Origin of the sequence: Aeromonas sp. QDB31 (assembly GCF_027707605.1) — a bacterium.
GTDB lineage: Bacteria > Pseudomonadota > Gammaproteobacteria > Enterobacterales > Aeromonadaceae > Aeromonas > Aeromonas media.
In genome coordinates, this window is record NZ_JAPCIX010000015.1 from 14688 (window position 1) to 71012 (window position 56325).

Annotated in this window: 56 protein-coding genes (1 of these 56 cut by a window edge); 44 read left to right on the top strand and 12 right to left on the bottom strand. The window is 62.8% G+C overall.

All coding sequences use genetic code 11. From position 1 onward, the window contains the following. Positions 1-148 precede the first annotated feature (148 nt). Positions 149-301 (bottom strand): hypothetical protein, encoded by a 153-nt coding sequence (locus tag PG898_RS14705; RefSeq protein WP_081934535.1) that lies wholly within the window; start codon positions 299-301, stop codon positions 149-151. A 172-nt stretch (positions 302-473) separates the two neighbouring features. Between PG898_RS14705 and PG898_RS14710 the strand changes: the two genes are divergently transcribed. Next, on the top strand, positions 474-1100 hold the full coding sequence (locus PG898_RS14710; protein ID WP_042650024.1) for a lysoplasmalogenase: 627 nt from the start codon (positions 474-476) through the stop codon (positions 1098-1100). Between the two features lie 56 nt (positions 1101-1156). On the opposite strand, the gene PG898_RS14715 is transcribed toward PG898_RS14710, so the two are convergent. Both PG898_RS14715 and PG898_RS14720 read right to left on the bottom strand, forming a co-directional pair. Continuing rightward, positions 1157-2710, bottom strand: coding sequence for a DHA2 family efflux MFS transporter permease subunit (locus PG898_RS14715; protein ID WP_043131284.1), 1554 nt, complete (start codon positions 2708-2710; stop codon positions 1157-1159). Then, positions 2710-3762, bottom strand: a complete 1053-nt coding sequence (locus PG898_RS14720) for an HlyD family secretion protein (RefSeq protein WP_270824470.1) — start codon at positions 3760-3762, stop codon at positions 2710-2712. The genes PG898_RS14715 and PG898_RS14720 overlap by 1 nt, the downstream gene beginning before the upstream one ends. Before the next feature lie 98 nt (positions 3763-3860). Between PG898_RS14720 and PG898_RS14725 the strand changes: the two genes are divergently transcribed. Then, a complete protein-coding gene (locus PG898_RS14725) occupies positions 3861-4763 on the top strand; it encodes a LysR family transcriptional regulator (protein WP_005332192.1) in 903 nt (300 codons plus the stop codon). A gap of 147 nt (positions 4764-4910) precedes the next feature. Next, positions 4911-5225: a putative signal transducing protein gene (locus PG898_RS14730; protein WP_025325406.1), complete on the top strand. Its 315-nt coding sequence runs from the start codon at positions 4911-4913 to the stop codon at positions 5223-5225. 22 nt (positions 5226-5247) lie between these two features. Here PG898_RS14730 and PG898_RS14735 read toward each other — a convergent pair whose 3' ends face one another. Further along, positions 5248-6531 carry a dicarboxylate/amino acid:cation symporter gene (locus PG898_RS14735; RefSeq protein WP_270824471.1) on the bottom strand — a complete coding sequence of 428 codons (1284 nt, stop codon included), beginning with the start codon at positions 6529-6531 and terminating at the stop codon, positions 5248-5250. Positions 6532-6737: 206 nt separating this feature from the next. On the opposite strand from PG898_RS14735, the gene PG898_RS14740 reads away from it, so the two are divergent. After that, a complete protein-coding gene (locus PG898_RS14740) occupies positions 6738-6983 on the top strand; it encodes a YecH family metal-binding protein (RefSeq protein ID WP_161507648.1) in 246 nt (81 codons plus the stop codon). A gap of 109 nt (positions 6984-7092) precedes the next feature. Then, entirely contained in the window at positions 7093-7692 is a 600-nt protein-coding gene (locus PG898_RS14745) for a YhgN family NAAT transporter (protein ID WP_042650554.1), read from the top strand. 30 nt (positions 7693-7722) lie between these two features. On the opposite strand, the gene PG898_RS14750 is transcribed toward PG898_RS14745, so the two are convergent. Continuing rightward, complete coding sequence (locus PG898_RS14750) at positions 7723-8724, bottom strand: LysR substrate-binding domain-containing protein (RefSeq protein WP_270824472.1); 1002 nt, start codon at positions 8722-8724, stop codon at positions 7723-7725. Positions 8725-9005: 281 nt separating this feature from the next. Here PG898_RS14750 and tatA point away from each other — a divergent pair, with 281 nt between their 5' ends. From tatA to PG898_RS14765, 3 genes are all read left to right on the top strand, one after another. Next, entirely contained in the window at positions 9006-9167 is a 162-nt protein-coding gene (gene tatA, locus PG898_RS14755) for a twin-arginine translocase TatA/TatE family subunit (protein WP_005323446.1), read from the top strand. A gap of 14 nt (positions 9168-9181) precedes the next feature. Further along, positions 9182-9484: a YfcZ/YiiS family protein gene (locus tag PG898_RS14760; RefSeq protein ID WP_042650556.1), complete on the top strand. Its 303-nt coding sequence runs from the start codon at positions 9182-9184 to the stop codon at positions 9482-9484. 232 nt (positions 9485-9716) lie between these two features. After that, complete coding sequence (locus PG898_RS14765; protein ID WP_270824473.1) at positions 9717-11177, top strand: lytic transglycosylase F; 1461 nt, start codon at positions 9717-9719, stop codon at positions 11175-11177. A gap of 3 nt (positions 11178-11180) precedes the next feature. Here the strand turns inward: PG898_RS14765 and PG898_RS14770 are convergent, their stop codons facing one another. After that, positions 11181-11342 (bottom strand): hypothetical protein, encoded by a 162-nt coding sequence (locus tag PG898_RS14770; RefSeq protein ID WP_270824474.1) that lies wholly within the window; start codon positions 11340-11342, stop codon positions 11181-11183. Positions 11343-11417: 75 nt separating this feature from the next. Here PG898_RS14770 and PG898_RS14775 point away from each other — a divergent pair, with 75 nt between their 5' ends. Next, positions 11418-12671 carry a phospholipase D family protein gene (locus tag PG898_RS14775; protein WP_270824475.1) on the top strand — a complete coding sequence of 418 codons (1254 nt, stop codon included), beginning with the start codon at positions 11418-11420 and terminating at the stop codon, positions 12669-12671. 471 nt (positions 12672-13142) lie between these two features. On the opposite strand, the gene PG898_RS14780 is transcribed toward PG898_RS14775, so the two are convergent. Then, positions 13143-14261, bottom strand: coding sequence for an acyl-CoA desaturase (locus tag PG898_RS14780; protein WP_182787314.1), 1119 nt, complete (start codon positions 14259-14261; stop codon positions 13143-13145). Positions 14262-14410: 149 nt separating this feature from the next. Between PG898_RS14780 and fabR the strand changes: the two genes are divergently transcribed. Together fabR and PG898_RS14790 are read left to right on the top strand one after the other, a co-directional pair. After that, a complete protein-coding gene (fabR, locus tag PG898_RS14785; RefSeq protein WP_005323438.1) occupies positions 14411-15031 on the top strand; it encodes an HTH-type transcriptional repressor FabR in 621 nt (206 codons plus the stop codon). A 19-nt stretch (positions 15032-15050) separates the two neighbouring features. After that, the gene (locus PG898_RS14790) at positions 15051-15416 is read left to right on the top strand and encodes a YijD family membrane protein (protein WP_042650560.1); all 366 of its coding nucleotides are present in this window, start codon (positions 15051-15053) and stop codon (positions 15414-15416) included. A 33-nt stretch (positions 15417-15449) separates the two neighbouring features. On the opposite strand, the gene PG898_RS14795 is transcribed toward PG898_RS14790, so the two are convergent. Together PG898_RS14795 and rsmD are read right to left on the bottom strand one after the other, a co-directional pair. Beyond that, positions 15450-15764 carry a DUF1145 domain-containing protein gene (locus tag PG898_RS14795; protein WP_043131306.1) on the bottom strand — a complete coding sequence of 105 codons (315 nt, stop codon included), beginning with the start codon at positions 15762-15764 and terminating at the stop codon, positions 15450-15452. 116 nt (positions 15765-15880) lie between these two features. Further along, positions 15881-16510 (bottom strand): 16S rRNA (guanine(966)-N(2))-methyltransferase RsmD, encoded by a 630-nt coding sequence (gene rsmD / locus PG898_RS14800; protein ID WP_270824477.1) that lies wholly within the window; start codon positions 16508-16510, stop codon positions 15881-15883. A 111-nt stretch (positions 16511-16621) separates the two neighbouring features. On the opposite strand from rsmD, the gene ftsY reads away from it, so the two are divergent. The 10 genes from ftsY (at position 16622) to hutH (ending at position 28580) form a co-directional block, all read left to right on the top strand. Further along, positions 16622-18436, top strand: coding sequence for a signal recognition particle-docking protein FtsY (gene ftsY / locus PG898_RS14805; protein WP_268423425.1), 1815 nt, complete (start codon positions 16622-16624; stop codon positions 18434-18436). Positions 18437-18506: 70 nt separating this feature from the next. Then, positions 18507-19178: a cell division ATP-binding protein FtsE gene (ftsE, locus tag PG898_RS14810; protein WP_005323433.1), complete on the top strand. Its 672-nt coding sequence runs from the start codon at positions 18507-18509 to the stop codon at positions 19176-19178. Then, positions 19178-20131 (top strand): permease-like cell division protein FtsX, encoded by a 954-nt coding sequence (gene ftsX, locus PG898_RS14815; RefSeq protein ID WP_005323432.1) that lies wholly within the window; start codon positions 19178-19180, stop codon positions 20129-20131. The genes ftsE and ftsX overlap by 1 nt, the downstream gene beginning before the upstream one ends. Positions 20132-20595: 464 nt before the next feature. After that, positions 20596-21450: an RNA polymerase sigma factor RpoH gene (gene rpoH / locus PG898_RS14820; protein ID WP_043131310.1), complete on the top strand. Its 855-nt coding sequence runs from the start codon at positions 20596-20598 to the stop codon at positions 21448-21450. A 128-nt stretch (positions 21451-21578) separates the two neighbouring features. Next, complete coding sequence (gene can / locus PG898_RS14825; protein ID WP_041206790.1) at positions 21579-22238, top strand: carbonate dehydratase; 660 nt, start codon at positions 21579-21581, stop codon at positions 22236-22238. A gap of 11 nt (positions 22239-22249) precedes the next feature. After that, positions 22250-22954 carry a histidine utilization repressor gene (hutC, locus tag PG898_RS14830; protein WP_042650572.1) on the top strand — a complete coding sequence of 235 codons (705 nt, stop codon included), beginning with the start codon at positions 22250-22252 and terminating at the stop codon, positions 22952-22954. Positions 22955-23109: 155 nt separating this feature from the next. Beyond that, the gene (gene hutI, locus PG898_RS14835) at positions 23110-24345 is read left to right on the top strand and encodes an imidazolonepropionase (protein WP_270824478.1); all 1236 of its coding nucleotides are present in this window, start codon (positions 23110-23112) and stop codon (positions 24343-24345) included. Then, positions 24338-25276 (top strand): formimidoylglutamase, encoded by a 939-nt coding sequence (hutG, locus tag PG898_RS14840; RefSeq protein WP_270824479.1) that lies wholly within the window; start codon positions 24338-24340, stop codon positions 25274-25276. Before hutI ends, hutG begins: the two co-directional genes overlap by 8 nt. A 66-nt stretch (positions 25277-25342) precedes the next feature. Next, a complete protein-coding gene (gene hutU / locus PG898_RS14845; protein ID WP_042650568.1) occupies positions 25343-27046 on the top strand; it encodes a urocanate hydratase in 1704 nt (567 codons plus the stop codon). Position 27047: 1 nt separating this feature from the next. Continuing rightward, on the top strand, positions 27048-28580 hold the full coding sequence (gene hutH / locus PG898_RS14850; protein WP_268435166.1) for a histidine ammonia-lyase: 1533 nt from the start codon (positions 27048-27050) through the stop codon (positions 28578-28580). 192 nt (positions 28581-28772) lie between these two features. Here the strand turns inward: hutH and PG898_RS14855 are convergent, their stop codons facing one another. Further along, complete coding sequence (locus tag PG898_RS14855) at positions 28773-29870, bottom strand: calcium:proton antiporter (protein ID WP_043129491.1); 1098 nt, start codon at positions 29868-29870, stop codon at positions 28773-28775. Positions 29871-30036: 166 nt separating this feature from the next. After that, a complete protein-coding gene (locus PG898_RS14860) occupies positions 30037-31566 on the bottom strand; it encodes an EAL domain-containing protein (RefSeq protein ID WP_270824480.1) in 1530 nt (509 codons plus the stop codon). A 508-nt stretch (positions 31567-32074) separates the two neighbouring features. Here PG898_RS14860 and PG898_RS14865 point away from each other — a divergent pair. After that, positions 32075-33994: an EAL domain-containing protein gene (locus PG898_RS14865; RefSeq protein WP_270824481.1), complete on the top strand. Its 1920-nt coding sequence runs from the start codon at positions 32075-32077 to the stop codon at positions 33992-33994. Positions 33995-34053: 59 nt separating this feature from the next. Here PG898_RS14865 and PG898_RS14870 read toward each other — a convergent pair whose 3' ends face one another. Beyond that, positions 34054-34974 (bottom strand): 1-aminocyclopropane-1-carboxylate deaminase/D-cysteine desulfhydrase, encoded by a 921-nt coding sequence (locus tag PG898_RS14870; RefSeq protein ID WP_270824482.1) that lies wholly within the window; start codon positions 34972-34974, stop codon positions 34054-34056. 96 nt (positions 34975-35070) lie between these two features. Here PG898_RS14870 and PG898_RS14875 point away from each other — a divergent pair, with 96 nt between their 5' ends. The 22 genes from PG898_RS14875 to rng all read left to right on the top strand — a co-directional run. After that, the gene (locus tag PG898_RS14875; protein ID WP_218410595.1) at positions 35071-35934 is read left to right on the top strand and encodes an MSHA biogenesis protein MshI; all 864 of its coding nucleotides are present in this window, start codon (positions 35071-35073) and stop codon (positions 35932-35934) included. A gap of 109 nt (positions 35935-36043) precedes the next feature. Next, positions 36044-36637: a PilN domain-containing protein gene (locus tag PG898_RS14880; RefSeq protein WP_139439242.1), complete on the top strand. Its 594-nt coding sequence runs from the start codon at positions 36044-36046 to the stop codon at positions 36635-36637. After that, entirely contained in the window at positions 36637-37284 is a 648-nt protein-coding gene (locus PG898_RS14885) for an MSHA biogenesis protein MshJ (RefSeq protein ID WP_270824515.1), read from the top strand. Before PG898_RS14880 ends, PG898_RS14885 begins: the two co-directional genes overlap by 1 nt. Continuing rightward, positions 37277-37591: a SctD/MshK family protein gene (locus PG898_RS14890; protein ID WP_270824483.1), complete on the top strand. Its 315-nt coding sequence runs from the start codon at positions 37277-37279 to the stop codon at positions 37589-37591. The genes PG898_RS14885 and PG898_RS14890 overlap by 8 nt, the downstream gene beginning before the upstream one ends. A gap of 70 nt (positions 37592-37661) precedes the next feature. Next, positions 37662-39341, top strand: a complete 1680-nt coding sequence (mshL, locus tag PG898_RS14895; protein ID WP_270824484.1) for a pilus (MSHA type) biogenesis protein MshL — start codon at positions 37662-37664, stop codon at positions 39339-39341. Positions 39342-39504: 163 nt separating this feature from the next. Continuing rightward, a complete protein-coding gene (locus PG898_RS14900) occupies positions 39505-40395 on the top strand; it encodes an ExeA family protein (protein ID WP_270824485.1) in 891 nt (296 codons plus the stop codon). Next, entirely contained in the window at positions 40392-41507 is a 1116-nt protein-coding gene (locus tag PG898_RS14905; protein WP_270824486.1) for a tetratricopeptide repeat protein, read from the top strand. The genes PG898_RS14900 and PG898_RS14905 overlap by 4 nt, the downstream gene beginning before the upstream one ends. Positions 41508-41539: 32 nt before the next feature. Beyond that, positions 41540-43252, top strand: a complete 1713-nt coding sequence (gene mshE, locus PG898_RS14910; protein ID WP_270824487.1) for an MSHA fimbrial ATPase MshE — start codon at positions 41540-41542, stop codon at positions 43250-43252. 3 nt (positions 43253-43255) lie between these two features. Next, entirely contained in the window at positions 43256-44476 is a 1221-nt protein-coding gene (locus PG898_RS14915) for a type II secretion system F family protein (protein ID WP_263685145.1), read from the top strand. 78 nt (positions 44477-44554) lie between these two features. Next, positions 44555-45016 (top strand): hypothetical protein, encoded by a 462-nt coding sequence (locus tag PG898_RS14920; protein WP_270824489.1) that lies wholly within the window; start codon positions 44555-44557, stop codon positions 45014-45016. Between the two features lie 76 nt (positions 45017-45092). Continuing rightward, positions 45093-45752 (top strand): prepilin-type N-terminal cleavage/methylation domain-containing protein, encoded by a 660-nt coding sequence (locus PG898_RS14925; RefSeq protein WP_171273072.1) that lies wholly within the window; start codon positions 45093-45095, stop codon positions 45750-45752. Between the two features lie 18 nt (positions 45753-45770). Further along, complete coding sequence (locus PG898_RS14930) at positions 45771-46205, top strand: prepilin-type N-terminal cleavage/methylation domain-containing protein (protein WP_202047763.1); 435 nt, start codon at positions 45771-45773, stop codon at positions 46203-46205. A 54-nt stretch (positions 46206-46259) separates the two neighbouring features. Continuing rightward, positions 46260-46739, top strand: a complete 480-nt coding sequence (locus PG898_RS14935; protein WP_270824493.1) for a pilin — start codon at positions 46260-46262, stop codon at positions 46737-46739. Then, positions 46726-47298 (top strand): prepilin-type N-terminal cleavage/methylation domain-containing protein, encoded by a 573-nt coding sequence (locus tag PG898_RS14940; protein ID WP_270824494.1) that lies wholly within the window; start codon positions 46726-46728, stop codon positions 47296-47298. Before PG898_RS14935 ends, PG898_RS14940 begins: the two co-directional genes overlap by 14 nt. Beyond that, complete coding sequence (locus PG898_RS14945) at positions 47298-48077, top strand: PilW family protein (protein ID WP_270824495.1); 780 nt, start codon at positions 47298-47300, stop codon at positions 48075-48077. The genes PG898_RS14940 and PG898_RS14945 overlap by 1 nt, the downstream gene beginning before the upstream one ends. Beyond that, entirely contained in the window at positions 48067-48528 is a 462-nt protein-coding gene (locus tag PG898_RS14950) for an MSHA biogenesis protein MshP (RefSeq protein WP_270824496.1), read from the top strand. The genes PG898_RS14945 and PG898_RS14950 overlap by 11 nt, the downstream gene beginning before the upstream one ends. Next, positions 48525-51509, top strand: a complete 2985-nt coding sequence (locus tag PG898_RS14955) for a DUF6701 domain-containing protein (RefSeq protein ID WP_270824497.1) — start codon at positions 48525-48527, stop codon at positions 51507-51509. Before PG898_RS14950 ends, PG898_RS14955 begins: the two co-directional genes overlap by 4 nt. 216 nt (positions 51510-51725) lie before the next feature. After that, positions 51726-52766 carry a rod shape-determining protein gene (locus PG898_RS14960; RefSeq protein WP_005308111.1) on the top strand — a complete coding sequence of 347 codons (1041 nt, stop codon included), beginning with the start codon at positions 51726-51728 and terminating at the stop codon, positions 52764-52766. Between the two features lie 41 nt (positions 52767-52807). After that, complete coding sequence (mreC, locus tag PG898_RS14965) at positions 52808-53716, top strand: rod shape-determining protein MreC (protein ID WP_270824498.1); 909 nt, start codon at positions 52808-52810, stop codon at positions 53714-53716. Beyond that, positions 53716-54201, top strand: coding sequence for a rod shape-determining protein MreD (mreD, locus tag PG898_RS14970; RefSeq protein WP_005328018.1), 486 nt, complete (start codon positions 53716-53718; stop codon positions 54199-54201). The genes mreC and mreD overlap by 1 nt, the downstream gene beginning before the upstream one ends. 51 nt (positions 54202-54252) lie before the next feature. Then, on the top strand, positions 54253-54840 hold the full coding sequence (locus PG898_RS14975; RefSeq protein ID WP_005328019.1) for a Maf family protein: 588 nt from the start codon (positions 54253-54255) through the stop codon (positions 54838-54840). A 79-nt stretch (positions 54841-54919) separates the two neighbouring features. Further along, positions 54920-56325: the 5' portion of a ribonuclease G gene (rng, locus tag PG898_RS14980; RefSeq protein ID WP_005328020.1), read on the top strand. Its footprint extends 64 nt past the window's final position; only the first 1406 of its 1470 coding nucleotides appear in the window; its start codon is at positions 54920-54922; its stop codon lies beyond the right edge, outside the window.

The window sequence follows — 56325 nt, forward strand, 5'->3', positions numbered from 1 at the left end:
TGTCCATGCCGGGCGGATTAGTTTGATTGAGTCTGTTTCTGCAGCAGGATCAGGCTCTGCTGTTCTTGCTGACTCAGACCAGGCTGCTCACAGGCTTGTTCGACGCTGCCCCCCCGGATGGCACATCATGATGTCCATGCCGGGCGGATTAGTTTGATTGAGTCTGTTTCTGCAGCAGGATCAGGCTCTGCTGTTCTTGCTGACTCAGACCAAGCTGCTCACAGGCTTGTTCGAAGCTGATCCCCAGATGGCACATCATGATATCGATGGCGGGCAGGTAGTTGGTCATTGCGTCTTCCATGGTGATCCTCCAGAGCTGTCTCTTATGCCCGAGCCGCGAGCAGGGGGCAATTAGACTTTAGGTGTAGGGTGTCATCTGCTTCGCCCCCTGCCACTGGGCGGGGGAATTTGCTACTCTTGCGTGCACTAAAGAGGTTGCCGTGTGAGTGCGAGCAATCGGTGAGGAGCAGGGCATGTTATTGAGTTTCTTGATCATCGCATCTGGCTGGTGGCACATCCGCGCGGCTTATGGCTCAGACTCCCGTCAGTTTTACATCAGCAAGCCGCTGACCATGCTGTTCATCATCGCATTGGCATTCGGTTACCAGAGTGACGATCACAACGGCTCCCATGCCTGGATCCTGCTCGGTCTCTGCCTGTCGCTGGCCGGTGACGTACTGCTGATGCTGCCAAGGGATCGCTTCATTCAGGGGCTGGCGGCATTTTTTGTCGCCCATCTCTGCTACATCGTCGGCTTTGCCCAGGGCCCTCTGGTGCTGAAGCTGATCGACGGCCTGCTGCTGTTGCTGGTGGCCGGCATGGTGTTCGGCTTGTTGTGGGGCAGGCTCGGCGAGATGAAGATCCCCGTCTTCTGCTACATGCTGGTGATCATCGCCATGGCCTGGGTGGCCGCCGGGGCCTGGCACGCCTCCCTCACCGCGGGCAGTGCCGCCGCCCTGGTGGGGGCACTGATGTTCCTCTTCTCCGACAGCATGCTGGCCCTCGATCGCTTCCGCCGCCCCTTCCCCCATGCCACGGCCTGGATCATGAGCAGCTACTTCGCCGCCCAGTTCCTGATCGCCGCCTCTCTCGCGGGATAAGCAGGCTTCGTCGACCATAAAGAAACGGGCCGCGCGGCCCGTTTCTGGTTTCTGGATTACGCCTCCAGTGGTTCTGCATCCGCCGCTCTGGGCGCCGGCTGCCTGAGCAGCAGCATCAGGGCGCTGGCGATGAGCAGGAAGATGCCCATCACGTAGAACACCTGGTTGTAGGCCATGATGGCGGCCTCCCGGTTGATGGTGTTCGACAGCATGGCCTGGGCCTGCTGCTGCGCCAGCGCCGGATCCGAGCCTTGCGCCATCATGGTCTGGGCCAGCTGCAACAGGTAGCTCTGCCCCTCGATGCTGGTGGCGGCCAAGGTGCTGCCGATCTGACTGGCATGGATGCGGGTGTCGTTGTCGATCAGGGTGGCGATGATGGCGATGCCGAAGGCACCCCCGAGGTTGCGCAGCACGTTGAGCAGGGTGGAGGAGGAGGGGATCTCCTCCGGGGTCAGGCTGGCGGTCGCCACCAGGGAGAGGGGCACCATGATGAAGGGCTGGCCCAGGGCCCGCACGATCAGCGACTGGATAAGCTGGGGACCGGCGTAGTCGGCGCTCATGTTGACATTCATGAAGCAGCTGATGGCAAACACCAGGAAGCCAAAGCTCACCAGGTAGCGTGGATCTATCCGGGTGACCAGCCTGGGCACCAGGGGCAGCACCAGCAACTGGGGCAGGCCCATCCACATCAGCACTTCACCTATCTCAAGGGCGTTGTAGTTGTGGATCTGCGCCATGTAGAGCGGCAGCACATAGATGGACCCCATCAGCGCCATGCCGAGCACCAGGTAGGCGAAGCAGGCCAGGGCGAAGCGCGGGCTGTGCAGCAGTCGCAGATTGACCAGCGGGTGGCGGCGCAGCAACTGGCTGATGACGAAGAACACCAGGGCCACCACAGAGATGACGGTGAGCCGCACTATGAAGCTCGAGCCGAACCAGTCCTCCCGATTGCCCTCCTCCAGCACCACCTCCAGCAGACCCAGCCCCACCGCCATGGTGAGGATGCCGACCAGATCCACCCGTTTTATCACCTCCCAGTCCACCGGCTTCCTGTCCAGGCCGTGGGCCAGCATGGCCATCACCAGCAGGCCGGGGGGCACGTTCAGGTAGAAGATATAGTGCCAGGAGAGCTGCTCCGTCAGCCAGCCACCCAGGGTCGGACCTATGGCGGGGGCGAAGGTGGCGCACAGGCCGAACAGCGCCATGCCGGTGGCCCGCTTGTGCAGTGGCAACAGGCTGACGATGAGGGAGAAGGCCATGGGGATCAGCGCCCCGCCGGTGAAGCCCTGCAGCGCCCGGAAGACGATCATGCTGGTGAGGTTCCAGCTGAACGAGCAGAGCACTGAGGCGACGATGAAGGCCCCCGTGGTCCACAGCAGGTAGCGGCGCACGCTCAGCCCCCGGCTCAGCCAGCCGCTGAGGGGGATGGCGATCATCTCCGCCACCAGGTAGGAGGTGGAGATCCAGGAGCTCTCGCTCAGGGTGGCCGACAGGGCGCCCTGAATGTCCTTCAGGGAGGCGTTGGTGATCTGGATGTCGAGGATGGCCATGAAGGCGCCGATGAGGCCCCCCATGACCGCGATCCAGTTGCGACGTGGAATGGGTTCCATCAGTGGGCGGCGACCACGGGCTCAGGGGTACGGGTGTCGACGATCACCTCGCTGGAGAGGCCCGGCAGCAGCTTGCCTGCCAGTACGCCCGGCTCGGGGATGCGGATCTTGACCGGCACCCGTTGCACTATCTTGGTGAAGTTGCCGGTGGCGTTCTCGGGCGGCAGCAGGGCGAATTTGGCGCCGGTGGCGGGGGCCAGGCTGTCGATGATCCCCTCGACCGGCTGATCCGGATAGGCATCCAGGATCACCTCCACGCGCTGCCCCGGTTGCATGTGCTGCAGCTGGGTCTCCTTGAAGTTCGCCTCGACCCACACCTGTTGCAGCGGCACCAGGCTGGCCACCTGCATGCCTGACTGCACATAGAGCCCTTCCCGCAGGCTGCGCTTGCCGATGATGCCGTCGGCCGGTGCCCGCAGCTCTGTGTAGCCGAGCTCCAGTCTGGCCTGTTCGAGCTGGGCTTCACTCAGTGCCAGCCTGGCCTGGTTCTGCTTGGCTTCGGCGTCCAGCACCAGCAGCCGCTCACGGGCGGCCTGCAGGGCGGCTCTGGCCTCCTGCTCCTGGGCCTGAGTGACCTGCAGACCGGCGCGCACCTCGTCCAGGCTGTCCTGGGAGCTGTAGTGGCGCTGATTGAGCTGGCTGACGCGGCGCACCTGCTGCTGGGCCCGTACCTGCTCGGCATTGGCCGAGGCGACCCTGGCTTCCGCCTGACGGATCAGGCTCAGTTGCTGGGTACGGGTGGCGGCCAGGTTCTCCGCCGTCGCCTGATTGAGGTGCAGGTCGGCCTCGGCCTCGAGCACCCGGGTTCTGTACTCCCGGTCGTCCAGCCTGGCGATGAGCTGGCCGGCCTTGACCTCCTGGTTGTCGGTCACCAGCACCTCGCCGATGTAGCCGGGCAGCTTGGAGCCGATGCCGGTCACCTCGCTCTGCAGATAGGCGTTGTCGGTGCTCTCGAAATGGCGGCCGTGCAGATACCAGTAAGCGGCAAACAACATGCCGAGCAGGGCCAGCAGCAGGGCTGCCAGCAGGGGGATCTTCTTGTGTTGACTCATGATATGGGTTTTTCCTGAACTGTGGCGGGCAGGCTAACATCGTGTCACTGTTTCGATTAGTATCCATTCATGAGATATACAGTTTCACTGGTGAGACAATGGACCTGAACGCGGCCTTGATTCTGGTGCGCATCGTCGACAAGGGCTCCTTCACCGCGGCGGCCCAGGAGCTGGGCATGACCAAGGCGACGGTGAGCCGCCGTATCGCCGATCTGGAGCAGCACCTCGGCGTGCGGCTGCTCTATCGCTCCACCCGCCAGCTCACCCTGACCGAAGCCGGGGAGCAGTATTACCTGCGCTGCAGCAAGGCGGTGGAGGAGCTGGCCCAGGCCGAACTGATGCTGAGCGCCAGTCAGCAGGAGGTGACGGGGACGCTCAAGCTGGCGGTCCCCATCGAGACGGGGCAACTGGTGGTTGGCCGGCTGGTGGCCCACTTTCTGCAGGCCTATCCTGGGCTGAGAGTGGATCTGGAGCTGACCAATCGCATCGTGGATCCCATCAGCGAGGGGCTGGATGCCATAGTGCGAATAGGCGACATGAGCGACTCCAGCCTGGCGGCGCGGCGCCTGTGGAGCACGGGACGCCTGCTCTGCGCCAGCCCCGAGTATCTGGCGCGTAGCCCGGCGATCGCCCGGCCCGAGGATCTGGTGCGTCATGAACGGGTCGCGGTGAGCAGCGGTTTTCTCGCCTCCCACTGGTGTTTTGAGCGGGATGGCCGGGAAGTGCTGGTGGATCCGCCGTCCCGTTTCCAGGTCAACAACATCACCTGTGCCAGAGAGGCGGCGAAGGCCGGGCTGGGGCTGGCCTCCCTGCCCGCCATGTTGTGCCATGATGAGCTGGCCAACGGCTCCCTGGTGGCCCTGCTGCCGGACTGGCAGCAGCCCAAGGTACCCATCTATCTGTTGTTTCCCGAGCGGCGGCTGATGCCGCGCAAGTTAAGGGTGTTTATCGATTTTCTGGTGGCCAATGGCCCGGCTTACGGCATCGACAATCTGCTGTGAGCGGCATGGCCGGACATATGAAAATGGCCATTAACCTGAGTACCGGTGGAGGACAGCCACGGCGCTGTGGCTTCGAAGCCGGTATCGAGGGGTCCACCCTCTGGGGACGGGTCGATGATCAGGCAGGCTGTTGTGAGGAGAGGATATATGGAGCAGTGGATTAACTTGTATCGGGCCTCTCACTCCCTGGAGGCGCACGCCTTGAAGGGGGCGTTAGAGGTAGAAGGGGTCAGAGTTCGCCTCAGTGGGGAGGGGCTCTCGGGGGCGCTGGGGGAGTTGCCCGTGGATCTGCTGCAGGTGACCCTGATGGTGTGCGAGCAGGATCGCCGACGGGCGGGCAGGATCATCGAGCGCTACCAGCAGCGCCAGGGCAATGGCTGGCTGTGCGGCCAGTGCGGGGAGGAGAACGGCGCCAACTTCGATATCTGCTGGCGCTGCCATCACGATCCCCAGGATCACTGAGAGCTTCCCCTTCTCCCATTCCTCAGCGCAGGGTGAAGTCGATGTCCTCCCCCGCGCAGGCATCGTGATAGATCGCCAGATCCAGCTCCTTCTCGCTGCGGGCGATCAGCACTGACACCAGGATGTCGCCGGAGACGTTGACCGTGGTACGGGCCATGTCGAGGATCCTGTCTATTCCGGCGATGAGCGCCACCCCTTCCAGCGGCAATCCCACCGCGGTCAGCGTCAGGGTCAGCAGCATCAGCCCTGTGCCCGGTGTGCCCGCCGTGCCTATGCTGGCCAGGGTGGCGATGCTGATGATGGTCAGGTAATCCACCACGTGCAGATCCACCCCGAATGCCTGGGCCACGAACAGCGCCGTCACCCCCTGATAGAGCGCGGTGCCATCCATGTTGATGGTGGCGCCGATGGGCAGCACCTTGGCGGTGATGGCGGGGGAGACCCCCAGCCGGCGCTCGGCGCAGGCCAGGCTGATGGGCAGGGTGCTGCTGCTTGAGCTGCTGGTGAAGGCCACCGCCTGGGCGTCGACGATGCTCTTGAAGTAGTGCAGCGGATTGAGGCGGGCCAGCAGGATCAGCAGGCTGCTGTAGACCCCGAGCACATGCAGCAGGCAGCCGAGGTAGACGGCGCCGATCACCTTGAGCAGGGGCAGCAGCAGGCTCACCCCGTATTTGCCCGTCATCCAGGCCATCAGGGCGCAGACGCCATAGGGGGCCAGCGCCATCACCATCTGGGTCAGCTTGAACATCCCCTCCGCCAGGGAGGTGAAGAACAGAATGGCGGGGCGGCCACGCCGCCCGGTGGCATTGAGGGCCAGGGCGAGGGCCACTGCAAACACGATCACCTGCAGGATCTTGCCATCCACCATGGCTTGCACCGGGTTGTGGGGCACCAGATGACTCAGCACGCTGGCCAGGGTCGGTTGCACCATCACGCCGGTCCGCTCGTAGGGTCCCATATTGGCACCCATGCCGGGTTCCAGCAGCCAGCCCATCACCAGGCCGATGCAGATGGCGACGGCGGTGGAGCAGAGGTAGAGACCTATGGCCTTGCCGGCGATCCGGTCGAGGGTCTTGCCCTTGAGCAGGGCGGTGAGACCGGCGATGACGGAGCAGAAGATGAGAGGCACCATCAGCATCTGTATGGTGTTCACGAACAGGACGCCGATGGGTTTGAGCAGCAGTGCCTGCTCGCTGAAGCCGAGCCCGAGCCCGATCCCGGTCAGCATGCCGAGCAGGGTCTTCAACCAGAGTGGGCGGCGGGTCCAGATCCGCCAGGGCTTGAAGACCAATCCATGGAACAGCATGACGCCAATGTCCTTATTTTCTGTCTGCGATGGCAAAGGGGCGCTAGTGTAGCCATCCCCCGATCAGGTTGCCACATTATCGACAAAGCGATGCTCCCGGCCAGCCTGGGGGCGCTAAAAAAGGCGTTTTGTTGGCTTACATCAAGATCGGGAGACGGGGTTCAGGCTCTAATTGACATCTGACATGATGATTAAAGAGGTTTGAGATGTCCCAGTCGATACACGGTCACGAAGTAATGGAGATGATGCTGGAAGAGGGGGGCCATTTTACCCGGGCCAGCCTCAAGGAGGCGATTGAGGCGCACTTTGGCGCCGATGCCCGTTTCCATACCTGCAGCGCGAGCGAGATGGATGTGGCGGCGCTGATCGACTTTCTGGCCAAACGCGGCAAGTTCATCGAGTCCGAACAGGGCTTCCAGACCCGGGCCGACAAGATCTGCAACCACGGCTGATCCCGTGGCGAGCGCACCGGGGCGCTCGCCGAATCCCGTCTCCTTTGTTATATTTCGCCCTCTCCCCCCTCTGTTAAAGGCTTGGCCTGGGCAACGCCCGGGAACCTGTATGGATACGTTCTCCGCTGCCGTCATGTTGTTTCTGATCATGGATCCGCTGGGCAACCTGCCGGTCTTCCTCTCCATCCTGCGCCATGTCGATCCCAAGCGGCGGCGCAAGGTGATGATCCGCGAGCTGCTGTTCTCCTTAGGCATCATGCTGGGCTTCCTGTTTGCCGGTCAGCAGATCCTGAGCTTCCTGAATCTGCGCCAGGAGGCGGTCAGCATCGCCGGGGGCATCATCTTGTTCCTCATCGCCATCAAAATGATCTTCCCTAGCCCCGGTGGCGTGACCGGGCTGGCGGCGGGGGAGGAGCCCTTCCTGGTGCCCATGGCCATTCCCATGATAGCGGGCCCCTCCATCCTGGCCTCCCTGCTGCTGTTGGCGAACCAGGAGCCGACCCGGATGGCGGACTGGTCCCTGGCCCTGCTGATGGCCTGGGGCGCCAGCGCCGTGATACTGATGTTCTACGAGCTGTTCAACAAGCTGCTGGGTGAGCGAGGACTCACCGCCGTGGAGCGGCTGATGGGTATGCTGCTGGTGATGATCTCGGTGCAGATGCTGCTGGATGGCGTGCACCACTATCTGGCGGTGACGGGCAAGGGGTAAGAAGAAAGGGGCTGCCAGGCAGCCCCTTTCTTATTGTGCGTCCATGACGGCCAGCGCCTCGTCTTGGCGGGACGGGTCGCCGGGGGTCTCCAGCTTGCCCATGATGAGGGCGAGCAGGGTCTCCCGCAGCCAGCGGTGTCCCGGATCCTCCTCGTGGCGCTGATGCCAGATGAGCAGGTGGGAGATGCTGTCCAGGGCGATGGGCAGCGCCAGCGGCACCAGCGGATAGACCTGGGTCGCGTGACGGGCATAGAGCCGGGACAGGGTCACTATCATGTCCGAGTGCATGCCCATGCGCAGCGCCGCCTCGAAGGAGGGCACGGTCGCCTCGATACGGCGATAGAGAGCCTGCTCCGCCAGCTTGTGATCCAGCATCCAGCGGTCGCGCCCCTCGCAATAGGTCTGCACGTGGGGATAGGCCAGGTAGCGGGGAAGATCCCACTCGGGCTCGCGCAGCGCCGGATGATCCCGCTGTACCAGGCAGGTGAGATCATCGATGGCGAGCAGTCGCTGGCAGATGGCATTGGGCAGGGTATCCAGCCTGAAATCCGAATTGATGCAGTTCTCACGCACCGTGAAGGCGATGTCCACCTGACCCTGGCTCATCTCGGTCAGGCTGTGCTCTGTCCACTCCTCGTAACGCAGCCGGATCCCCGGTGCCTGACGCTTGAGCTCGCTGAGGTAGAGCGGCGCGAACAGGGTGAAGGCGCTGTCCATGCTGGCGATGACGAACTCCCGCTCGGTGCTGACGGGATCGAAGGCGGGGGGCTGGATCAGGTTGTCCAGCGACAGCAGTATGGGTTGCAACTGCTGCTGCAGATCGAGGGCGCGCGGGGTGGGGTCCAGCCCGTAGGCTGAACGGACGAACAGGGGGTCGTCGAAGGTTTCCCGCAGGCGGCCCAGCGCCTTGCTGACGGCCGACTGACTCAGATGCAGGCGACGGGCAGCCCGGCTGCCATTGCGCTCCTCCAGCAAGACTTGCAGGATAATCAACAGATTAAGGTCTATGCGCCCGAGCTGTTCCAGCAACATGATATGAATCCTCTTCAATTCTTAGATGAATTTATACCATTTGTTTTCATATCTTGGCGACCCTATGCTCGAACTGTCTCTCGCCTTCATGGCGGCTGGTACAGGATGTAGCGGTTGAGGGGACAAGTAGCACCGACTCATACGGCGGCCAAAGGTCGCCGTATCTTTTTATGTCTTTTGACGATTTTCCTGCCAACTTGCGCCTGCCTTGATTTTGCCCAACAATCGTTGCGCCTTCTTTTGATACAAACAACGGGTATCTATCTGTCAGGAGTCGCCCTATGGGACTTGGTGGAATTCATATCTGGCATCTGTTGATCCTGCTGGTGGTCGTCGTCGTGGTGTTTGGCAGCAAACGCCTGGCCGGCGCCGGTGAGGATCTGGGCACCGCCATCAGGGATTTTCGTAAAGCCTTGCGTGACGATGAAGTACATCCGAAATGAGTAGGAGTGGAAGTATGTCTGTAGACGAAAAAGTGGAATTGAATGAAACCTGCGACAGCTGCGGCTGTTTCGCCGAGATCGGCACCATCATAGGTGAAGGCGACGATGTGATGGAGCTGGTGATCGAGGCCGCGGCAGAAGCCGACGCCCGTGCCAAGCTGGCAGCCTATGAGGCGCTGGCCAAGCAGGTGACCGCCGAAGCCGTGATCGACAGCGAACTGACCCAGGGCGCAGACGGCGTGATCCTGAAGGCCCGCCTGCAATTCACCTGCACCGCCGAGAAGCTGATTTTCGAGATGCGTGCCCGCTCTATCTGAGCCCCTGATGAGACGGCAGGCTTGCCTGCCGTATTGCGTTGCCCCTCGCCTTTTCCCTCTCTTTGCGTTGTATAGTGAGTTATCCCACGGACGTTCCGGTTCCAGTCCGGCACGCGTCGCTCTGGTGCAGAGGGGTGACCTGATACCCTGATGGCACTCTGTCATCTGTTCCAGGCCTTGTCTTGGCGGGGAATCATCCGGTTCGAGTCGACCCACAGAAGGTGACTACATCATGATGCGATGGCTTTGGGCCCTGTTGGTCTTCTGTTCTCTCCCTCTGCTGGCGGCGGATCTCGGTTCCCAGCCTGGTGATGCCCCTTCGCGCGCCGCGGACGTCAAACCCAAACTCCTGCCCCAACCCGGGGATCTCGAACACATACTGCAAAAGAAGGAACTCAGGGCCCTGGTGGTCTATGAACGGGGCTTCTTCTTCTTCGACAAGGGTGCCCAGTACGGCATCCTGGTCAATCAACTGCAAGGCTTCGAGCGCTGGTTGAACCAGACCTATCTCGCCAGGGAGAAGCTCAAGCTCAAGATCATCTACATCCCGGTGCGTCAGGACAAGTTGCTGGACTATCTCACCGAGGGGCGGGGGGATCTGGTGGCGGCCAACCTGACGGTGACGCCGACCCGGCGCGAGCAGGTCACCTTCTCCCAGCCGCTCATCTCGCCCATCGAGGAGTGGGTGGTGAGCCAGCGGGAGCTGACGGGTTTCAACCGCATCACCCAGCTCTCCGGTCGGCGGATCTGGGTACGGGCCAGCTCCAGTTATTACGAGAGCCTGCATCAGCTCAACTGGCTGTTCCGCGAGCTGGGGCTGCCCCCCGTCTACATAGAGACGGTGCCCGAGTACCTGCAGGACGGGGATCTGCTGGAGATGGTGGCGGCCGGCATCATACCGCTGACCGTCACCGACAGCTTCAAGGGACGGATCTGGCTCGACATGATAGGGGGCCTCAAGGCCCACAAGCTGATCCCGCTGCGGGACAAGGGACGCAGTGCCTGGGCGCTGCGCAACAACAGCCCCGAACTGCTCAAGGCGGTGAACGCCTATATCTCGGAGTCGAGCAAACGCACCCTCTACAGCGACATGACCCTGCGCCGCCTGATGGCCCAGAGTGACCAGATGAGCAACATACTGGCACCGGATCCCCTGGGGCGGCTGTCGACCATCCGCAAGGTGCTGGAAACCCAGGCCGACAAATATCAGCTCGACTGGCTGATGCTGGCGGCGCTGGCCTACAAGGAATCGGGGCTCAACCCCAATGTCCGCTCCCACCGCGGGGCGGTCGGCATCATGCAATTGCTGCCGAGCACGGGGGGCGAGGTGGGGATCCGCGGTGCCAGGCTCACCAGCCTGGAAGGCAATGTGGAGGCGGCCTGCCGTTACATGCGGCTCATTCTCGATACCTACTTCAACGATCCCGGGATGGACAGGCTCAACCGCCACCTGTTCGCCCTGGCGGCCTACAATGCGGGCCCGAACCGAGTGCAGGCGCTGCAGGCCAAGGCGAGGGAGAGGGGGCTGGATCCGAACGTCTGGTTTGGCAACGTGGAGCAGCTGGTGGCCAACGAGGTCGGCCAGGGGCCCATCAACTACGTCGGCACCATCTACAAGTATTACGTAGCCTACCGCTTCAGCCTGCCCCAGCTGGAGGGCAAATCCGAGGCCATAGAGGCGGCGCAGCCCTGAGCGTCAGTGCCGGTCGGAAAGGCCATCCTCACGCGCAAGGGGGAGGGTCTCCCAGTCCTGATCCCGGTGCTGCTGGTACCAGGGGGTCAGCAGCCTGGCGGGAGTGGGATCCGGCTGGCTGGCCTGTGGTCGCTGGCTGAGGGAGGGGTGGTCGCGCAGTTCCATCATCGACTCCTTGACATGCTGCAATCGGGGCGGTTGTCTGGGTTATGCCACCGCCTCATGACAAGGAGATGACCCTTGCTCACCGCCGACTTTGCTTTGCTCGACGATCCCGGCACCGCCCTCAAGGCCCGCTGCCAGCTGATCCGTGGCGCCCGCAGCCGGATCCAGGCCCAGTATTACAGCTGGGAGGAGGACAGCAGCGGCAAGCTGCTGCTGTCGGAGTTGCTCCATGCGGCGCGGCGCGGGGTCCGAGTCCAGCTGCTCATCGACGACCTCTATGCCGGCGACAATCGTTTCCTGGAGGTGGTGGCGGCAGAGCCCGGCATCGAGGTTCGCCTGTTCAATCCGTTCTGGCTGAGGGGCTGGCGTCCCCTGACCCTGCTGCTGGAAGGCCTGCTCAGCTTCCGTCGCATCAACCACCGCATGCACAACAAGCTGCTGCTGGTGGATGGTCGCGAGGCGGTGATCGGGGGTCGCAACATCGGCGATCGTTACTTCGGGCTGGGTGCGTCCCCTCACTTCGTCGATCTGGATCTGGTCTGCCGTGGCCCCCTCTGCCGCCAGGTCGAACAGGGCTTCGAGTTGTTCTGGCGCAGCCGCTGGAGCCACCCCATCCGGCGCCTGTTGCGGCGCCCCCTGCTGACCGCCGAGATCCACGTGGTGAACGATTTCCTGCTCACCCTGACCGACCCTGTGGTGGCCATGGTCTACGATCTGCCCGCCAGCCTGTTCGATGGGGTGCCGGTTCCCCTTGGCTGGCATCCGGGGTTCGGAGAGTGCTGGTTTGACCGGCCCGGCAAGGGATTGATCTCCCGGCCGACCACGGCGCCCCGCCTGGGACGCAAGCTGGCGGGCAATCGGGAGACGCTGCGGTTGGTAAGCCCCTACCTGATCCTGACCCGGAGCCTGCGCCGCCATCTCAAACGACAACGCCAGGTGGGGGTTGGCATCGAGATCCTGACCAACTCCCTGGCCAGCACAGACGTGCCCCTGGTGTATGGCGCCTATCGGCGCCACCGCCCCTGGCTCGAGCGGCAGGGCATAGTGCTGGCCGAGCTGGCGGGTGAGGCCCACAGTCTGCATGCCAAGCTGATCCTGATGGGGGAGGAGGAGGCCCTGCTCGGCAGCTTCAATCTGGATCCCCGCTCCCTGATGCTCAACACCGAGCTGATGTTGCATCTGCGCTGCACGGCGCTCTGTGCCGAGCTGAGGCACTGGCTTTGCGGGTGGCAACAGGCAGCGGCGCATCCTGTGGTGGCGCCCCCCTCGACGCTGCGGCGCCTGCTGGCGCGACTGAGCGACTGGTTGCCGTTGCACCCCTGGCTGTGAGAGGGGCCTGGCTTGTGCGAGATCTCGCAAAGCCTTGTGCGCCTTCGAGGATAACGTTTGCCATCCAAAACCGGATTGAGATTTTATCGTATTGTTTTTAATCACTTTATATCTGGTAGTGAACCCTGATGCCGCTACCCGGTCTGCATAGAGGTCCGTATAAAACGGTTTTTTATTTTAATTAACTGCGTAGTATTTCGGTTGCAAGGACAAACACGGCGGCTCGCCTGCCGTGTGGGTGAAGGGGGTAAGGGAATGGGTCGGCCGGAGTGTTCTGGCAGATACTGCGGATCGGGAGCGGAAACCCGTGATGCGGAAAAGATCCCCGTTATTGCCGGATCCCAATACGGAACATGCTATTTGCGAGGGGGTGACATGCGAGTGTCGCCCCATTTTTTTGTTTCTCGCCTTTGGGGCGCATACAAGAAGACCGCCAGCAGGCGGTCTTCTTGATCCGGGTTCCTGAGCGTCTCAGGCGATGCCGGCCAGCAGGCGACTCCAGTTGCGTTTGGCAACGAGGAAGCCATCCCGAAGGTTGCGATATTCCAGCTGCAGCTTGAGCCTGTCGTAGCGCGCCAGCGCCTTGCGCTTGCGCTGCTCCAGCAACTGCTTGCGGTTGGCGTAGTAGTGCTGGATCTGCAGGCTCAGCTTGTCGTACTCCTCCTGCAGCAGCGCCTGCCACAGCTCCCTGTCATCCTGCTTGTGCAGTCTGGCCTGGGCGCGCTTGAGCTGCATCTCCAGCCTGGCCTGCTCGATTCGCTCCTCAGGGCAGGATCTGAGATCCCTAGCCAGCCCGCACCAGGCGGCGATGCGGATCAACCACTTGGTGGGGTCGAACTGCCACCAGCGGATGCCGTTGCGGTAGTCGTTCTCGAACAGGTGATGGAAGTTGTGATACCCCTCGCCAAAGGTGAAGAAGGCCAGGATGCCGTTGTCCCGGGCGCTGTTGCGGTCGGTGAAGGGCTGGCTGCCCCAGATGTGGGCCAGGGAGTTGATGAAGAAGGTGGTGTGATGGGTCATCACCATGCGCAGCACCCCGGCGAGCAGCAGCATGCCGAGCAGATCCCCGTGGATCAGACCGAGCAGCAGCGGGATGCCGATGTTGGTGGCCAGGGTCAGCGCCAGATAGTGCCTGTGCTGGAAGGCGACCACGGGATTGTTCTGCAGATCCCGCACGTTGCTGTAGTCGTGGTAGATCTCGCGCTGGTATTCCCGCAGCATCCAGCCGATGTGGGAGTACCAGAAGCCGCGGCCCGCGCTATAGGGATCCTTCTGATTGTCATCCACGTGGCGATGGTGGCGGCGGTGATCGGACGACCAGTGCAGTGCCGAGTTTTGCAGGGCGAGGGCACCACCGATGGCGAAGAACCATTGCAGGGCAGGGTGGGCCTTGTAGGCCTTGTGCGACCAGAGTCTGTGGTAGCCGGCGGTGATGGAGATGCCGCAATAGCAGAACAGCAGCAGGAAACTGCTCCACTGCCAGAGGTCATAGCCATGGGTCAGGCCGTACCAGGGTACCGCAATCAGTGCCGTCAGCCCGGAGAGGGCAAACAGCAGGGTGTTGGTCATGATGATCGGGGGGCGGTCCATTTCACTCGGCTCCATTCAGCGAACAGCTGTCCACTATTCTCCATTGAGCCGGAATGCGGGTCAATGGTAAAAAAGTCGGAGACAAACCTGATCCAGGCCCCGCCTTCGGGTTATCATCTGGCCTCGCTAATCGCAAGGTGACTGTTTTCGTGGGTATTCGCGCGCAACAAAAAGAAAAGACCCGGCGTACGCTGATCGACGCGGCGTTCAGTCAACTCTGTGCCAACCGCAGCTTCTCCAACCTCAGCCTGCGGGAAGTGGCCAGGGAGGCGGGCATTGCGCCGACCTCCTTCTATCGTCATTTTCGCGACATGGAAGAGCTGGGGCTGACCCTGGTGGACGAGGGCGGCCTGACCCTGCGCCAGCTGATGCGCCAGGCGCGCCAGCGCATCGCCGGTGGTGGCAGCGTCATCAGCACCTCGGTGCAGACCTTCATGGAATTCGTCGAAAACAACCCGAACATCTTCCGGCTGCTGCTGCGCGAGCGTTCCGGTACCTCTGCGGCGTTTCGCCAGGCGGTGGCCCGCGAGATCCAGCACTTCATCGCCGAGCTGACCGATTATCTGGAGGCGACCACACAGGCACCACGGGAAGAGGCCTACATCCAGGCCGAAGCCATGGTCACCATCGTCTTCAGCGCCGGTGCCGACGCCCTCGACATGACACCCGAAGAGTGCCGGGCCCTGTCAGAACGCACCATCAGCCAGTTGCGAATGATCGCCATGGGCGCCGAGGTTCTGAACCGCAAGCGCCGCGAATCTCTCTCATAAGTCAAGGATGGACAGTCCCATGCATGAATCGAACGCGATCCCGAAGAAACCCCTGCTGCTGGCCCTGCTCATCGGCATCTGCGGTGATGCCTTCCTGTCGGTGCTGACCGAGTCGGTTGTGCCCTTCTCCTTCTTCCCCCTGATCGCCCTGTTGTTGGCGGCCTACCAGCTCTATCAGCACTATCGCCACGAGCCCATGGTCGGCAATACCCCCAGTTGCATCCTGCTCTGCTTCTTTATCGGGGTGTTCGGCCATTCGGCGCTGCTCAAGGTGCAGTACCCGGAGCTTGGCAGCAACTTCTTCTCCCTCATCGCCATGCTGCTGCTGCTCGCGGTGCTCTCCATCAAGCTCGGGATCAGCCTGGGGAAAAAAGCGAAGGAGTGACGCATCACTCCTTCTGGTTCGATTTGCCGGTGGTTAGTCGACCCTGGGCGGCGTTTCGCCTCTCTGTCTGGCATCTATGATGGCTTGCAGCTTGGCCCGGATCTCCATCATGCCGAACACGCCGAAGATCAGCACCTGAGTGAATTCGAGGCGAGTGACCGCGAAGTAGGGCTTGCAGGCGGCCTTGATCATGCTCGCCTGTACCCAGTGCATCAGGATCACGATGACGCCACAAACCGGCAGAAAGCCGTTCAGTTTGCCCGGCAGGGTGCCCAGCAGGGCGAGCACCACGCCGAACCAGAAGAACAGCAACACACCCATCGCCAATAGATTAAACACCCGCTTCATCGTCTACCTCCCGTACATAGAGTTGATAACAGACCTGACCGGCCTGCTTGTCCTTGAGTCGTTGCCCAGATTGACGAGGAGGGGCATAGCGCCCACCTCCCGTACCTACCCGGTATTTAAACCGCAGCGTCATCCTGGATGTCTCGCAGATAGAGCTGATAGCAGACCTGACCCGCTTGTTTGTCCTTGAGTTGTTTCCAGCTGGCAGGAAGGGGCAGATCGCTCATCTCTTTTTCTCGTTCAAGATAGATGAGGGCATTCGGCGCCAGCCAGCCGCGCTGTTCCAGCAGATCGCACACCTGGGGCAGCAGTTCACGGCGAAACGGCGGATCCAGGAACACCAGATCGAAGGGGGTGGCGGGGCCTTGCAGCCAGCTTACCGCATCGGCCTGGATCACCTGTCCCTGGCTTGAACCCAGAGTGAGCAGGCTTTTCTTGAGCTGATCGGCGGCCCCCTTGTCCATTTCGACCAGGGTGACCTGCTCGGCGTAGCGCGACAACGCCTCCAGCCCCAGGCCGCCGCTGCCGGCAAACAGGTCGAGACAGCGGGTGCCACGGACATGAGGGGCCAGCCAGTTGAAGATGGTCTCCTTGACGCGATCCGTGGTGGGTCTGAGTCCGTCCACATCCCTGACCGGCAGTTTACGGCCCTTCCACTGGCCGCTGATGATTCTTACCACGCCCGCTCGCCCCTGGGGGGCTGGGCTCTTGCTCGGGCTGTTACGGCTGGATTTCACTCTGGGCATCGCGTTTCGTCGTCAGAAAATAAAGTGGTAGTATAAGGCGGTTCATTTTTATGCCGACCCGCCGAGGGACGGCTATCTTAGCAGTCAGCCAACGAAGTGAGTATTTTTTAGATGGCAAAAGGTTTGTTTTCCTGGCTGGGTTTCGGCCGCAAGAAAGAAGAGGCTGAGGCCGTCCAATCACAGGCCCCTGACGCCACCCCGGCTGTCGCCGAGTCCGAGGCCCCCGTTGCCCCCACTCCCGTCGCTGATGTTTCCCTGACCGAGGCCCCTGCTGTATTGCACGAGGCGCCCCTGGCGACCCCTGACGAAGGTCCCCTGGTGGTGGAGGAACCTGCCTCCGAACTCGAGCCTGTCATCGTCAATGAGGCGCTGATCGCCGCCGAGGCCGAGGCTGTCGAAGCTGCATGCGTTGCCGCTGAGGCCCAGGCTGCGGAAGCTGCTCGTGTTGCCGCCGAGGCACAAGCTGTGGAAGCTGCTCGCGTTGCTGCTGAGGCCCAGGCTGCGGAAGCCGCCCGTGTTGCCGCTGACGCCCAGGCTACCGAAGCCGCCCGTGTCGCCGCTGAAGCCCTGGCTGCGGAAACCGCTCGTGTTGCTGCCGAAGCGCAAGCTGCGGAAGCTGCCCGCGTTGCCGCCGAGGCCCAGGCTGCGGAAGCCGCTCGTGTTGCCGCCGAGGCACAAGCTGCCGAAGCTGCTCGTATTGCCGCCGAGGCACAGGCTGCGGAAGCCGCTCGTGTTGCCGCCGAGGCTCAGGTTGCGGAAGCCGCTCGTGTTGCCGCCGAAGCCCAGGCTGCGGAAGAGGCCCGTATTGCTGCCGAAGCCCGAGCCGCAGAAGAAGCTCGCATTGCCGCCGAGGCTCAGGCTGCCGAGGAAGCCCGTATCGCCAAAGAGGCACAGCGAGCGGAAGATCTGCGTCTGGTGGCCGAGATGGAGGCTGATGCCGCCGCGCTGGCAGCCCTGCCCCTGGCCGCCAAGGTGGACGACGACACTCAGGACAAGCCGCAGCGGGAGGGCTTCTTTGCCCGCCTCAAGCGCAGCCTGGTGCGTACCAAGGAAAATATCGGCTCCGGCTTCTTCGGCCTGTTCCGTGGCAAGAAGATCGATGACGAGCTGTTCGAGGAGCTGGAGACCCAGCTGCTGACCGCCGATCTCGGCGTGGATACCACCAGCCGCATCATTGAAAGCCTGGTGCAGCACGCGGACCGCAAGCAGCTCAAGGATGCCGAGGCGCTCTATGGCCTGCTCAAGCAGGACATGGGCGAGATGCTGGCGAAAGTCGAGCAGCCGCTGGTGATCGACACCAGCAAGAAACCCTATGTGATCCTGATGGTCGGCGTGAACGGCGTCGGCAAGACCACCACCATCGGCAAGCTGGCCAAGCAGTTCCAGGCCGAAGGCAAAAGCGTGATGCTGGCGGCGGGTGATACCTTCCGTGCCGCTGCGGTCGAGCAGTTGCAGGTGTGGGGTCAGCGCAACAACATTCCGGTGATCGCCCAGCACACTGGCGCCGACTCCGCCTCCGTCATCTATGACGCCATCGAGGCTGCCCGCTCCCGAGGTGCCGACGTGCTGATCGCCGATACCGCTGGCCGCCTGCAGAACAAGAGCAACCTGATGGAAGAGCTCAAGAAGGTGGTGCGGGTGATGAAGAAGCTGGATGAGGAAGCGCCTCACGAGATCATGCTGACCCTGGATGCGGGCACAGGCCAGAATGCCCTGAGCCAGGCCAAGCTGTTCAGCGAGGCGGTGGGCTTGAACGGCATCACCCTCACCAAACTGGACGGGACCGCCAAGGGCGGCGTCATCTTCGCGGTGGCCGACAAGTTCCAGATCCCGATCCGCTACATCGGGGTGGGCGAGGGGATCGACGATCTGCGTCCCTTCGTTGCCAACGACTTTATCGAGGCACTCTTCAGCCGCGATGAATGAGTCCGGCCGCGATGAGTAAGTGTTCCATACCCCGACCCAGGTCGGGGTTTGTCAATATCAGGAAACCGTTATGATCCGTTTTGACAAGGTCAGCAAGGTATACAGCGGTGGCCATCAGGCGCTGCAGAAGGTCAGCTTCCACCTGCGCAAGGGGGAAATGGCCTTCCTGACCGGCCACTCGGGGGCGGGCAAGAGTACCCTCCTCAAGCTCATCAGCGTGATGGAGCGGCCGACCGATGGGCGCGTCTTCTTCCATGGCGATGACGTCAGTCATATCCAGCGCAGCCAGATCCCCTATGTGCGTCGCCAGATCGGCATGATCTTCCAGGATCACCGGCTGCTGATGGACAGAACCGTGTTCGACAACGTGGCCCTGCCACTGGTGATCGATGGCTATAGCCATGCTGACATCAACAAGCGAGTGGCGGCGGCGCTGGACAAGGTCGGCCTGCTCGGCAAGGAGCGTTACCAGCCGCGCATGCTCTCCGGTGGTGAGCAGCAGCGGGTCGGCATCGCCCGGGCCATCGTCAACAAGCCGCCCCTGCTGCTGGCGGATGAACCGACCGGCAACCTGGATCCTCAGCTCTCCATGGACATCATGCGACTGTTCGAGGAGTTCAACCGCTTCGGGGTCTCGGTGCTGATTGCCACCCACGATCTGGGGCTGATCGCCCGCATGCGCTATCGCACCCTGACCCTGAAGGCAGGGCGCATGTATTCCCAAGAGCAGGAGGAGAGCTGATGGCTATCGTTCGTCATAAACAGCCGCCGCTGCGCCGTCTGATGATGTACGGTGTGGACCACGTGCGTCAGGCCTTTGCCAGCCTGGGAGAGCTGTGGCGCAATCCGCTTGCTTCCCTGATGACGCTGGCGGTGCTTGGTGTCAGTCTGGCGCTGCCTTCCTGCTTTCACGTGCTGCTGAAGAACGCCGAAGTGGTGGAAGGGAGCTGGCAGACCAGCTCCCAGATATCCCTCTATCTGCGCAAGGATCTGCCGGAGCAGAGCATCCTCGACATGAAGCAGCGGATCCTGCTCTATCCCGAGGTGGAATCCGTCACTTATATGAACCGGGACGAGGCGCTCAAGGAGTTCCGCGAGATCTCCGGTTTCGGCGATGCCCTCGATTACCTCGACAGCAACCCGCTACCGCCTGTGCTGAGCGTCATCCCGGATCCGCGCTGGCAGAATCCGGAAGGGGCCGCCGAGCTGCTCGCCAAGCTGGAGAACGAACCCGGCATCGAGCAGGGCAAGCTGGATCTGCAGTGGCTGACCCGGTTGCAGGGGATCATGAACCTGTTGCGTCACACCATCACCGGCATAGCGGTGCTGCTGCTTTCTGCCGTGCTGCTGATCGTCGGCAACACCCTCAGGCTCAATATTCTCAACCAGAGATCCGAGATCGAAGTGCTCAAGCTGGTGGGGGCGACCGATGCCTTCATTCACCGTCCCTTCCTCTACACCGGCATCTGGTTCGGGGTCATCGGCGGCATGCTGGCCTGGTGGCTGACCGAGGTAATGGTGATCTGGAGCGAGGGGGTGGTGAAGGAGCTGGCGGGGCTTTACAACAGCAACTTCCGGCTGGTGGGGATGGGGGCGTTCGACGGCTTCAACCTCATACTGTTGGGGGCCTTGCTGGGGTTGATCGCGTCCTGGTTCTCGGTGCACAGGCACATTCGTGACATAGAACCGTCCTGATTAATTTATCAGCATTTTAAAACGCTGGATTTTGCGAACTGGATCAAGTAAAAGAGTGGCCCGTTTCTGGCACGGGCCACTTTCTCAGAGTAATCTGAATGATGCCTGCGCCAAGGATCATATTTGGATCCTGTGAACCTTTTGATTTATAAACAGTCTATCTAGTGCAACAGAATGTATACGGGTGTGGCCCCTCTGCCTTGCTCGTCTGACTTGGCAAGCATGTGAAGGTTGCGAGCTCCGCAACAATGGACTTAGCATGCTACTTTTCAGGGGTCCTTCATTGTGACCCCTTTTTTTTGACCGTTCATTTATGATTCATCCCGTCGGCCTAAGATAGGCCGGGCTCACGCTGAGGCCGATGTTTGACTTGTGTTTGATGTGGGCCGCAGAATGACTCCCGGTCAGTAGACAGACCCTCTCAGGGTGTTAGACTGATTTGATTGAAAAGTAAGAGGTAGAACATGGGAACTTCATTGCAACGCACTATGGCTATGATTCCGCAAGGTAGTCTGGAAGGCTATATCCAGGCCGTCAACTCGATCCCCGTGCTGAGCGCAGAGGAAGAGCGTGAACTGGCGATGCGTTTGCAGCAGGGTGGCGACCTCGAGGCTGCCCGTCAGCTGGTCATGTCGCATCTGCGTTTTGTCGTTCACGTGGCCAAGAGCTACTCCGGCTATGGCCTGCCTCAGGCCGATCTGGTGCAGGAAGGCAACATCGGCCTGATGAAGGCCGTCAAGCGCTTCGACCCGAGTGTCGGGGTGCGCCTGGTTTCCTTCGCCGTGCACTGGATCAAGGCCGAGATCCACGAATATGTGCTGCGCAACTGGCGCATGGTCAAGGTGGCCACCACCAAGGCCCAGCGCAAGCTGTTCTTCAACCTGCGCAAGTCCAAGAAGCGTCTGGGCTGGCTGAACCACGAAGAGGTTCAGGCCGTTGCCGCGGATCTCGGGGTCTCTGCCGCGGACGTCACCGAGATGGAAGCGCGCATGAGCAACTACGATCAGGCCTTCGACCTGGTCGGTGACGATGAGGATGAAGGTGGCTTCGCTCCCGTCCATTATCTGGAAGACAAGTCTTCCGATCTGGCCGCCACCATCGAGAACGACAACTGGGACAGCCATGCCACCCGTCGCCTGAGCGCGGCCATGGCGACCCTGGACGAGCGCAGCCAGCACATCATCCGTGCCCGCTGGCTTGATGACGAGAGCAAGACCACCCTGCAGGAGCTGGCTGATACTTACGGCGTCTCGGCCGAGCGTGTGCGCCAGCTTGAGAAGAACGCACTCAAGAAGCTGAAAGACGCCATGGATGCCTGAGGGCATTCTCTTGTAGAAAACAGGGCCTGATGGCCCTGTTTTTGTTTCGCGGGGATCTGGTCGGCCTTGCCTTGGTTACCCTTGTGTATGGTATGTTGCCGCCACTGCCACAGTTAGGGAGAGCAGAAGTGAAACTGTTGAACGACCTGTTTACCAACAACCGCGAGTGGGCGGAACGGATCAAGGCCGAAGATCCCGAGTTCTTCGCTACCCTATCCGCCCAGCAGGCGCCCGAGTACCTCTGGATCGGCTGTTCCGACAGCCGGGTTCCCGCCAACCAGCTGATGGGGCTGCTGCCGGGGGATGTCTTCGTCCACCGCAACGTCGCCAATCTGGTGGTGCACACCGATTTCAACTGCCTCTCCGTGCTGCAATACGCGGTGGAGGTGCTCAAGGTGAAACACATCATCGTCTGCGGCCACTACGGTTGCGGCGGCGTCAAGGCGGCGATGCAGAACCAGGAGCTGGGCCTCATCGACAACTGGCTGCGCAACATCAAGGATGTCTATTTCAAGTACGGCGAAGAGCTCGAAGCCATCGAGGATGAGCACGAGCGCTTCGACTACCTGTGCGAGCTGAACGTGGCCGAGCAGGTCGCCAACGTCTGCCATACCACCATCATCCAGAATGCCTGGCGCAAGGGGCAGGAGCTGGCGGTGCACGGCTGGATCTACGGCATCAAGGACGGTCTGCTGCACGATCTCGATCTCTGCATCAGCGGCCCTGATCAGATCCCGGACGTCTACCGCGCCTGGCCGGACATGCGTCCGCCTCACCGTCGTCGCTGAGGAATCCATTGGTGGCACCCGCCCTCTATCTGCAGATCAAACAGCACATCCTGGACGGGATCCGCGAACGCCACTATCAGGCGGGCGACAGGATCCCGACCGAGGCCGCCCTGTGCGAGCAGTTTGCCGTGAGCCGGATGACGGTCAACAAGGCGCTGCGTGAGCTGGTGGCCGAGGGCTGGCTCAATCGCACCGCCGGATCCGGCAGCTTCGTGGCGGACAGGCGCGCCGAGTCGCCGCTGCTGGCCATTCGCAACATCGCCGACGAGATCGCCGAACGGGGCAGCCAGTACAGCGCCCGGGTGATCCGCCTGCAGCGTCAGGCTGCCGACGAGAAGGTGGCGGTGCGACTGGGTTTGCGGGTCGGGGCGCCCACCTTTCACAGCCTGATCGTCCATCAGGCCGATGGGGAGCCGCTGCAACTGGAGGAGCGTTTCGTCGATGCCGAGCGTCTGCCCGGCTATGGCGAGCAGGACTTCACCCAGCAGACGCCGAACAGCTATCTGATGGAAATCTGCCCCCTCTCCGAGATGGAGCACGTGGTGGAGGCGGTGCTGCCGAGCGCCGGCGAGGCGGGCTTGCTGCAGGTGCGGGTCGATACCCCCTGCCTGCTGCTGCATCGCCGCACCTGGTCGGATGGCTTTCTGGTCTCCTATGCTCGCCTGCTCTCGCCAGGCTCCCGCTACAAGTTGAGCTCCAAGACCCGACTGACTTAATTGTATATATATATCTTGTTTTGAAAGCCCACCCCTTGGTGGGCTTTTTTGTGCTTAAACTCTAATAAAACCGCTGTTATCAAGATGTGAACTTGATCCTTTCTTTCTCATCAGAGATCGGCTATAAATTATTGTATATACATTTAGGGGTCGATATGAACAAGGAACTGTTGAACTGCGAGCGGGTCTGGCTCAACGTGACACCCGCCACCCTGCGCTCCGATCTGGCGGACTATGGTCTGCTGGAACCCCATGTCCTCGGTGTGCATGAGGGCAGGATCCACGCCCTGGTCCCCATGCAGGATCTCAAGGGGCCCTATCCCGCCCACTGGCGTGACATGAAGGGCAGGCTGGTGACCCCTGGCCTCATCGATTGCCACACCCACCTCATCTTTGCCGGCAGCCGGGCCGAGGAGTTCGAGCTGCGCCAGAAGGGGGTCCCCTATGCGGAGATCGCCCGCAAGGGGGGTGGTATTATCTCCACTGTGCGCGCCACCCGCGCGGCCAGCGAGGATCTGCTCTATGAGCTGGCGGTGCCGAGGATCAAGTCCCTGATCCGGGAAGGGGTCACTACCGTGGAGATCAAGTCCGGCTATGGCCTCACCCTGGCGGACGAGCTCAAGATGCTGCGGGTCGCCCGCCGACTGGGGGAGGCGCTGCCCATCCGGGTCAAGAGCACCCTGCTGGCCGCCCATGCGGTGCCGCCGGAGTACCGCGACGATCCCGACTCCTGGGTCGAGACCATCTGCCAGGAGATCATCCCGGCAGCGGCCGAGGCGGGTCTGGCGGATGCGGTAGATGTCTTCTGCGAGCACATCGGCTTCTCCCTGGCCCAGACCGAGCAGGTCTATCTGGCGGCGGATCAATACAATCTCGCGGTGAAGGGGCACATGGAGCAGCTCTCCAACCTGGGGGGGAGCACGCTCGCCGCCAACTTCGGCGCCCTCTCGGTGGATCACCTGGAGTATCTGGATCAGGACGGGATCCAGGCGCTGGCCCACCGTGGCGTGGTCGCCACTCTGCTGCCTACCGCCTTCTATTTCCTGAAGGAGACCAAGCTGCCGCCGGTCACCGCCCTGCGCAAGGCGGGCGTGCCCATGGCGGTCTCCTCCGACATCAATCCGGGCACGGCCCCCATCGTCTCCCTGCGCATGGCCATGAACATGGCCTGCACCCTGTTCGGCCTGACCCCGGTGGAGGCCATGGCCGGGGTGACCCGCCACGCCGCCCGGGCGCTCGGCGAGCAGGAGCGTCTGGGGCAGTTGAGGGTGGGTATGCAGGCCGATTTTCTGATCTGGAATTGCGCCCACCCCTCCGAGATCAGCTACCTGATCGGGGTCGATCAACTGGTCAGCCGGGTCCTCAACGGGGAGGAGACACTCCATGGATAAGTTCAACATGACCGACATGTCGGTCTGGCAGGGGCGCCAGGATCCGGAAGATGGTGAACTGGCCCTGCGCTGGCACAACAAGGTGCAACCCTGGCAAGCCGACAGCGAGCCCGGCGTGGTGCTGCTCGGTTTTGCCTGTGACGAAGGGGTGCGCCGCAACAAGGGGCGGGTCGGCGCCGCCGCCGCGCCGCTGGCGATACGCAAGCTGCTAGCCAACACCGCCTGGCATCTGGGCCGACCCGTCCATGACGGCGGCGATCTGGCCTGCGAGGACGGCGATCTCGATGCCGCCCACGACCGGCTGGCGGAACGGGTTGCGAGCGCGCTGGATCTGGGCCACTTCCCCCTGGTGTTGGGGGGCGGTCACGAGGTGGCCTTCGGCAGCTGGAGCGGCCTCAATCGCCATCTGGGCGGCAAGGGCCGGGTCGGCATCATCAACTTCGATGCCCACTTTGACCTGCGCATGAAACAGGAGCTGGCAAGCTCAGGCACCCCCTTCTTCCAGATTGCCGAGCAGTGCGCCGCCCAGGGTACGCCCTTTACTTACGCCTGCCTCGGGGTGGCTGAGACCGCCAATACCCAAGCGCTGTTTGCCCGCGCCAATGAACTGGGGGTCTGGCACGTGCTGGACGTGGAGATGACTCCGGCTGACCTGCCCGAGCTTCTGAACGGGTTGGATGCCTTTATCGCCCGTTGCGACCACCTCTACCTCACCCTGGATCTCGACGTGCTGCCTGCCGCCGTGATGCCGGGGGTGAGCGCACCCGCCGCCCGCGGCATCGAGCTGGCGGTCATCGAACCCCTGATCGCCCATATCCGGGCCAGCGGCAAGCTCAGGCTTGCCGATCTGGCCGAGTACAACCCGAGTCTGGATCTGGACAACCGCAGCGCCCGCGTGGCCGCCCGGCTGGTCCATCAACTAACCAAGTAGTCGGCCGACTCGCCAGGGGGCACTGTGCCCCCGCATGGCGGCTGCATTGATAAACAAGGAGTGTCTATGTCTGTGCAACACCAGGATCCCCGTCACGACCCGAGCCGGGTCATTCGCGCCCCCCGCGGCACCGAGTTGACCGCCAAGAGCTGGTTGACCGAGGCGCCCCTGCGGATGCTGATGAACAACCTGGATCCGGAAGTGGCCGAGCATCCCCAGTCCCTGGTGGTCTATGGCGGCATCGGCCGTGCCGCCCGCAACTGGGCCTGCTACGACAAGATCGTCGAGGTGCTGACCCGTCTCGAGGACGACCAGACCCTGCTGGTGCAATCCGGCAAGCCGGTCGGGGTGTTCCAGACCCACAAGGACGCGCCCCGGGTGCTGATCGCCAACTCCAACCTGGTACCCCACTGGGCCAACTGGGAGCACTTCAACGAGCTCGATAAGAAGGGTTTGATGATGTACGGCCAGATGACCGCCGGCTCCTGGATCTACATCGGCACCCAGGGGATAGTGCAGGGCACCTACGAGACCTTCTTCGCGGTGGCGAACCAGCACTTCAACGGCTCGCCTGCGGGGCGCTGGATCCTCACCGGGGGCTTGGGTGGCATGGGCGGCGCCCAGCCCCTGGCCGCCACCATGGCCGGCTTCTCCATGATCGCCGTCGAGTGCGACGAGACCCGCATCGATTTTCGCTTGAAGACCCGCTACGTCGACAAGAAGGCTCATAGCCTGGATGAGGCGCTGGCCATGGTCGAGGAGGCCAAGCAGAGCGGTACCGCCGTCTCCGTCGGTCTGCTCGGCAACGCCGCCGACGTCTTCGCCGAGCTGGTGGCCCGTGGCATCACCCCGGACGTGGTGACCGACCAGACCTCAGCCCACGACCCGATCCACGGCTACCTGCCGCAAGGATGGAGCGTCGCCCAGTGGCGCGAGCTGCAAAAATCTGCGCCCCAGGAGGTGAACCAGGCGGCTCGTCACTCCATGGCGCGCCAGGTGGAAGCCATGCTGACCCTGCAAGCCCGCGGCGCGGCCACCCTGGATTACGGCAACAACATCCGCCAGATGGCGCTGGAGGAAGGGGTGAAAAACGCCTTCGACTTCCCCGGCTTCGTACCGGCCTACATTCGTCCGCTGTTCTGCGAGGGCATTGGCCCCTTCCGCTGGGTGGCTCTGTCCGGTGATCCGGAAGACATCTACAAGACCGACCAGAAGGTGAAGGAGCTGATCCCCGATGATCCCCATCTGCACAACTGGCTCGACATGGCCCGCGAGCGCATCGCCTTCCAGGGTCTGCCGGCGCGGATCTGCTGGGTCGGGGTCAAGGATCGTGTTCGCCTCGGCCTCGCCTTCAACGAGATGGTGAAGAATGGCGAGCTGAAAGCCCCCGTGGTGATCGGCCGCGACCACCTGGACTCCGGTTCGGTGGCGAGCCCGAACCGCGAGACCGAATCCATGATGGACGGCTCCGATGCCGTCTCCGACTGGCCGTTGCTCAACGCCCTGCTCAACACCGCGGGCGGTGCGACCTGGGTCTCCCTGCACCACGGTGGTGGTGTGGGCATGGGCTTCTCCCAGCACTCCGGCGTGGTCATCGTCTGTGACGGTACCGATGACGCCGCCAAGCGGGTCGGCCGCGTGCTGCGCAACGACCCGGCCACCGGGGTGATGCGTCACGCCGACGCCGGCTACGAGATTGCCATCAACTGCGCCCATGAGGCGAAACTGGATCTGCCGATGCTGAACACGGCTGGCAAGGGAGCGAAATAAGATGTTCGAACTCAATCTGCAACCGGGCAAGCTCTGCCTCGCCACCCTGCGCCGCGTCAGCCGCGAGCCTGTCCATGTCAGCCTGGATCCGGCCGCCCTAGCGGGGATCCACGCCTCCGCGGCCGTGGTCACCAAGGTGATAGAGCAAAACCGCGTGGTCTACGGCATCAACACCGGCTTTGGCCTGCTGGCCAACACCCGCATCCCGGTGGAGCAGCTGGACGAGCTGCAACGCTCCATCGTGCTCTCCCATGCCGCAGGGATTGGCGAGTACATGGATGACGCTACCGTGCGGCTGATGATGGTGCTCAAGGTCAACTCCCTGGCTCGCGGCTTCTCCGGCATCCGCCTGACGGTGCTCGAGGCCCTGATGCGCCTCATCAACGCCGAAGTCTATCCTGTGGTGCCGAAGAAGGGCTCCGTCGGCGCCTCCGGCGACCTGGCGCCCCTGGCCCATATGAGCTGTCTGCTGATCGGGGAGGGCAAGGCCCGCCACAAGGGCGAGCTTATCGACGCCGCCACGGCGCTCAAGATTGCCGGGCTCGAGCCCATCGCCCTGGCGCCGAAAGAGGGGCTGGCCCTGCTCAACGGCACCCAGGCCAGCACCGCGTTTGCGCTGGAAGGCTTGTTCCATGCCGAGGATCTGTTCGCCGGTGCCATCACCATAGGCGCCATGAGTGTGGAGGCGGCGCTGGGCAGCCGCCGGCCGTTCGATGCCCGCATCCATGAGGTGCGCGGCCAGCGCGGCCAGATCGACGCCGCCGCCTGCTATCGCCACCTGCTGGTGGATGGCAGCGAGATCGGCATGTCCCACCACAACTGCGAGAAGGTGCAGGATCCCTATTCCCTGCGTTGCCAGCCCCAGGTGATGGGAGCCTGTCTGGCACAAATCCGCCACGCCGCCGAGGTGCTGGTGTGCGAGGCCAATGCGGTCTCCGACAACCCCCTGGTGTTTGCCGAGGACGAGGAGATCCTCTCCGGCGGCAACTTCCACGCAGAGCCGGTGGCCTTCGCCGCCGACAACCTGGCGCTGGCCATCGCCGAGATTGGCTCGCTCTCCGAGCGACGCATGGCGCTGCTGATCGACTCACGCATGTCCGGCCTGCCCGCCTTCCTGGTCAACAATGGTGGCGTCAACTCCGGCTTCATGATTGCCCAGGTCACCTCGGCGGCGCTCGCCTCCGAGAACAAGACGCTGGCTCACCCGGCCTCGGTGGACAGCCTGCCCACCTCCGCCAACCAGGAGGATCACGTCTCCATGGCCACCTTCGCCGGTCGCCGTCTGGCAGACATGGCGGAGAACACCCGCGGCATACTGGCGGTCGAGCTGCTCGCCGCTGCCCAGGGCCTGGACTTCCGCGCGCCCCTGCGCAGCACAGAGCTTATCGAGCTGGCCAAGGGGCGACTGCGTGAAGAGGTCAGCTTCTACGACAAGGACAGATACTTCTCGCCGGACATCGAGGCCGCCGCCGCCCTGCTGGGCGCCGCCAGCTACAACGATCTGATCCCGGCCGGGGTGCTGCCCAGCCTCTAAGGGGTCAGCCCGCACATAACAAAAGACCGCCCGATGGGCGGTCTTGTCGTTTCTGGCGCCGGTTATTCGTGTTTGAACATCGGGAACAGGTAGACCACGAACAGCACCCGCTGAGCGCTGGCGCCGGTTATTCGTGCTCGAATATCAAGAACAGATAGACCACGAACAGCAACTGCTGAGTGCTGGCGCCGGTTATTCGTGTTCGAACATCAGGAACAGATAAACGACAAACAACACCAGATGGGTGGCGCCGTGCAGCGCATGGGTGCGGCCGCTGCTGAAGGTCACCTTGCAGACCATCAGGGTGGTGATGAGCAGCACCATGTTGGCAGCGTCGAGACCGAGGCGCACCTCCTGCCCGAGCAGGGCGCCGATGAACAGCACCGAGGGGACCGTCAGGGCGATGGTGGCCAGCACGGACCCGAAGTAGAGGTTCATGGCGCGCTGCAACTGGTTGTTGAAAGCCGCCTTGATGGCGCCGACCGCCTCCGGCGCAAGCACGATACAGGCCACGATGAAACCGCCCAGCGCGGCCGGGGCCTCCATCACATGCACCCCGTAGTTGATGGGGATGGCCAGGGTCTTGGCCAGCAGGATCACCACCACCAGGTAGGCGAGCAGCAGTAGGGTGTGGTAGACGTTGCTGCGCAGTATGCCGTGATGATCTTCGTGATCCTCGTGGTCGCTGTCGACGAAGAAGTGGCTGTGACTGCGGGTCTGGATCAGCAGGAAGACGCCGTAGAGCAGCACCGAGATGATGATCAGCATCCAGGACATGGCGCTGGACATGCTGCCGAGGGTGCCGCCCCGGGTGAAGTTCGGCAGCACCAGGCAGAGTAGGGCCAGCGGAATGATGGCGACCAGGTAGGATTTTACCCCGTCCAGATTGAAGTTCTGGGTGTGATAGCGCCAGCCACCAAACAGCAAGGTGAAGCCCACTAGGCCGTTGGTCACCAGCATCACCACCGCGAACATGGTGTCGCGGGCCATGGTGGGATTGGGCTCGCCGGTCAGCATCACGGAGGAGATCATCACCACTTCCAGGGAGATGACCGAGAGGGTCAGGATCAGGGTACCGAAAGGTTCACCCAGCTTGATGGCCAGGGCGTCGGAGTGGCGTACGACGGAGAAGATGGCCCAGGTGACGATGGCGAGCAGGGCCAGTGACACCGGCAGGTAGACCGCAAGAGGGGTTGCTTCCGTCAGCAGGTTGCTGCCCAGGGTCTTGAAGAAGAGCAGGGTCAGCAGGCCAACGGGCAGGGCAATCTCTTGCCGGATAAATGACTTCATAGGCAGTGGTTCTCATCTCGGGGCGGCCGTAGCCGACGGGTAGGGAGACAACAGGCCGCGCCACAGGGGCGCGCCAGCCCATGATAAAGGGAGTTGTCCCGTCAGAGGAGAATCATTTTGTTGCAAGGAATGAGGGTCTCCTGGCGGGAACCCTCGTGTTTCGCGCTCATTGCCCGCCGGGCTGGCTCTGCCGCCATGCCAGCAGCCAGATCTTCAGCTTGTGGAGTGCCATGGGTCTGGCATAGACATAGCCCTGGATCAGGTGGACACCACGGCGGTGCAGGTAGTCGACCTGCTCCAGGGTCTCGACCCCTTCGGCGATCATCTCCATATCGGATTCATGGCCGAAGGCGATGATGGCGTCCAGCAGGGTGCGTTTGAGATCGTCGGTGCCTATGGTGTCGACGAACATCTTGTCGATCTTGATCTGGCGGATGCCGAGGCGCTGCAGGTAGGCGAAACCGCCATAACCGGTGCCAAAGTCATCCAGCTTGAAGTGATACCCCTTCTCCTGGAGCTGCGCTATCTCTCCCATGGCCGCCTTGATATCGGTGATCGGCTTGCGCTCGGTCAGCTCGAAGGTGAGTCTGGCCGGGGAGGGCCAGCCGTGGCGTTGCAACAGAGGGCGTAGATGAGGTTGCTCCAGGTGGGCGGCCACTATGTTGACGCTGACCCACTGCGTCGGCTCCAGCCAGGGCAGATCTGCGATGACCCGCTCCAGCAATTGTTCCGTCATGGGCAGGATCAACCCCTGTGTTTCCGCATAGTCTATGAAGGTACCTGGCGGTACCAGCTCCCGGCCCCGCTGCCAGCGCAGCAACGCCTCGAAACCGACCACCTTTCTGCTGCGACTGTCCACTATGGGTTGATAGAAGGGGATGAACTCTCGCCGGACCAGGCCTGCCTGCAGCAGTCCCTTGAGGGAGCGGCGATAGTTGCGCAGCACCCAATAGACGGCGACCAGCAGGAGTCCCAGTGCACCGCCATACAAGAGGCCATAGTGGCGGGCCTGTTGCTTCGCATACTCCTCCAGCGCCTTGCCCGCCCACAGGGTTTGCCTGATCTGGGGATCCGCATCGAAGAAGCTCAGACTCTGGTTACCGGGCTCCTGCTTGATGGATTTGTCGCCACGGGGGAAGAGAGCGGTGACCTTGCCCGGACTCTGCTGGCCAAACTCGAGGTAGAAGCAGCCCGAGCAGGGGGATTGCAGCTGATCGTGGCCCCAGCTGTTGTTCAGCACCCAATAGGCAACATGATCTCCCTGTCTGAAATAGGCGACCAGCTCCTGCTCGGTGTTGAAGCGGGCCTGGGTGGCCGTGAGGCCAAACTGCTCCTGTTCGGGATAGGGGGGCAGCTCGGCCAGAGTGAAGGGCAGATCCAGCCCCAGGCTGGAACAGCCGCGGCCGGAGGCGAGCAGGATCCCCTGCAGCCGGATATGACTGTTGTAGAAGCGGGGATCCCGCAGCAGAGCCATGTCTGCTGGACCGCAATCGAAGGCGAACCTGGACAGCTGAGTGCGGATATTGTCATCCAGCGTCTTGTGGCGTTCCGTCAGCGCGGCCTCTATCTGCGCCTTTTTCTGCTGCAACAGCTGGTGGGCCAGGGGACTGCCCAGCAACTGGCTGAGGGGAAGGCTCGCCAGCACGGGCAGGCAGAGCAGCAGCAGACTGATCCAGAAGGGAGACGATCGTCGCAAGGGATACCTGCCCGGTGGGCGCATGGGATGCAAATGGATGGCAACATCATAGCATTAGCTGGTTCGATTTGAGTCACATCGCTCACACTTGGAACAATAATCATAATCCATTGATATACAACAAATATGACAAATTGATTGATGGAGATTCAATCGCTGACCTGTCATAAATGACAATTGTCCAGCTTATCTGAAATCGCTAGAGTAGCAGTGCGGTTTGACTCACCGTGTGTTCAATACTCCTGTATCTATTTTTGTCAGTAGCACAGAGTGTTAGTTTTGATATGAGTGTTTCTTTTGGTCCCCGCAGTGGGACCATTTTTCTGCCCGCCGTTCGGCCGGTTGCCCGATTTTCTCCTCTCCCGAGTCCCTCCATACGAGTGACCCACGCCCGGGCATGAGCGGCCGCCGCGCTTATTTGCAGAAGCGGGATCTTCATCCATAGGCGGGGTTTGGCCAAGGCTGATACCATGAGGCTCTATGGATGCTGTCGGCTACGGAAAGGCACATGAAACTGACCAATCAACTCGTCTCCTTTATTACGCTGTGCGTGATCGCGGCCATGGCCGTGGTGATGCTGGGCGGGGTATTCAGTTTCCGCCAGATGGGGATGGAGCTGCAGCAGAACCGGGTCGACTCCCTGGTGGAGATCATCGACAAGCAACTGGGAGTGACCGACGATCAGCAGGCCTTGGCCCGCTGGCTGCCCTCCCTGCTGCGGGCTTCCCACGTGGTCGAGCTGGAGATCCGCCAGGACAGGCAGCGGGTCTACTGGTTTCGCGACGTACAGCAACAGACCGACGAGAGTCTGCTGATCCCCTACAGCAAACCCATTCCCAATCAGGTCGGCATGCAGGCCGAGTTCAAGCTGGACAGGCCGTTCAAGGAGTTTGAGTACTCCATGCAGGCCATGTTCGGCATCTCCCTCGGGGTCTTCATCGTGGTGTTTGGCCTCTGGTATTCCATCCGCTGGTTGCGACAGCAGCTGCGTGGTGCCGAGCTGCTGGCGGAGCGGGCCCAACTGATCCTGGATGGCAAACTCACCAAGCTGGCCCATGATCCCGCCGACGAATGGCCCCTCCCCGCCAGCCAGGCGCTCACCCATCTGCTGGCCGAGCTGGCCGATGCCCGCAAGGAGCGCAGCCGGTTCGACAACTTCATCCGCAGCAACGCCTTCGTCGACAAGACCACCGGCATCGGCAACCGCCTCTTCTTCGACAACCGGCTGGAAAACGCCATCATGGAGGCGAGCGTGATCAGTGGTGGTGTCCTGCTGATCGAGCTGGCCGGGCTGGAGGAGCTGGATCCCGAACTGAGCGGGCGCCCGAGTCAGGATCTGCTGATGGAGGCGAGTGCCTCCATCGGTACCTTCGTGCGCAAGCACAGTGGTGCCCTGCAGGCCCGCTACGCCGGTCAGGTCTTTGCCGTGCTGCTGCCCAACATGTCCGAGAGCGAGATGGTGGACGGCGCCAGTCAGTTGCTCAAGAGCCTGCAGCGCCTGCACTGGCCCGAGTCGGTCAATCTGGACACGGCCGTCTATCTCGGTGCCGTTTGTTATCAGGCCGAGGACTCCCTGCTCAAGGTGCAGGAAGAGGCCGAGCTGGCGCTCAAGAGTGCGCGCCTGCAGGGTCACAGCGGCTGGTTCCTCTACGAGAAGTCGCTGGACGAGGAGGCGAGCAACAAGGGGACGGTGCGCTGGCGCACCCTGATCAACCGCCGCATCGAGGAGCGGGGGATCTCCTTCTATCTGCAGCCGGTGCAGCAGGAGCGGGACCAGGTGGTGCTGCAACAGGAGCTGCTGATCCGCATTCATGACGAGCAGGGGCGGGAGTTGCAGGCAGGAGTCTTCATGCCCATGGCGGAGAAGGCCGGCCTGCTGCTGCCGTTGGACCGGCTGGTAGTCGCCCAGACCCTTCGCCTGCTGCGCCAGCGGCCGGAGTCGAGCTGCCCCGTCTGCCTGTCGCTCAGTGCCCAGAACCTGCTCAATCGCGAGTTCCAGCGGGATCTTTTCTTCGAGCTGTTCCAACTGCCGCGCAGCCTCAATGAGGGGTTGATCCTGCAGTTGTCGGAGTCTCAGGTGACCCGCCACTACGAGGCGCTCAAGCGGCCACTGCGGGCGCTGCGCATGTTGGGATGCCGGCTGGCCATCGATCACGCGGGCCAGGATGTGGTGAGCACGCAGTACATCAAGGAGTTCGAGATCAACTTCCTCAAGCTGCACCCCAGCCTGGTGCGGGAGATCCACCTGCGACAGGTCAACCAGATGGCGGTGCGCAGCCTGGTGGGGGGTTGCGCCAATACCCAGACCCGGGTGATTGCGGTCGGGGTGGAGAGCGGCGACGAGTGGAAGATGTTGCGTCATCTCGGCGTGCACGCGGGCCAGGGGCCCTGGTTCGCCGAGCCACAGCGGCTGATCATGCCCGCCTGACGGGCCCGCCTGGTTCAGTGGCGGCCCGCCCCCTCTCCGGGCCCCTGAATCGCCCTGGCCTACAGTCTGTCCTGCTCCTTCAGGCCCGCCAGCCCCTGCAGGCCCCCGGTGTGGATGAAGACCACCTCGCTGCCACGGGGGATGCGCCCGGCGGCCAGTTCCCGGAACAGCCCCCACATCGCCTTGCCGCTGTAGATGGGCTCGAGCGGCAGCCCGGTGTGGGCGCTGAAGGCCAGTACCCACTGCCACAGGGCCGGACTGAACCTGGCATAGCCGCCGTCGTGATGATCCAGCGCGATGCGCCAGCCATCGGTGATGGCCGCCGCAGGATAGAGCCGGCACACCTCGTCGGCGATGAAGCCACCCCCCTTGAGCACGGCGATGGCGAGGATCTGCTCCCGTGCCCGCTTGCCCGCGATGAGCCCCGCCAGGGTGCCACCGCTGGCGCAGGGCAGCACCCAGAGATCCGGCGAGAAGGGCACCTCGGCCACCAGCTCGGCGACTCCGGGGATGGCGAGCGGGCTGCTCCCCCCCTCCGGCACTATCAGGGTGTCAGGTGCTGCGAACTGGGCCAGCCAGTCGGGATCCTGGCGGCGCCGGTAGCTCTGGCGGTCCACAAAAACGAGATCCATGCCCCAGCCTTTGGCCGCGCTCAGGGTTGCGTTGCTGACGCTGTCAGCCTCACCGCGTATGATGCCGGTGGTGCGCAGCCCGGACCTGAGGCCGGCCGCCGCCAGGGCGTGAATGTGATTGGAGTAGGCGCCCCCAAACGACAGCAGGTGGGTCTTGCCCTGCGCCCGAGCCTGTTGCAGGTGGTACTTGAGCTTGCGCCACTTGTTGCCGGAGAGGGTCGGGTGGATCAGATCATCCCGCTTGCACCAGAGCCGCACGCCGTGGGTATCCAGCAGAGGGTGGTGGACAGGGTGCAGGGGGGAGGGGATCTGAGCGGGTTCCAGTGGCGCATCCCAGGGGGAGGTCATCTTGGCCGTCAATGCATCGTTTGCCATAAAGTTGGAGGCTAATGGCCTGTTTATGTTAAGGTTTAGTCCGTTTCATGCAGCCAGGTCCAGGTCTCGATGAAGTCACTTTTCCGACGTTCGCACCCCAGCCCTCAGGTGGGACTCCTGCTGGCCAGCGATCGCATCCTGCTGGCTTGTGTGGAACCCGTCCCGATCTTTACCAGTCGCGCCATCCATGGTCCTCACGACTGGCCCAGGGCCATGGGGGAGCTGTTTGCCCAGCATGGCCTGGCCAAGTCTAAGGTGCGGGTGGCCCTGGCCGCCAGCCTTTATCAGCAGATCCAGATAGACAAGCCCGCCGTGCCCGATGCCGAGATGGCGGGGGCCCTGCCCTGGGCCATCAAGGATTTCGTCAACGAACCCGTGTTGCAGCTCGCCATGGACTATGTGGACCTGCCGACGCCCCCTGCGGGTCGGCCGCGCATCAACGTGATCTGCGTGCCCAAAGCGCGGGTGCAGCAACTGGCGGATGCGGTCAACGGCGTGGCCACCCTGGAGGCCATCGTCAGCGACGAGTTGGCCATGACGGCCCTCTACGAGGCGGATCAGACGGTGCGCATGCTGCTCTGGCAGCCGAGGGGACAGGAGTTGCAACTGCTGGTCTTTCATCGGGGAGGGCTCTGCTTCTCCCGTCAGTTCCGCGGGTTCGCCAGCCTCACCGGTACCCATGAGCCCGATCAGGAGATGCTCGACGGGCTGGCGCTGGAGATCCAGCGCTCCCTCGACTACCTGGCGGGTCATCTCAAGCTGCCGGAGCCGGGCCAGTTGCAGCTCGCCATCGCCTCCTCCGCCATCGGGTTGCTGGTCCGCCACCTGGAACAGGTCTTCGGTTTCCCGGTCTCCGCCATGGCCAACAAGGCGGTGCTGGCCGGTGTCGAATACCTCTGTGCCTATGGTGCGGCCCTGGGAGGCGAACGATGAACCGGGTTGCTGACGTCATCCTTCACTCCTCCATGGCCAACAAGACCCAGTGGCAGGCCGGTGTCGAGTATCTCTCCGCTTACGGCGCCGCCCTGGGCAGGAGCGAAGGATGAAACACCATATCAATCTCTATGGCGCTGAATTCAGGCCAAGGCGCCTGTGGGCCAGCCTCAATCAGATGGCCCTGGTCTGGGGCGGCTGCCTGCTGCTGCTGGTCGCGGCCACCTTTTTCTATGGCTGGCAACAGCGGGGTGTCGACCGTGAGCTGGCCCAGGTGCGTGCGCTGCTCGATGTGCAGCGCGGCGAGGCAACACGGCTCGATGCCGCGCTGGCGCGCCATCAGGCAGATGGTCAGCTGCAACAGCAGCTGGTCGACAAGCGCGAGGAGCTGGCTGCCAAGCAGGCGCTGATACGCCAGCTCGGCAGCCTCTCCCTGCAAAAATCCCAGGGCTATGCAGGCGTGATGGCGGATCTGGCCCGTCTGCGGGATGCCCGCCTCTCCCTGCAACGGATTGAGATAAGTGACGGGCGCATCAACCTCTCCGGGGTGGCCGAACGCAGCCAGGATGTGCCCGCCTGGGTGAACCGCTTCAAGCAGACCCCGTCCCTGGCGGGCAAGCAGTTTGGCGAGCTGACCCTGAGCCGGGACAAGGCTGGTCAGCTGGCCTTCCAGCTTAGCGGCATAGCACGGGAGACCCCATGATGGAGATGAAAGCACAGTGGGTGGCCTGGGCACAGCGCGTGGCCGCCCTCAGCCTGCGTGAGCGGGTCTTGATCCTGCTGACGGGCATCATCCTGCTGGGGGCTGCCGGGATCTACGGCTGGCTGGATGCCGCCGACACCCGCCTGAGCCAGGAGCGGCAGGCGCTGACGGCGGCGCAGCGGGATCTGGAGATCCTGACCCTGGAGAACCAGGGCAAGCAGGCCCGGCTGGGGCGGGATCCCAACGCCCAGGTGCGCCAGCAGCTGGCTGGCGTTGAGGCATCCCTCGGCCGGCTGGACGCAGAGCTCAAGGCCCAGACGGTGGATCTGATCCCGGCCCACGAGATGCCGGCCGTGCTGGAAGCCCTGTTGTCTCGCTCCGCCAACCTGCATATGCTGGCGCTCACCTCCCTCAAACCCGAGCCGCTGATGGCTGGCGAGCAGAAGGCCAACCTGTTCAAGCACGGGATCCGGCTCCAGCTGGAGGGGGGCTATTTCGATGTCTACCAGTACCTGAAGGCGCTGGAGGCACTGCCTCGCCACTTCTACTGGAAAGGTTTCGACTACAGGGTGGTCGAGCACCCCAAGGCGGCGGTGGAGATGGAGATCTACACCTTGAGCACCAGCAAGGAGTTCATTCGTGGCTAAGTGGCTGACATTGTTGTGCTGCCTGCTGGGCCCGCTGGCCCAGGCAGAGGTGTTGCAGGACCCGACCGCCCCCCTGGCCGGCAGCGGCACGGCGGCGAGCCCGAGCAAGGACGCCGGTCTGCCCAGGTTGCAGAGCGTCATCCTGGGCAACGGACCGGCGCTGGCGGTGCTCAACGGTCAGAGCTATCGGGTGGGCCAGCGGATCGACGGTTTTCTGCTGGTGGGCATCAGCGCCGATGCCGTGGTACTGGAGAAAGCGGGCAAGCGTCAGACACTGACCCTGTTTGGCAGCAAGATCCGGATGTGAAGTCGGTTCCGCGCGGGATGCTGCGGGCCAGGTTTGTCGAGTTTCATTGCGAGTCAGGTGCACCAATAACATGAAAAAACACCATTTCTGTCTGCTTCCCCTCGCATTGGCGGTGGCGGCTTGTACCAGCTACCAGCACCCCGAACCGGTGCAGGCCAAAGACGCGCTCAAGCAGGCCATGAACGAGCAGACCCCGACCGCGCCGCTGACTACCCTGCCTCCCTCGGTGCAGAGCGAACTGCTGCAGCTCAACCGTCCCCAGCAGCCCCTGGCTGTTCCGGAGAAACGACTGCGCATCGCGGCCCATGACGTCGATGCAGTGGAGTTCTTCGGTTCCCTGTTCAAGGGTTCCCGCTACAGCGTGGCCGTCCACCCCGGGGTGGCTGGTGCCATCTCGGTGGAGCTGAAAGACGTGACCCTGCAGGAGGCGCTGGCCACGGTTGGCGACATGTACGGCTTCGACGTGCAACGCAAGGGCAACGTGTTTCACGTCTATCCGGCGGGTCTGCGCACCGAGACCATCCCGGTCAACTATCTGATGATGGCCCGTCGCGGCCTCTCCCGGACTTCGGTCAGTACCGGCGGGGTGACCGCCAACGACAACAACAATAACGGCAACAACAACGTCGACAGCAGCGGCAACAATAACGGCGGCAACAACAACCTCGGCTCTTCCAACGGGGACAACGGCAACAGCAACAACAGCAACGGCACCCGGATCGAGACGGACAGCAACAACGACTACTGGACCGATCTGCGGGATGCCCTGCAGACCCTGATCGGTACCGGCGAGGGGCGGGCCGTCATCACCAGTCCCCAGGCGGGCCTGGTCACCGTGCGTGCCTATCCGAAAGAGCTGAAAGCGGTGCGCGAGTTTCTGGATCAGTCCGGCGAACACCTCAAGCGCCAGGTGGTGCTGGAGGCGCGGATCCTGGAGGTCTCCCTCAACGAGGGCTACGAGCAGGGGGTGGACTGGAGCGGTCTCTCCGCCAGCTGGGACGGCAACAAGGGCATCACGGGGGGCGGTTCCCTGCTCGACAGCCCCATCGCCTCGACCCCGAACCAGATCTTCAGGGCCCTGGGGGGCGGCGCCGGTTTCACCATCTCCGATGGCAACTTCAACGTGGCGGTCAGCCTGCTCAAGACCCAGGGGGACGTGAACACCCTCTCGAGCCCGCGTGTCACCGCCACCAACAACCAGAAGGCGGTGATCAAGGTGGGGACGGACGAATACTTCGTCACCAACGCCTCGACCACCACCACCACCTCGGGCAACTCGGCGCCCATCGTCACGCCGAACGTGGAGCTGACCCCCTTCTTCTCCGGCATCGCCCTGGACGTGACCCCGCAGATCGACGAGGCAGGCCGGGTGCTGCTGCACATCCATCCCTCCGTCATCGACACCGAGGAGCAGAACAAGACCATCAACGTCGGCACGGCGGATCCCCTGGTGCTGCCGCTCGCCAAGAGCGCCATTCGTGAATCGGATACCGTGGTGCAGGCCAACAACGGCGACATCATCGTCATCGGCGGCCTGATGAAGACCGACAAGCAGGAGATCGTCAGCAAGGTGCCGCTGCTGGGAGACATTCCCTGGGTCGGCGAAGCCTTTACCAACCGCCGGGAGAGCACCAAGAAGGTCGAGCTGGTGATCCTGCTCAAGCCGACAGTGGTGGAAAAAGACACCTGGCAGAAGGAGCTGCAACGCTCCTCCGAGCTGCTCGACAAATGGTATCCGCCCAAGGGCTAAGCCATGAACCAGCATGCGATTGGCCTTGCCCCCTACGGCCCGTGGCTCTGTGCCACGACAGGCCCCCAGGCCGGTGACGACTCATGTACCTGAACCATACCGGTTTGCAGGTGTTCTCCTTCGGCCTGGTCGGCACTGGCCGTGATGGGCACAGGAAGGGCGCATGTACCTGAGTCACTTCGGTTTGCAGGAGGCGCCCTTCGGCCTGACCCCGAACACCGGCTTCTACTACGGTCTGCCTCCCCACGAGGAGGCCATGCAGGTGCTGAACTGGGCGCTGGTGCAGGGGGAGGGCTTCATCAAGGTGACCGGCGAGGTGGGCACCGGCAAGACACTGCTCTGCCGCAAGCTGCTGAGCGAGCTCGGCTCCGAGGCTTGTCCGGTGCGGCTGGCCTGGCTGCCCAATCCCCACCTCACCCCGGGGGAGCTGCGTACCGCCCTGGCCCTGGAACTGGGGTTGGCGGTGCAGGGAGAGAGCGAGCTGGATCTCACGGATCGCATCCATCGTCACCTCATCACCCTGCACCAGCAGGGGAGCCGGGTGGTGGTGCTGATCGACGAGGCGCAGGCCCTGCCGGACGAGACCCTGGAGGCCATCCGGCTGTTCGGCAACCTGGAGACGGAATCCAGCAAGCTGTTGCAAATCGTGCTGTTCGGCCAGCCCGAGCTGGATGTCCGGCTGGCCAAGCCCCACCTGCGCCAGTTGCGCCAGCGCATCGGCTTCTCCTACTGCCTGCGGCCGCTGCGGTGCGACGAGACCCGGGCTTATCTGGAGCACAGGCTGCATGTCTCGGGCTATCGCGGGGCGGCGCTGTTTGGCGGCCCGGCCCTGCGCCTGCTGTGGCGGGCGTCCCGCGGCATTCCCCGGCTCATCAACGTGCTGGCCCAGAAGTGCCTGATGCTGGCCTATGGCCGCGGGGTGCGCCGGATCGACAGCGCCCTGGTGCGACTCGCCATTCGCGATACCGACGACGCCCGCCGTGGTGCCTTGGTACGCTGGTGGCCCCTGTTGCTGCTGCTGGGTGCTGCCCTGACCTATGGAGTCTGGTCATGAGCGTGATCAATCAGATGCTCAAAGATCTGGAGCAGCGTCAGTCAGGATCCGAGGGCGCCGCCGTCTATGTGGCGCCGGTGCGTCAGCAGGGGTGGTGGATGCTGGCGCTGACCCTGTTGTGCACCCTGGCGCTGGCCATCCTCGGCTGGCGTACCTGGATCTACTGGCAGCAGAGCCAGCGCACGGCGCAGCCGACCGTTCAGTTGACTACCCGGCTAGTCCCGGCGAGCGGTGAGCAGACGCTGCCAGCCTCCTCTGCCGCCGAGGTGGTTGCCGTTGCCCCCGCGCCCCAGGTGGCTGCCGCCTCCGGGGCGGTTGGGGTGGATGGCTCCATAGCGGCGAGGGCAAGCGACACCGCCGACCTGGCGCCGCAGACCCTGGCCGAGACGCCGCCAGAGGATGACGTCATCCCGAGCGACGAAGAGTTGCAGCCGGATCTCTATGCCGAACTGGCGGCCGAGCAGGATGCCGAAGAGGCGCCAGTGTCGACAGCCCCGCGCAAGCCCGGAATCTTGAAGATAGAGACGGTGGAGCTCTCCGAGCCTGAGCTGGCGGCCCTGGCCGAGCGCAAGGCGACCACCGCCATGGCCAAGGGTCAGATGCAGGAAGCGCAGGACAACTACTACGAGGTGCTGGTCCATGACCCGCACAATCAGGGGGCACGGGAACAGCTGGCTGGCTTGCTCTATGGGGCGGGGCGGCTGGCGGAGGCCGGCCAGGTGCTGGAAGAGGGGTTGAGACTGGATCCCGAGCAGGCCGACCTGCGTCTGCTGCTGGCCCGGGTGGCCATCGGTGGCGGTGATCGCCAGAAGGCGCTGGACTGGCTGACCGGCTATCAACCGGATCTTGCCGCCAATCTGGATTACTACGCCACTTGGGCCGGGCTTGCCCAGGAGCTGGGTCAGCCTGCCCAGGCGTCGGAGCTCTACGTCAAGCTGCTGCGCCAGCAGCCGGATCAGGGGCGCTGGTGGCTGGGGCTCGGCGTGGCCGAGGATGGCCAGGGCCATCGCCAGCGTGCGCTGGATGCCTATCGCAACGCCCAGTTGCACGGGAACCTGGGCGAGGCCTCGACCCGCTGGCTGGAACAGCGAATTGCACAGCTTGCCCCCTGACGGGCAGCCGGGATCACTTTTTTGGAGTTTGCATGGCACAACCCAGACTGAAAATGCGCCTCGGCGACCTGCTGGTACAGGAGCGGATCATCTCGGATGATCAGTTGCAGCTCGCCCTGCAGCAGCAGCGCCACACCGGCCGCAAGCTGGGCACCACCCTCATCGATCTCGGCTTCATCAGCGAGGTGCAACTGCTGACCTTCCTCGCCCGTCAGCTGGACGTGCCCTTCTTCGATCTCAACAACCTCACCATAGACGCCTCGGCCGTGATGCTGCTACCCGAGGTGCAGGCGCGCCGCTACCGGGCGCTGGCGGTCAACCTCAGCGACGACAAGGTCACCGTGGTGATGTCGGATCCCGCCGACTTGAGCGCCCTCGATGCCATCGCCGCCCTGCTGAGTCCGCGGGAGCTGGTGCTGGCGGTGGCCCGGGAAGGCCAGTTGCTGGAGTATTTCGACCGCCTCTATCGCCGCACCCGGGAGATAGAGAACTTCGCGGTGCAGCTGCACGAGGAGCATCAGGAGACCGGCTTCGAGCTGGGTGCCAGCAGCCTCAACGCCGGGGCAGACGAGGGGGAGGCGACGGTGGCCAAGCTGCTGCGCTCCCTGTTCGAAGACGCGGTGCAGGTGGGAGCCTCGGACATTCACATCGAGCCGGACGAGAAGGTGCTGCGCATCCGCCAGCGCATCGACGGCGTGCTGCACGAAAACATCCTGAGCGAGGTGCGCATTGCCCAGGCGCTGGTGCTGCGTCTGAAGCTGGTGGCCGGGCTCGACATCTCGGAGAAGCGGCTGCCCCAGGATGGCCGCTTCGCCATGAAGGTACGCGGTCGTGACGTGGATGTGCGGATGTCCACCATGCCGGTGCAATACGGGGAATCTGTGGTGATGCGGCTGCTGGATCAATCCACCGGCATACTGTCGCTGGCCGAGACCGGCATGCCGCCCGCCATCCTGACCCGCTTCCGCCGCCAGCTCAAGCGCCCGCACGGCATGATACTGGTGACGGGGCCCACCGGCAGCGGCAAGACCACCACGCTCTATGGCGCCCTCTCCGAACTCAACCAGGCCAGCCACAAGATCATCACGGTGGAAGATCCGGTGGAGTACCGGCTGCCTCGGGTCAACCAGGTGCAGGTCAATCACAAGATCGGCCTCACCTTCTCCCAGGTGCTGCGTTCCACCCTGCGCCAGGATCCTGACATCCTGCTTGTGGGGGAGATGCGAGACAACGAGACGGTGGAGATTGGCCTGCGCGGCGCCATCACCGGCCATCTGGTGTTGACCACCTTGCACACCAACGACGCCGTCACCAGTGCCCTGCGCCTCATCGACATGGGGGCTCCCGGCTATCTGGTGGCGAGCGCCCTGCGGGCCGTGGTGGCCCAGCGGCTGGTGCGGCGAGTGTGCGAACACTGCGCCTGTGAGATGGCGCCGGATGAGGGGCAGGCCACCTGGCTTGGCGCGCTCTCCGGCGAGGTGCCGGGTCAGCACGTCTATCGCAAGGGGCGCGGCTGCCAGAGCTGCAACTTCACCGGCTATGCGGGCCGGATCGGGGTCTACGAGCTGCTGGAGCTGGATCAATCCATGATGGATGCCCTGCGTCGCAACGATGCCGAGGGCTTTGCCCGGGCTGCGCGCGAGCACGAGCACTACCGGCCGCTGGCCCTGACCGCCCTCGACTATGCCCGGGAGGGGATCACCTCGGTGGACGAGGTGCTGCGGCTGGCCGAGGATCTGGGCTAAGTCATGGGATCATTTGCGTACAAGGGCCGCGACAGCCAGGGCAATGCCGTCAACGGCGTGGTGGAGGCCGCCAGCGAGCTGGCCGCCGCCGAGCAACTGATGCGCCGTGGCGTGATGCCTACCGAGCTGAAGGCGGGCAAGGCCAGATCCGCCGCCATCGACTGGTCGCTGCTGCTGGAGGGGGGCGTCAAGCTGGAGGAGCTGGTGGTGTTCAGCCGCCAGATGTATGCCCTGACCCGTGCGGGCATCCCCATACTGCGGGCCATCGCCGGGCTGGAGGAGAGCGCCCACAGCAAGCCCCTCAAGCGGGCGCTCCACGCTCTGGGGGAGGATCTCGGCAACGGGCGGCCGCTGTCGAGCTCGATGCAGGCTCACCCCAAGGTGTTCAGCAGCCTGTTCGTGGCCATCATCCACGTCGGCGAGAACACCGGCCAGCTGGAGGAGGCCTTCCTGCAGCTCGCCAACTATTTCGATCTGGAGCTGGAGACCCGCAAGCGGATCAAGACTGCCATGCGCTACCCCAGCTTCGTGATGATAGCCATCGGCATCGCCATGGTGATCCTCAACATCATGGTGATCCCGGTGTTTGCCGGCATGTTCGCCAAGTTCGGGGTGGAGCTGCCGCTCGCGACCCGGATCCTGCTCGCCACCTCCCACTTCTTCGTCCACTACTGGTGGCTGCTGCTCGCGATCTTGGTGGGAACGATCGTCGGCTGGCGGCGCTGGGTCGCCACGGCCCGGGGCAAGCTGACCTGGCACCGATGGCAGCTCAGGCTGCCCATCGTCGGCTCCATCATAGAGCGCTCCCTGCTGGCCCGCTTCGCCCGCAGCTTCTCCATGATGCTCAAGGCCGGGGTGCCGCTGAACACGGCGCTGACCCTGGTGGCCGATGCGGTGGACAACGCCTGGATGGCGGGGCAGATCCGCGACATGCGGGGCGGTATCGAGCGGGGCGAGAGCCTGCTGCGCACCGCCGGTGCCAGCGGCCTGTTCACCCCTCTGGTGATGCAGATGATCGCGGTGGGGGAAGAGACGGGCCAGGTGGACGAGCTGCTGCACGAGGCGGCCGAATACTACGAGCGGGAGGTGGATTACGACCTCAAGAGCCTCACCGCCCGCATCGAACCGATCCTCATCGGCATAGTGGCCGTCATGGTGCTGGTGCTGGCGCTCGGTATCTTCACGCCCATGTGGGACATGATGCGAGCGGTTCGCGGCCAGTGATGTGGTTCAGCATCTTCACTCCTCAAGGTAGGGGCCAGTGATGCATGCTGTGTGCGGTAGACAAGGGGCGAGAGAGGCATGAGCAGACAGTCCGAGCAGGATGAGCGCTGGCTGGGAGGCTATAGACGGCTGATCGCCTGCGTCCTGCTGCTGGTCATCCTTGCCACCCTGGCCCTGAGCTATCGCAGCCACAGGGCAGAGGCGCTGGCGGTCAGCCTGAGCCTGCTGGGGGAGCAATTTGCCGAGCGGGCCCAGCGGCTGCACGGGCGCTGGCTCGATGAGCGGCGCCCCGCGGTGCTGCATGCGGAGGGGGTGGCCTGGCAGTTCGATGAGCGAGGCTGGCCGCTGGCGGTGTTGCCGCTGCAGTCCCCGTCCGGTAACTGCCGCCAGCTCTGGTTGATGCTGATTGGTCCGGACGATCCGGGGTTGCCATCCTGGCAGGCCCTCGCCAGCAAGGATGGGGGCGGCTGCGAGTTTGGTTGGGAGGGGCATTGGCTGCGCTACCGTTTCGGCGACGGCCGGGTGCTGGCAAAGCCGTGAAGCGATCTCTCAAGTGCTTCAGCCACATGATTTTTTTCTATCTGCATGAAATAATGCGGACCATTACGGAGGTAGCATGGCAGCAAAGAGAGTGAGCACCGGCCAGGGACCAGGTCAGATGGCCGGTTTTTCCCTGATAGAGCTGGTGATCGTCATCGTGATCCTGGGGATCCTGGCCGTCACCGCCTTGCCCCGTTTTCTCGACGTGACCGACGAGGCGAAGAAGGCCAGCGTGGAAGGGGTATCCGGCGGTTTCGCCACCGGGGTCTCCCTGGTGCGGGCCCAGTGGGAAGCCGAGGGGCGCGCCAAGCAGGACAGCCTCAATACCGTGCTCTACGACGGCTCCCGTTTCTATCTGACCACGCCGACCGACAGCCAGGTCAGCAATGGCGAGCTCTCCCCCGGTTACCCCATGGACACGGCGGCGAGCGGCGCTCCCGATGTGGATCCGGCCAATCTGACGGCGGTCCGCTGTCTCAATATTTGGGAGGGCTTGTTGCAGAATCCTCCCAAGGCTACTGCCAACTTTGACGAGGTGCGCGGTAGCGGCAATGACCTGAAGTTCTATGCCACGGTGAGCAACAATGGACTGGATTCGGTCTGCCGTTACTATCTGGTCAACAGCCTGAGCAAGGGAAGTGATGGGCGCTATCAGGACCCGCAAGGGAGCACCGATGCCTACATGAGTTTCAGTTACCGCCCGGCCTCCGGCCAGGTGACCACTCATATCAATTGATAAACCGAGGAAAACGTAATGAAAAAGCAGGCGGGTTTTACCCTGATCGAACTGGTGATCGTGATCATCATCCTGGGCATTCTGGCGGTCACCGCCGCGCCCAAGTTCCTGAATCTGCAGGATGATGCGCGCAAGGCTGCTGCGGATGGTGTCAAAGCATCACTGCAAAGTGCTGCCCAGATGATATACAGCAAGGCTGCAATACAAGGGATTGAAGCCTCTTCCGCTGCCGTATCTGTTGCTGGTACTACAGTTGATGCGAAGTTTGGTTACCCGACAGCAGCAACTATTGCAAATGCAGTTACCCTAGATGGCTGGGATGAGGCATCTGCATCTAAGGGGACATTTAAGCCTGCGGATGCTGGTAGCAGCGCTAACTGTCAAGTTGTGTATAACGAAGCAAGCACGGCAACTTCATCATTCAGTGTTAATGTTTCCGGATGTGGGAACTGATAGATCTGAGCGAGGCTTCGGCCTCGCTTTCTCTTTACCCTTGTGAGAACCCCAATGCCTGCAACCAAGGGCTTCACCCTGATAGAACTGGTGATCGTGATCCTGTTGCTCGGGATTCTGGCCGCCTTTGCCGTGCCCAAGTGGCTGGGCAAAGGCGGCTTTGAAACCCATACCGTCCGCGATGAAATGGTGACCCGGCTGCGGCTGGTGCAGACCATCAATATGAATGAGCCCTCTAATCCAGGCATTAATGGTGCCAGACAAACCTTTTTTCAGGTTAAACCGGGACAGTTTTGGCACTACTCTGTTGCACTGGCTGATGGAGCTGTCTCTGCGCCGATACACATCGTGAACACTGGCGTGTCGGTCACCCTAAACGGGCAATCTGACTTCGGTATTCGTTTCGATAAACACACCGGCCGCCCCCTCTCTCCGTCAACCTGCGTTCCTTATTGCGATCTGGTGGTGAGCGACGGTCGGGAGAGCGCCCGCCTGCGCATCGAACCCGAGGGCTATATCCATGCCCTCCCGTAATACCCCTCGTGGCTTCACCCTGATCGAATTCGTGATCGGCATAGTGCTGCTGGCGGTGGCGCTTACCGGCATTCTGGGGTTGCTGGTCAACCAGGCGCCCCAGTCAGTGGATCCGGTGCAGCAGGTGCGGGCTGCCCAGCTGGCCCAGCGGATCCTCGGCGAGGTGCTGCAAAAATCTTTCGATGAACACTCGGATCACAATGGCGGCCGTTTTCGCTGCGGCGAGACCGTCGGCACGCCTCCCGTGATCTATCCCGCCTGCACCCCAGTCGCCGATTACGGTCCGGATGGGGGCGAGACGCGCCCCTACGCCTTCAACGACGTGGATGATTTCGATACCGCGGGTAACTGGGTGGACGCCAACCAGTTCACCCAGAGCTCTGCCAGCGCCAGCGACGAGGAGTATCGCCACTATCAGCTGAAGATCCGTGTCACGGCTGATGACCTGTTTGCCAGTGCAGGCAAGGGTGCCTCGTCCATCGGCAAGCGTATCGAGTTGACGGTGCGGCTGCCTGATCGCAGTGAAGTCGAGTTTTCGCTCTACCGGGGTAACTACTGATGAGCCAGCGCATTGCACGGGGCTTCACCCTGGTGGAACTGGTGATGGTGATCCTGCTGCTCGGAGTGATGGCCGCCTTTACCAGCCAGTTTATCGGTATCGGCACCCAGATTTACGGGGGTGCCAGCCGCCGGGAGCAGCTGATGAGCGATGCCCGCTTCGCCCTGGAGCGGCTCAACCGCGAGCTGCGCGATGCGGTGCCGGGCTCGGTGCGCATCGAGGATGAGGCGGGCAACCCTCTGGATCAGGGGGCCTGTCTGCGCTTCTGGCCCATCGTCACCGCCAGCCGCTATCTGGGCTCCGCGGCCAGCGCCGGGCTCACCATAGTGGTGCCGGACGTGCTGCCCGAGCGGAATAAGGACCTGGCCATCGTCTACCCCCTTGCCGATCCGGCTCTCAACCTGGAGCAGGGGTGCCTCCATGGCAACTGCGTGGCCAGTGTCACCTCTGTTGGGGCATCCGTGTCGAGGGCGCTACCGCTGACGGTGGATGGCTCCTTCGCCAAGGAGTCGCCGGGGCAGCGTATCTATTTTGCCCGCCAACAGGTGCGTTACTGCGTGATGAATGCCGCCCTGACCCGGGCCAGCGCCGCTATCGGCACTGACATTCGCGGGAGCACACCGGTCCTGATGGCCGAGCATATCCGTTTTTCGCCCTATTACTTCTATCGTGAGCCCGCCGCTTTCAATCAGAGCGAGGTGGGACTGCGGATGGAGTTCGAGCAGCCTGGCGAGCGCGTCCTCTTCAACCACAAGCTGGAGACGCTCAATGTTCCCTAGGCCCCCCCGCAGGTTGGCGCCCCAGCGCGGCAGCGCCATCATGATCGCGCTCTTCGTCATCGTCATCATGGGCCTGCTGGCAGCGGCCATGGGCCGCTTCCTGGTGGACAGCGGCGAGAAGAATACGGTGGAGGTGCGCGGGGTGCGCGCCCTGATGGCGGCTCAGAGTGGGCTGGAAGTGGGTCTCTACCGCCTCTACCCCAATGATCACTGGGACGCGCAACAGTGCGTCGCCCTGACATCCATCCCCTTTGCAGTCCCGGGGCTGGTGGATTGCAACGTGGTACTGACCTGCAAGCCGGTGGTGGTCAGTGTGGCTGGGGTCACCCAGACCGGTTACCGCTTTCAGAGCACGGGCGCCTGCGGTCGTCGCGATCTGAACAATCCCAGTCCGGACTTTGCCGTCAGCCGCACCCTGGTGGCGGAAGCCTTTGATGGGGTGAATCCATGACGCGCTGGCTATTGGCTCTTACGCTACTGTCTGGCGTGGCTCATGGCTTTGAGACCATAGACAACAATCTCTATTTCCCTGCCGTTGCCCAGGGTCACCGCGGCAATACGAGTGCCTCCTGCAATGGCCTGGGCTATCCCGCATTGACCCAGAACAACCAGGCCAAGATCACCGGGACCGGAGGGGTGGCCTTGAATTTTTGCGCCTCGAATCAGGGTTCTGGCATGCCGCTGGATGCGTGCGACAATGCCAATGGCTCACGTCGGCTCTGCACCATCACCGGAAACCCGATACGTGGATTGGCTACCTCGGGGGATAACAGCTTCCTGAGCAGTTCGGGCAGTGATGGTGACATCGGTCACTGTAATAGTGGGCAGCAATTGACGCTGGGCAGTGCCAGCCAATACCAGTTCGGGACTATCAGCCTCTACAGTGCCTGCACCCTGACCTTCTCCAGCACCCGTCAAGAGTACAGAATCCAGTCTCTCGCTTTGGGGGGAGCAAAAGTGGTGCTGCCCGCCGGGGATTATTGGATAGACAGACTCGTCGTCAATCAGGGCGGGGAGATTGAAACCCGGGGCAATGTACGTATCTTCGTCAACGCGGTGGAGTTTAATGGCGGGCGTCTCAACGCGGCCAAGACGGGATCTGTGCTGCTGTTTGGATACCAGAATGTCAATTTGAATGGTGAAAGCCTGGTCAACGGCCTGGTATATGCCGATCAGGCATTGAACATGAATAACGCGAGCGTTATCAACGGTAGAACGACCAGTCGCTCCCTGTTTATGTCTGGCACCACCGCCATCAATGACAAGATGTCCCCCCCCGTCACCGCGGCGATCGATCACTTCGAGTTTGACCACGGCGGCAATGCCCTGACCTGCAACCCGGAGACCCTGACCATCCGTGCCTGCGCCAATGCCAGCTGTAGCCAGCTGTTCACGGACCCGGTGAGCGCCGCCCTGATACCGGCAAAGAGTGGCAGCAATGGCTGGATAGCGAGCGGTCAAGTGAGCTACAACGGCAACACCGCTACCGTGAATTTCAGCGACGGCACCACCACATTGCAGCTGCGCAACAACCTGGCGAGCGCCATGACGGTGGGAGTGAGCGGTTCAACTCCGTCCACCAACCCCCTGAACACCACCCTGTGCCGGGCGGGTAGCGGGGCGTTGAGCGCCGCCGCCTGTACCCTGAGCTTTGCCGACAGCGGCTTCGTGTTCGACGTGCTGGATACCCTGGCCAACAAGCCACAGGATGTGGTGATCAGCGCCGTCAAGAAAGACGATGCGACCCAGCGGTGCGTTCCCGGCTTCGCCAGCGTGAGCAAGCCGGTCAGCTTCTGGGGTTCTTATGTCACCCCGAATGCCAATGCATTTGGCAGTCAGGTCACGATAGAGGGCAATTCGGTCTCGACTTATGCCGGCAATGTGGCTTCGCCGACGGGCACTGTCATCAACGTGAACTTCGATAGTCAGGGCAAGGCGACGCTGAAAAATGTCAACTATCCGGATGCGGGCCAGATGCGGCTCAACGCCCGTCACGATGGCAGCGGGGATACTGCTGGTCTGGTGATGACGGGCTCGGATCTGTTCGTCAGCCGCCCGGTCGGGCTCTGCATCATGCCGGCCCAGGGTGCCTGTGCGGCAGGGGATGCCAGTTGTCCGGTGTTCAAGAGGACGGGAGACACCTTCCCACTGAATATCCAGGCCATGGCCTGGCAGAGCGACAGCGATGGCAATATCTGCGTCGGCAACGGCACCACGCCGAACTTCGTGTTGCCAGATATCGCCCTGACCACTGAGCTGGTGGCTCCCCAAGGGGGGGGCGTTGCTCAGGTCATCCCGAACAAGTACAGCCACGTTGCGGCCAGCAACAGTCTCAACACGTCCACCCTCAGTCTCAACGAGGTCGGGGTCTTCAGGATCAAGGCGACACCGCCTGCCGCGATACCCCCGGCAACGGGCTACTTTGGCTACACCATCCCTCCCGCCAGCAGCGTGCCGGTAGGGCGTTTCGTGCCCTGGGACTTCAGCATGACGAGCGGCACTGTCACCCCGGCTTGCGGTGGCTTCAGCTATATGAGTCAGCCGTTTGACGTGGATGCGATTGTGGTTGCGCGCAACAAGGAGGGGGGGGTCACGAAAAATTACCGGGATGCCTTTGCCAAGGGCGCGTTCATTCTGGCGGCTGCCAATAACCAGGACGGGGTGGATCGCTCCAATCGGTTGGTGCCGCTGGCCGCCAGCTGGTCCGAAGGTACCGGCAAGGCTACCGGCCAGAGCCGGTTTATGCGGCTGCGTGAGCTGACCCCGAGCCTGACTGCACCGGAAGAGCCCTTGCCGCTCCTGCGACTAGGGCTCAGGGTAGCGGACGGCGAGACTCTCGAGACCAGCTTCCTTGCCGATCGAAACATGAACCCCGCCGTGACCGGTACCTGCGATAACGGGGTTAATTGCACCGCGAAGCAGCTCCTCATCCCGCAGGGTGCGAACGATACCATGATTGCCTATTACGGCCGTCTGCTGGCCAGTACCCGCCAGGGAGCGGTCAGCGCACCGCTGGCGCTGCCGCTTCAGGTTCAATATTTCGAAGGTGGGCTGTGGCGCGCCAATTCGCAGGATGTCTGCACTCAGATCGCCCTGACGGGGGACGGCATGGATTTCACCGACGCCAATCAACACTATGATGCTGCGAGCGGGGATCTCGTCCTGCAGGATGGTGCCCGCATTCGCCTCGGGTTCGGCAATCAGGCCCCAGGAGGTAGCCAGACTCGGTTCAATAGCGGTGAAACCTGGTTCCATTTTGCACCACCGAATCAGGCCGTACGCATCCCCTACCGTATCGTGCTGGAGAAACAACCTGATCAACCACTCTGGCTGGCGGACCCCGCCACGGCGGATCATCTGTCGGGAGAGGCCATCTTTGGCCGTGACAGGGGCAACGATCGCATTATTTATCGCCGCGAAGTGATGCCCTGAAAATGATATGGGGACGGGGAGAGGGGCGCTTTGGGGTGAGCCTGCGTCTTATCTCCTTGTTTCGTAGTGTTTGTCGGCCTGAGCGGGTGAGTGATGACTCGCATTTTTGTCGCGCTTGATTGACTGGCGACAGTTTGAGCGCTTGCCCATTGGGGTGGGCATTGGTAAAGTTAGCCGGTTTTCTGCACCTCCAAATTCTTAGGATTTCCCGTAGCCATGTTCAAAAAGCTCAGAGGCGTCTTTTCCAACGATCTGTCGATCGATTTGGGAACTGCCAACACCCTGATCTACGTAAAAGATCAAGGGATCGTCCTTAACGAACCCTCAGTTGTCGCCATTCGCCAAGAGCGCGGGAACGCCAAATCGGTCGCTGCCGTCGGTCATGCCGCCAAGCAGATGCTGGGTCGTACCCCAGGCAACATCTCCGCCATTCGTCCGATGAAAGACGGCGTGATCGCCGATTTCTACGTGACCGAGAAGATGCTGCAGCACTTCATCAAGCAGGTTCACGACAACAACTATTTCCGCCCCAGCCCCCGTGTGCTGGTGTGCGTGCCGTGCGGCTCCACCCAGGTCGAGCGCCGTGCCATCAAGGAATCCGCGCTGGGCGCCGGTGCCCGCGAGGTTTACCTGATCGATGAACCCATGGCCGCCGCCATCGGTGCCGGCCTGCCGGTCTCCGAAGCGACCGGTTCCATGGTGGTGGACATCGGTGGTGGTACCACAGAAGTGGCCATCATCTCCCTGAACGGGGTGGTCTACTCCCAGTCCGTGCGCATCGGTGGCGACAAGTTTGATGAAGCCATCATCAGCTACGTGCGCCGCAACTATGGCAGCCTGATCGGGGAAGCCACCGCCGAGCGTATCAAGCACGAGATCGGCTCCGCCTATCCGGGCGAAGAGGTGCGCGAGATCGAAGTCCGTGGTCGCAACCTGGCCGAAGGGGTACCGCGCAGCTTCACCCTGAACTCCAACGAGATCCTGGAAGCGCTGCAAGAGCCGCTGTCCGGCATCGTCTCCGCCGTCATGGTCGCCCTGGAGCAGTCCCCGCCCGAGCTGGCATCCGACATCTCCGAGCGCGGCATGGTGCTGACCGGTGGTGGCGCCCTGCTCAAAGACATCGACCGTCTGCTGATGGAAGAGACCGGCATCCCGGTCGTCGTGGCTGAAGATCCCCTCACCTGTGTCGCCCGTGGCGGTGGCAAGGCGCTGGAACTGATCGATATGCACGGTGGCGATCTGTTCCACTACGAATAAGACCCAAAGCCGGCCGAGCGCCGGCTCTTTTTTGACGACTCATGAAACCCATCTTTGGTAGAGGCCCTTCGCTTCAGTTACGGTTGTTTCTCGCCGTCATCATCTCTGTCGCTGCCATCGTCGCGGATTCCCGCTTCGGTGTGTTCACGCACGTCCGCGTCTATCTGAGTTCGCTGGTCAGCCCGCTGCAATACATCGCCAATGCGCCCGGCACCCTGCTTGACACCATGTCGACTCAGGTGCAGACCCGATCCAGTTTGATCGAGCAGACCAAGCAGCAGGAGCAGCAGCTGCTCACTCTGCGCTCCCGCCTGCTCAAGCTGGATCAGCTGGAGCACGAGAACCAGCGTCTGCGCGAGCTGCTCGGTTCGCCTGTGCACAAGGAGTCCCGCAAGATGGTGGCCGAGCTGCTGTCGGTGGATTCCGACCCCTTCAGCCATCAGGTGCTGATCAACAAGGGGGCGCTGGACGGCGTCTATAACGGCCAGCCGGTGATCAACGATCAGGGGGTGGTTGGTCAAGTGCTGCATGTGGGTTCCACCACCAGCCGCGTCCTGCTCATCACCGACTCCAGCCACGGCATCCCGGTGCGGGTGCTGCGCAACGATCTGCGCGCCATCGCCTCCGGCAGTGGCGAGCTGGACAAGCTGGAGCTGCGCAACCTGCCGCGCAACACCGACGTCCAGGTTGGCGATCTGCTGGTCACCTCGGGCCTCGGCGGCCGCTTCCCGGAAGGCTATCCGGTGGCGACCGTGACTCGATCCGACTATGTGGAGGGCAAGCCCTTCGCCCAGATCGAGGCCAAGCCGCTGGTGGCGCTGGACAGGTTGCGTTACCTGCTGCTGCTGTGGACCGACAAGAAGCCGGAAGTGCATGACGACGAGGCCATGGCGCCGGCCGCGACGCCCTCTGCGGCGACGGCTACCTCGGCGGCGGAGGCGACGCGCTGATGCTGCAACCCGCCAGCGGCAGGATCTGGATCTGGATCTCGATCCTGCTGGCCCTGTGTCTCTCGATCCTGCCGCTTCCCTTTCAATTCGAACCCTTCCGGCCGGACTGGCTCGCCATGGTGCTCATCTATTGGGCGCTGGCTCTGCCGCATCGGGCCAACGTCGGCACCGCCTGGGTGGCTGGCCTGCTGCTGGACGTGCTGCTCGGCAGCACGCTCGGCGTGCGGGCCATGGCCATGGCCATCACCACCTATCTGGCGGCCTTCCAGTTCCAGAAGATCCGCAACTTCTCCCTCTGGCAGCAGGCGTTGATCATCGGTCTGCTCTCCCTGGTGGGCAAGATCACCGTGTTCTGGGCCGAGCACCTGTTCAGCCGTGCCAGTCTCAATCTGGCCTATTTTTGGTCGACATTGACGACGATGTTAATATGGCCCTGGATTTTTATGGTCTTGCGCAAGGTACGCCGTCGCTTCAATATCAAGTGAACATGAGTAAAAACAACGGATTGTAACTGCGTCTCGCCTCATTGAGTGAATATGAACAAGCACAACGAACTGCAACTCTATCTCGCCTCGGGCTCACCCCGCCGGCATGAACTGCTGACCCAGCTGGGCTACCGCTTCGAGGTGCTCAGGCTGGATGTGCCCGAGCAGCGGGACGCGGGCGAAAAGCCCCAGGATTACGTCTGCCGGCTAGCCCGTGACAAGGCGATGGCCGGTGTGGCCGCGGCCCCGACCGCATTGCCGGTGCTGGGCGCCGACACCATAGTGGTGCTGGGAGACAGGGTGCTGGAGAAACCCTCCGACCTGCTCGATGCCAAGGACATGCTGGAGGCGCTCTCCGGCAAGGTCCATCAGGTGATGACGGCGGTGGCACTGGCCACCCCGGATCGCTGCGACGTGCGGTTGGTGACCACCAACGTGGCATTCCGCAAGCTGGACGAGGCCGAGATCGAGGCCTACTGGCGCACGGGTGAACCCTGTGACAAGGCCGGTGCCTATGCCATCCAGGGAATAGCCGGCAAGTTCGTCAGCCGCATCGAGGGGAGCTACAGCGCCGTGGTCGGCCTGCCCCTGCTGGAGACGGATCTGTTGATCAAGCAGCACCTCGAGCAGACCCGGTAATCCCCTCGTCAGCAGTTCGCTGCTGAGTTACCCGTTGTTCGTCGTGCCAGAATTCAAAACTAGAAAGGCAAGGTAACTTATGTCAGTAGAACTGCTGGTGAACGTCACCCCCTCAGAGACCCGGGTCGCCCTGGTCGAGAACGGGCTGCTGCAGGAAGTGCATGTAGAACGTCAGGCCAAGCGCGGCATCGTGGGCAACATCTACAAGGGCAAGATCAGCCGGGTGTTGCCCGGCATGCAGGCCGCCTTCGTCGACATCGGCATGGACAAGGCCGCCTTCCTGCACGCCTCCGACATAGTGCCCCACACCGAGTGCGTGGCGATCAAGGAGAAGGAGCAGTTCCAGGCGGGCAACATCGCCGAGCTGGTGCGCCAGGGCCAGGACATCATGGTGCAGGTGGTGAAAGACCCGCTCGGCACCAAGGGCGCCCGCCTCACCACCGACATCACCTTGCCGTCCCGCTATCTGGTCTTCATGCCGGGCAGTGCTCACGTCGGCGTCTCCCAGCGCATCGAGTCCGAAGCGGAGCGCGAGCGCCTCAAGCGCACCGTGGCGGGCTATGTGGACGAGCTGGGTGGCTACATCATCCGTACCGCTGCCGAAGGGGTGGGAGAGCAGGAGCTGGAGCAGGATGCCGCCTTCTTGAAGCGCCTGTGGCGCAAGATCCTGGAGCGCAAGCAGAAGTACCCGCCGTGCAAGATCCTCTACGAGGATCCCAGCCTGGCCTTCCGGGTGGTGCGCGACTTCGTCGGCGCCGAACTCGACAAGATCCGCGTCGATTCCCGCCAGAGCTTCGAGCTGCTTTCGCACTTCACCGGCGAGTATGTGCCCGAGCTGGCCAGCAAGCTGGAGTACTACTCCGGCGAGTCGCCCATCTTCGATCTCTACGACGTGGAGAACGAGATCCAGCGTGCCCTTGAGCGCAAGGTGGAGCTGAAATCCGGCGGTTACCTCATCATCGACCAGACCGAAGCCATGACCACGGTGGACATCAACACAGGTGCCTTCGTGGGCCATCGCAACCTGGAAGAGACCATCTTCAACACCAACGTCGAGGCCACTGCCGCCATCGCTCGTCACCTGCGGCTGCGCAACCTGGGCGGCATCATCATCATCGACTTCATCGACATGCAGTCCGAGGATCACCGCCGCCGGGTGCTGCACAGCCTGGAGCTGGCGCTGGCGAAAGACAGGGCCAAGACCAACGTCAACGGCTTCTCCCAGCTCGGCCTGGTGGAGATGACCCGCAAGCGCACCCGGGAGAGCCTGGAACACGTGCTCTGCTCCGAGTGCCCCGAGTGTAAGGGGCGCGGGCGGGTCAAGACGGTGGAGTCGGTCTGTTTCGAGATCCTGCGGGAGATCATCCGGGTCAACCGTGCCTACGACGCGGATCAGTTCACCGTCTATGCGGCGCCTTCGGTGGCCGATTACCTGCGAGGGGAGGAGTCCCACAGTCTGGCGGAGCTGGAAGTCTTCATCGGCAA

Coding starts and splice junctions, on each gene's coding strand:
- PG898_RS14705 (WP_081934535.1), bottom strand. CDS start 301: ATGGAAGACGCAATGACCAACTACCTGCCCGCCATCGATATCATGATG.
- PG898_RS14710 (WP_042650024.1), top strand. CDS start 474: ATGTTATTGAGTTTCTTGATCATCGCATCTGGCTGGTGGCACATCCGC.
- PG898_RS14715 (WP_043131284.1), bottom strand. CDS start 2,710: ATGGAACCCATTCCACGTCGCAACTGGATCGCGGTCATGGGGGGCCTC.
- PG898_RS14720 (WP_270824470.1), bottom strand. CDS start 3,762: ATGAGTCAACACAAGAAGATCCCCCTGCTGGCAGCCCTGCTGCTGGCC.
- PG898_RS14725 (WP_005332192.1), top strand. CDS start 3,861: ATGGACCTGAACGCGGCCTTGATTCTGGTGCGCATCGTCGACAAGGGC.
- PG898_RS14730 (WP_025325406.1), top strand. CDS start 4,911: ATGGAGCAGTGGATTAACTTGTATCGGGCCTCTCACTCCCTGGAGGCG.
- PG898_RS14735 (WP_270824471.1), bottom strand. CDS start 6,531: ATGCTGTTCCATGGATTGGTCTTCAAGCCCTGGCGGATCTGGACCCGC.
- PG898_RS14740 (WP_161507648.1), top strand. CDS start 6,738: ATGTCCCAGTCGATACACGGTCACGAAGTAATGGAGATGATGCTGGAA.
- PG898_RS14745 (WP_042650554.1), top strand. CDS start 7,093: ATGGATACGTTCTCCGCTGCCGTCATGTTGTTTCTGATCATGGATCCG.
- PG898_RS14750 (WP_270824472.1), bottom strand. CDS start 8,724: ATGTTGCTGGAACAGCTCGGGCGCATAGACCTTAATCTGTTGATTATC.
- tatA (WP_005323446.1), top strand. CDS start 9,006: ATGGGACTTGGTGGAATTCATATCTGGCATCTGTTGATCCTGCTGGTG.
- PG898_RS14760 (WP_042650556.1), top strand. CDS start 9,182: ATGTCTGTAGACGAAAAAGTGGAATTGAATGAAACCTGCGACAGCTGC.
- PG898_RS14765 (WP_270824473.1), top strand. CDS start 9,717: ATGATGCGATGGCTTTGGGCCCTGTTGGTCTTCTGTTCTCTCCCTCTG.
- PG898_RS14770 (WP_270824474.1), bottom strand. CDS start 11,342: ATGGAACTGCGCGACCACCCCTCCCTCAGCCAGCGACCACAGGCCAGC.
- PG898_RS14780 (WP_182787314.1), bottom strand. CDS start 14,261: ATGGACCGCCCCCCGATCATCATGACCAACACCCTGCTGTTTGCCCTC.
- PG898_RS14790 (WP_042650560.1), top strand. CDS start 15,051: ATGCATGAATCGAACGCGATCCCGAAGAAACCCCTGCTGCTGGCCCTG.
- PG898_RS14795 (WP_043131306.1), bottom strand. CDS start 15,764: ATGAAGCGGGTGTTTAATCTATTGGCGATGGGTGTGTTGCTGTTCTTC.
- rsmD (WP_270824477.1), bottom strand. CDS start 16,510: ATGCCCAGAGTGAAATCCAGCCGTAACAGCCCGAGCAAGAGCCCAGCC.
- ftsY (WP_268423425.1), top strand. CDS start 16,622: ATGGCAAAAGGTTTGTTTTCCTGGCTGGGTTTCGGCCGCAAGAAAGAA.
- ftsE (WP_005323433.1), top strand. CDS start 18,507: ATGATCCGTTTTGACAAGGTCAGCAAGGTATACAGCGGTGGCCATCAG.
- ftsX (WP_005323432.1), top strand. CDS start 19,178: ATGGCTATCGTTCGTCATAAACAGCCGCCGCTGCGCCGTCTGATGATG.
- rpoH (WP_043131310.1), top strand. CDS start 20,596: ATGGGAACTTCATTGCAACGCACTATGGCTATGATTCCGCAAGGTAGT.
- hutI (WP_270824478.1), top strand. CDS start 23,110: ATGAACAAGGAACTGTTGAACTGCGAGCGGGTCTGGCTCAACGTGACA.
- hutG (WP_270824479.1), top strand. CDS start 24,338: ATGGATAAGTTCAACATGACCGACATGTCGGTCTGGCAGGGGCGCCAG.
- hutU (WP_042650568.1), top strand. CDS start 25,343: ATGTCTGTGCAACACCAGGATCCCCGTCACGACCCGAGCCGGGTCATT.
- hutH (WP_268435166.1), top strand. CDS start 27,048: ATGTTCGAACTCAATCTGCAACCGGGCAAGCTCTGCCTCGCCACCCTG.
- PG898_RS14855 (WP_043129491.1), bottom strand. CDS start 29,870: ATGAAGTCATTTATCCGGCAAGAGATTGCCCTGCCCGTTGGCCTGCTG.
- PG898_RS14865 (WP_270824481.1), top strand. CDS start 32,075: ATGAAACTGACCAATCAACTCGTCTCCTTTATTACGCTGTGCGTGATC.
- PG898_RS14870 (WP_270824482.1), bottom strand. CDS start 34,974: ATGACCTCCCCCTGGGATGCGCCACTGGAACCCGCTCAGATCCCCTCC.
- PG898_RS14875 (WP_218410595.1), top strand. CDS start 35,071: ATGAAGTCACTTTTCCGACGTTCGCACCCCAGCCCTCAGGTGGGACTC.
- PG898_RS14880 (WP_139439242.1), top strand. CDS start 36,044: ATGAAACACCATATCAATCTCTATGGCGCTGAATTCAGGCCAAGGCGC.
- PG898_RS14885 (WP_270824515.1), top strand. CDS start 36,637: ATGGAGATGAAAGCACAGTGGGTGGCCTGGGCACAGCGCGTGGCCGCC.
- mshL (WP_270824484.1), top strand. CDS start 37,662: ATGAAAAAACACCATTTCTGTCTGCTTCCCCTCGCATTGGCGGTGGCG.
- PG898_RS14900 (WP_270824485.1), top strand. CDS start 39,505: ATGTACCTGAGTCACTTCGGTTTGCAGGAGGCGCCCTTCGGCCTGACC.
- PG898_RS14905 (WP_270824486.1), top strand. CDS start 40,392: ATGAGCGTGATCAATCAGATGCTCAAAGATCTGGAGCAGCGTCAGTCA.
- mshE (WP_270824487.1), top strand. CDS start 41,540: ATGGCACAACCCAGACTGAAAATGCGCCTCGGCGACCTGCTGGTACAG.
- PG898_RS14915 (WP_263685145.1), top strand. CDS start 43,256: ATGGGATCATTTGCGTACAAGGGCCGCGACAGCCAGGGCAATGCCGTC.
- PG898_RS14920 (WP_270824489.1), top strand. CDS start 44,555: ATGAGCAGACAGTCCGAGCAGGATGAGCGCTGGCTGGGAGGCTATAGA.
- PG898_RS14925 (WP_171273072.1), top strand. CDS start 45,093: ATGGCAGCAAAGAGAGTGAGCACCGGCCAGGGACCAGGTCAGATGGCC.
- PG898_RS14930 (WP_202047763.1), top strand. CDS start 45,771: ATGAAAAAGCAGGCGGGTTTTACCCTGATCGAACTGGTGATCGTGATC.
- PG898_RS14935 (WP_270824493.1), top strand. CDS start 46,260: ATGCCTGCAACCAAGGGCTTCACCCTGATAGAACTGGTGATCGTGATC.
- PG898_RS14940 (WP_270824494.1), top strand. CDS start 46,726: ATGCCCTCCCGTAATACCCCTCGTGGCTTCACCCTGATCGAATTCGTG.
- PG898_RS14945 (WP_270824495.1), top strand. CDS start 47,298: ATGAGCCAGCGCATTGCACGGGGCTTCACCCTGGTGGAACTGGTGATG.
- PG898_RS14950 (WP_270824496.1), top strand. CDS start 48,067: ATGTTCCCTAGGCCCCCCCGCAGGTTGGCGCCCCAGCGCGGCAGCGCC.
- PG898_RS14955 (WP_270824497.1), top strand. CDS start 48,525: ATGACGCGCTGGCTATTGGCTCTTACGCTACTGTCTGGCGTGGCTCAT.
- PG898_RS14960 (WP_005308111.1), top strand. CDS start 51,726: ATGTTCAAAAAGCTCAGAGGCGTCTTTTCCAACGATCTGTCGATCGAT.
- mreC (WP_270824498.1), top strand. CDS start 52,808: ATGAAACCCATCTTTGGTAGAGGCCCTTCGCTTCAGTTACGGTTGTTT.
- mreD (WP_005328018.1), top strand. CDS start 53,716: ATGCTGCAACCCGCCAGCGGCAGGATCTGGATCTGGATCTCGATCCTG.
- PG898_RS14975 (WP_005328019.1), top strand. CDS start 54,253: ATGAACAAGCACAACGAACTGCAACTCTATCTCGCCTCGGGCTCACCC.